The following is a 57220-nucleotide window of genomic DNA, read 5'->3' as shown; positions in this document are numbered from 1 at the left end:
GCTGACCAGCACGTAGCGATCGAGATGCGCGCCGCGCAAGGGCGCGTCCGGCATCGCGCCGCTGGACTGCAGCAATGCAGCCAGCGACACGCCTTCGCAGCGCAGCGTCTGGCCGTGGGCAGTGGCCTCGACCGTGTGCCGGGTCAGTGTGGCGCGTGCAGCAGCATCCAGCGGCACGACGACCGGCGACGGATCGGCCGGCGGCGCCGCGCGCTGGTGCGCGGCGTGGTCGTGCGCCTCGGGCGCCTGCGCATGGACCGCGGTGGCGCACAGCAGCAGCGCAGACAGATGCAGGCCACGGACCATGGCGGCTTTCCTCGTTATGAACGACCGAGCATAACGACCCGCTGCACCGGCGACAACGCGCCTCAGACCGTATCGATCGGCAGCTTCATGTAGCGCACGCCATTGGCCTCGGCCTCGGGCAGGGCGCCGGCGCGGATGTTGGTCTGCACCGAGGGCAGCAGCAGCGCCGGCATCGGGAGGGTGGCGTCACGGGCCTCGCGCAAGGCGACGAAGGTGGCCTCATCGATGTGGTGGCCGACGTGGATGTTGTCGCGCTTCTGCGCACCGATCGTGGTCTCGCAGGCCACCGCGCGGCCGCCAGGGCCGTAGTCGTGGCAGACGAACACGCGGGTGGCGTCGGGCAGTTCGAACATGCGCTGGATCGAGCGGTACAGCGTGGCCGCATCACCGCCGGGGAAATCGCAGCGGGCGGTGCCGCCGTCGGGCATGAACAGCGAGTCGCCGGTGAACAGCGCATCGCCGATCAGGTACGCGCTGCTGTCGCTGGTATGACCGGGCACCGGAATCGTGCGGCCTGCGAGCGCGCCGATTGCGAACGTGGCATCGGCCGCGAACAGCCGGTCGAACTGCGAGCCGTCGACGGGGAAGTGCTCGCCCAGATTGAAGATCGGCCGGAAGGTCTTCTGCACCGTGCGGATGCCGTCGCCGATCGCCAGCCGCGCGCCGGGCAACTGCTGGCGCAGCCAGTCGCCGGCCGACAGATGATCGGCGTGGGCGTGCGTCTCGAGGATCCACTGCACGTCGAGGCCGTGCGCCTGCACGTGGTCCAGCAGCACCATTGCCGAGGCCGTCGAGGTACGCGCCGAGGCCATGTCGAAGTCCAGCACCGGATCGACGATCGCCGCCGCGTTCGACGACTGGTCACGCACGATGTAGCTCCACGTGCCGCTGCCGGCGTGGTGGAACGGGGTGACCTGCGGTTGCGGCATCGCGATCCTCCTGGGAGCCGGGCGGCAGACGCCATCCGGACGGCGTGTAGACCGCGTCCGATGCTAGTCCACGCGGCCCGCGCGGACGTTGCGATTGCGTAACGTCAGCGTTGCGCGGGCGGCGCGAGCGCGGTGTTCAGCAGCGCGCCGAGACGGGCGCCCGCATCGCGCAGTTCCTGCTCGGCCTGCGGCAGATGCGTGGTCACGTAGGCCTCGCTGACGCGCGCGCGGCGCGGATAGACACCCGGCGCCAGGGCGATGCGGCAGGCGGCCTCGGCCCACTCGGCGGCCGGCGGCGGCAGGCGTACCGCGCCGCTTGCATTGGCCGACGGCGCACGCGCGCCGATCCGCGCCAGCCAGGCATCGCCGGACAGGTTCTGGCTGTTGAGCATGCCGCTGTCCCAGAACGCGTGCAGATTGGTGCCGCGACCGCGGAAGTTGATCTGCTGGTCGTTGCCGCCGCGGTCGTGCCCGTAGCCGGCATGCATCGGCTGATGCGCATCTCCGGTGAAATGCACGACGAACTTCAGCGCCTGCGCCCGCTCGGCACGCGGCCGGCTGCGGTCGGCCAGGATCGCGGTCTGGGCCTTGAGCGCCTCGACCACGCAGTTGCCATCCGGACAGTCGCGTCGCGCCTCGTAGCGGCAGTTCGACTCGCCGATGTTGACGTAGTGCCAGGACGCGGACCGCTTGCCCAGATCCGGATCGTGCTCACGCAGCTCGTCGGCCCAGCTGGCGACGCCGGGCAGGGTGGGATCGGGCTCGCCGGCCAGCAGCCGGGACACCTCGGCCCGCGCGGCCGGCGTCAGATCACGCTCGGCGATCTGCGCCACCAGACGGTGGCCGAGCTTGCCCCAGGCGAGGGCGGAGGAAGGAAGGGCGAAGGCGGCCAGCAGGCCACCGCACAGAAGAATTCGACGCAGCATGGGCGCAGTTTAACCGGCCGGAATGCCTACCACCCAATAGGGAAAAATCTGATGGTGATGGAGCGACAGTCGACGACCGTTGCTAACCAAAGCGAGGTCGGATGCCTTTGACGTGTTCTGCGACCCGAGTGAACAAGATAGGCAAGTTGTCCGACCTTCTACGGCACGTCTCATGTGCATGTCATGCGGCGGAATCACTCGCCATGCGAGCCGAGTCGGATTTCCCAATCGATGCCTGTGGGCAGGACGAAACGCACTCCCTCACCGAGGCGCACTGCTTCGTTTGCAAGGGCATGCGCAGCGCAGATTGCGCCTAATTGCCCTTCGAAAGCTTCGTGATGAAGCCCTAGCGCCTCCACTTCGAACCGCCCGTCGCCAAGCTCCCTTACTTCGATGTCGATCATGATCTTCTCCGTTCGATCGCGCGAACCATCCTTACGCGCTCGACGGGTGTAGTCCGTAAGAGATCATCGCATCAATTTGTCTCGAGCCCACTCATCTACTTAGAGGTGGGACGCTTTGCACTGGTGCCGCTTGAGATCGTCTTCTCAAAGCGTCTTACAAAGCTAACTAGATCTTGATCGCAAGCTTGGCAGTACTCACGCAGTTGAAGCAGGTCCAATCGTCGCCCACCGCGCTCCACGTCGCTGACATATGACTGTGATCGCTCAAGCAAGCCAGCTAACTCAGCCTGTTTCAATCCTGCTTTGTTTCGGATCTCGACGAGCATTTCGAGCAGGATTTGATGCTCGGGCTTGTGGATCGACTTAGGGGACATTGCGGCATCAACAATGGAAGGCCGCACTTACCCTATATCTGGTTTTTCGGTATCTGAAAAACAGATTTATTTCAGCAAAACGTTGTTGTTTCGCGCCTTTCCTATGGGGGCGAAAGGCTTGGTGCATCAGCAATTGCTCGCTCTAGCCGTTCTATAAAAGTGGTTGGATCTTGGCCACATGCCCTGCAGTACTCACGCAACTGCAGCGTGTCCAATCTCCGGAACCCGCGCTCGGTTTCGCTGATAGAAGACTGAGATCGTTCTAGAAGCGCGGCGAGTTGAGTCTGGGTCAGGCCGGCCTTCTTCCTAATCTCAACAAGCAGGTCGAGAAGCTCCTGGTACTCCGGCTTGTGGATCGACTTAGCGGCCATAGCGGCATCACGTGTGGAAGGCCGCAGCTACGCTATATCCCCTTTTCAAATATCTGAAAAGCAGATATTGTCTGGTCGTGGGCGATCGAGATCTGCGGGAGAGGACCGCCCGGGTGCCCACGACTGGCCTCAGGTCGAGAGCTGCCGGAACAACCACCCCTGCCATAGGGGCGTGTAGGGATGCCGACTATTCACCGGAGACATTGCATGTTGAACGACAAAGGATTTGTTGTAGCCGTCTCGGTTGGAACGGAGCACTCGCCGTTGTTTCTTGCCTCTAAGGCAGGCGGTGAGAAGGCCATGCCGCGTAAGCCTTCCACTTGGATACAAGCTCGGAAGCACAGAGCGGTAACCGCGCGTCCAGCCTGCCTCAGGCTGACGTTGTCGCGCAGCGCTCTTGCGTTAGCACTAGCGGCGCTGCTTCCGCTCCATGACGCTTCAGCCCAGGAGCTGCCGAAATTCGCGACGCGTGAAAACGCTCCGTCTGAGGAGGCGCTTATCGATTCAAACCCAGTGGAGCTAGAATCGATCACCGTCACCGGCACCCGCATTCGGGGCGGCACCACACCTTCGCCGGTGATCACCCTCGACAGCGAGCGCATCCGCGAAGAGGGCTTCTCGGATCTCGGCGAAGTGATCCGCAGCGTGCCGCAGAACTTCACGGGTGGTCAGAACCCAGGCGCTACAAGCGGCAATCTGGCAGGAGCAGGGCTCGGCAATCAGAACGTCACCGGCGGCTCAAGCCTCAATCTGCGCGGGCTCGGCGCGGACGCTACGCTGACCCTGCTCAATGGGCGGCGACTCTCATACGGTGGCTTCCTGCAAGGCGTGGATATCAGCGCGATTCCGGTGGAAGCGGTGTCCCGAGTCGAGATCGTTGCCGACGGCGCATCCGCCATCTACGGCTCCGACGCCGTGGCAGGGGTGGGCAATGTTGTGCTCAAGCGCGAGCACGAAGGGCTTACGGTCGGCGCGCGTTACGGCGCTGCGACCGGCGGCGGTCTGGCGACCCGGGAGTACACGGCGACCGGCGGCGCGGTTTGGGCGAGCGGTGGCCTGATTGCCACGTACAAGGACGCCACCGTGGACCCGATCTATGCAGCGGATCGGAACTATGCCTCGCGCCTCACACATCCGACGACGTTGTACCCGGGCAGCGAGCTCAGCAGTGCGCTGGTGAGCCTGCATCAATCGCTGGGGCCGAAGGCGGAGTTCAGGCTGGATGCGTTGAGAACACAGCGCAAGCAGGCTTACGACTTCTTCTATCTCGGCTCGAACACGCACGTCACGCCGGAAACGACCACGTCCTTCGTGTCGCCGGGCGTGGACCTGTTTCTGGGCAACGACTGGACGCTGTCTGCCACGGCCGCGTTAGGGCGGGACCGTCACCGGCAGTACCAGACCCGACAGAACCTGCAGACAATGGAGACGCTGTTGCAGCTAGACGAATGCTACTGCAACGAAAGCCGCATCTATGAGCTGGGTGCGGAAGGGCCGTTATTCGAACTGCCAGGCGGAAGCGTCCGGATGGCGGCAGGAGCCGGCAATCGCACCAATGCATTCAGCCAGATCAACCACGTCACGAACCAGCAGGTCACCCATGGCCGCGAGAGCAGTCGATTCGTCTATGCAGAAGTGGACATTCCACTGGTGGGAGACGGGAACCAGATGGCCGGCATCGACGGGCTCGTCTTCACTGCAGCGGTACGCGGCGAGGACTACGACACCTTCGGGAGTGTCGCCACGCCCAAGTTCGGATTGCTCTATCGCCCGTCCGCGGACTTCACGATGAAGGCATCGCTGGGCAGGTCGTTCAAGGCGCCGACACTTTTTGACCGGAACTACGCAACCTACGTGTTTCTGGATCCGCCCGGGTACTACGGTGGTACCGGATTCCCTACAGATGCCACTGTCATGTATTACGGCGGCGGCAATCCGGATCTGGAAGCAGAGCGTGCCCGCACATGGAGCACGTCAGTCGCATTCCATCCACGTGCGCTGCTTGGGCTGGAAGCTGAGCTGACCTGGTTCGACATCTATTTCGAGAATCGGGTGAAGCAGCCCATCGCAAACGTGGCCGAGGGGTTGAGCAATCCGGTCTACGGCCAGTTTGTTACCTTCGCGCCATCGGCCGCCGCGCAGCAGCAGGCCATCGCGGCTGCTGACACGTTCACCAACTACACCGGCAGGCCGTATGACCCAGGCAACGTGGTTGCACTGGTCTCTGCGCGCCGGATCAATGTCAGCACGCAACGGGTGCACGGGCTGGATTTGTCCAGCACGTACCGATTAGACATTGGCGCGAGCCGGCTGGACCTGCGTGGCGCCGTCAGCTGGATGGAGAGTTCGGAGCAGACCGTCGCGGGGCAGGGGAGTAACGAACTGGCGGGCACCTTGTTCAATCCGCCGAAGTTCAGCGGGCGGGTGGGTGCAGTTTGGGACCGGGCCGGTTTGATGGCCTCCGCCTTCGCCAACTACAGCGGCGGCGTGACCGATACCGTCAATGCGGAAAAGGGTGGGTCCTTTACGACGCTGGATGCGACCTTGCGCTACACACCTCGCCAGCCTGGCGCTGAATGGGCCGGGCTCGAGTTCACGCTGTCGGCGCAGAACCTGCTCGACCGAGCGCCGCCCTCGTATGTTCCGGCGCTGGCCGAGTACGCGCCGCCGTATGACGCCACCAACCACTCGCCAATCGGACGCTTCGTAAGCGTCTCGGTGTCCAAGCGTTTCTGATTGGAGTGATGTCATGTCGCTCCGATCGATTTTGAACGACCTTGCGTGGCTCGCTCGGGGTGACATGTGGTCAACCTATGTAGCGCCGCGTATCCGCGGGGCGTGGGGCCCATGGCTGGTGATCGCACTCGCGGGATTGGCGGCTCCTTGTCGAGCTGAGGTCATCGCTGCCGACCGCCTGTTGGAAGTAGTTGACCTCGCGAGCCCCGCGCTGTCACCGGATGGTTACCGCGTGGCCTTTCGCGCCGAACAGGCATCGATCGAGCGCAACACCTACGACAGCGCGTGGTACGTCGCGGACATCCGTGCAGGTTCCACGCCTCGCATGGTGGGCAACGGAGGTGTCCCGGCACGGGGATCTGCCGGGACATCTTTGCCTCCCAAGGTTGTTTGGTCGCCCGACGGGACATGGATCTACTACCGTGCCCAGTTCAACGGAACGATGGCGGTCTGGCGCGCGGCGGTAGGCCTTGGGGCCGAAGTCGTGACGCGGGAGGACGCAGATGTTCGTGATTTCCATCTCAGCGAAGACGGGGCACTGCTTGTCTACAGCGTGGGTGCAACGCGTGACCGCATTGCTGCGGCGGAACGCTTCGAATATGAGCGTGGTGTTCGACTGGACGAGCGGGTGCCCCTCGGAAGGCCCTTGTTCGGACGCGGCGAAACAGCCGGGCTGCCTGGCACGCAGCGATTCGGAGGGGCGTGGTTCGATCTGGCTGCCTTGCTGGCCGAGGAACCCGACCGCTGGCGTGTCGTCGAAACTGTGGGCGGCGTCAGTCGCGATGCAGAGGCCGGCGAAATCGCCACCTTCTCATCCCAGAGCCCAGTCCACTACGAGGCATCGGTAGCGTCGAAGTGGGTAAGGGAATCTGAGGGCGACCGGGTCGCTTTGCTGATTCCGAACAGCAACGCGCCCGGCATGATGGAAGTGACAGAATCGCGGCTCGCATTGATTCCTGCCTTGGATTCGCCAGATGCGAACTGGTGCGAGGCAGCAGCATGTCGTGGTCGAGCAATCACCGGCATGCAATGGCGCAGAGGAACCGACGAAGTTGTGTTCACTGCAACCGAACCGGGACACGCTTACGGCCAGTCCATATTTCGATGGAACGTCGTCTCCGGCACCGTTCTTCCCGTGACGCATTCTCGCGGTCTTCTAAGTGGTGGTCGTGACGCGTCGAGTGATTGCGGGCTGTCCTCAGCGGTCCTTGTGTGCGTGGCTGCCGCAGCTGACCGGCCCCCGAGGCTTGAGGTGATCGATCTGGATGCCGGCACTCGTCGAGTTCTGTACGACCCCAATGCGGTACTGGCTGCAGACATTGCAGCCAATGCATCAGCACAGCTTTTGGCCTGGACGGATGCGCAAGGGCGACAGTTCACAGGCTGGCTCTTCGCAGCTCGCATCGAGCCTGCGCCGCTGTTCGTAACCTACTACCGATGCACTGGATTCCTGCGCGGTGGGGTAGGGGACGAGTGGCCGTTGGCCACATTGGCGGGGCACGGAATATCCGCGCTGTGTATCAACGCGCCTCCCCACAGTCGTGAGGCCCTCGAGAGATACGGCGGCGGTTTGTCGGCTGTGGCGGGAGCCATCGAAATGCTTGCGTCCAACGCACAGGTTCGCCCCGATCGGGTCGGAATTGGCGGTCTGAGTTTCGGCAGTGAGGTTGCACTGTGGGTTGCAACGGAATCGTCCCTGGTTTCAGCGGTCTCCATTAGTACGCCGGTGGTGTCCCCGACCTATTTCTTGATGAGCAGCATGAAGGGCGATCAGTTCCTTGATGGGCTAGGCACTTATTGGGGCTTGGGCACACCGCAGGACACCCCGGACCGTTGGGAGGCATTGTCTCCGGCCTACAAGATTGATCGGCCGCTCGCGCCGATCCTGTTCCAGATGTCGGAGCAGGAGCATCTGTACGCCGCTGACTACGTCATTCCGCTCATTCGTGATCGGCGAGGCGACGCGTACGTGTTCGCGGATGAGCCGCATCAGAAGATCCAGCCCCTTCACAAGCTGGCGGTGTATGAACGCAATCTCGACTGGTTTCGCTTCTGGCTGCAGGGTGTGGAAGACAGTGACCCCGACAAGGCAGCGCATTACGCCTATTGGAGGTCAATGCGGGCCACAGGGTTGGAGAGCCGATAGGCTGCGCGTCAGGATTTCTGGCGCACCCAATTCTCGATCATGCAAAGAGTGAAGATGCGCATGAAGGACTGATCGCGGATCGCGAGCTCGCGATCCATGAACTGACGTAGGGCTTGGTATCGAGCAGACCGCGGGCCTCCAGTTCGCCATTGAGCAAGAAATCTCTCATTCCTTTCTGGTTCCTGCGGTAACAAGCGCCGGTATATCCCATGAAGTTGCCTTTGCTGCGGCGCTGGATAGCGGCTGCAGGCAGATCAGCCGCGAATGCGTCTCTGGCAATTGCTCTGTTGCGACCGCCCGCCACCCACATCCAGGACGGCACTCTCAAGCATGCCTCCACCACGGGCTGCGAGAGAAGTGGCATGCGTACCGCTGCCTTGCCCCCGCGCGGCAACCCGTCTCTGAACACTTGGGTGCCGATGAGATCGGCGACGCGGTCGCAGTCACCGGGCAGTGCGCCTCGCGGAGCTTGCGACCAGGGATGAAGTTCCACAGGCACGTCTGCTCGCTCAGCCAGAAAAGAAACATCAGGAGCCCTGACCCGGGTCGAAGCGTAGAGAAGCTTTCGCAGCGTTAGGCGCGCGGCCTTCCAGAACGTGCATTGATGGAGTTGCGACAAATCACGGATTGCCGAGAGCCCGGCGCCAACACCGCAGCTCTTAAAGGCGTCCGCTGCGGGAGAGGCATTCATGAGGTAGCCGAACACCGTATCGCCGCCGCCCCCGGAGAAATAGCTCGTAGCGCCCCTGCGTTCGCCAGCTCGCAGCATGATCTCGTCCGCGACGTGCTGAAGGACGCCGATACGTGGCCCGGTCGAAGATCGTGGGACCGGAAACTCGTAGTGGACCTGATCGAATCGAAGATCTTCCTCGACGAGCTCAAGACCCAAGTGTTGCGCAACAATGCTTGCGTACTGACGCTCATCCGCTCCAGGAACCGGGGTGACCAGCGTGCACGCGATGACTCTGGATGCTTCGGGTTGTAGACACGCAGCGATGACTGAGGAGTCGAGGCCCCCCGACAGCTCCATGAGTATCGGACCGCTGTCCGATCGTGCCCAGGCTGCGACCGCGGCGAACACGGCTTGCCTGACGTCTGCGGCTGCCTCCTTCGGATCTCTGTAGCGCTGGTGCGAGTCGATCTGAGTCCAAGGAGACCAAGCCGTGGATGGGACGCTAGTGCTGCATAAAGCATCGATCGAGCATCCGGGAAGCAGCTCATGGGCATGTGCGAGCGCGGTGCGCGACGCTTTGACGTAGGGATACGCAAGGCAATGCGCTATGGATGCCCAGTCGATGGCGCTAACGTAGAGGCCGAGTCGCGTCGCCAGCGAAATGTCGGACGTGATGAATCCGCTCCCATCACTCAATGAGTAGACACAAGCCACGCCACCTGACGGGTCGCGCGTGACCGTCAACATGATGCGATTTCTGTTTGTAGAGGACTTGACCAGGACGTACTCGCCCCACAAGTCGCTCACGATTCGATGCTCTGCATCCGCTGCGGTCGGAGGCGCGGACACCGCGGTGCCGTCTTCTCGGAAAAGGTCTCCGATAACGACGCCGTCATCGAGGGTTCCCATTACCGGCGTATTTGGGGATACAAAGATGAGCGTGGTCTCCGAACGGAAGCGGACCTGCAGATCCAGAGCTTCAAATGTGCGGGGATCGGCGGAGCAGAAGCGAGGATCCCGTGCGCTGGCGCCGACGAGGATGAGATACGAGTGCATCACACCACCCTGATCGGACTGTGTGCGCTCGCGTTGCCCGTAGTGTCGTTGAGCACCAGGTCTCCTGTTTGGACCCAGCAATGTGCAGAGAACGGATCGGCAGACACCCCAAAGACAAGATCTGCTTTCAGTCGCCGTCTCGCGAGGTAGCGCGCCAATGCGAGAGAATCCAGAAGGCATGATCTGTCGACGGGTACATAGGGTCTGATACGAGAAAACGCTTGTGCGGCGTCGCCGATCTCCGGTTCCGCATCGCTCTTCCTGCTGATGACGCCCTGCGTCATGCGCTGTTGCAGCGCATTGAGCTCATCGAGCACGCGCTTCAACGTTTGAAACCGCAAACGCGCTTTCATGGTCCAAACGCTCTCGAAGACCCCCCAAGCATCCAGCCAAGTGATCGATCTCAGGGCGCCGTCGCTCTCCAGAACGCTTCGTCGCGGAGACGTGGTCGCCGAGATCATCGGTGTAGCGGCATCAGACTGCCCGGGGACCAGGATGCCTCTGTCCAGCAAGGTGGTCAGCGCAGCCAAGTCTCTCGACTCTTCCTTGATCACATTTCGAAACGCGTGCTCTAACGCTGCAGACAGTCGAAAGTACGCATCGTTGTCGATATCCATGAAGATCAGACGACCGTCTACTTCACAGAACGACAGTCGATCAGGGATTTGGTAGGCCATCTACGACCCCACAGAAAAAGAGGGCGCACCTTTCGGTGCGCCCTAGTTCGTCACTCTTCGGAAATACCGGGCAGCATTAGCCGACCAATCGGCTCGCCGACACCTTCCGCCCCGTGGGTCTCGACACTGACTTTGCCGAGCTCGATCACTTCACCCCGCGCTTCGGCGGGGATGTTGTCGTTGGTCTTCATTGCAGTCTCCTACGGATGTGTCATGGGGAGATCCCATGACGAAGCGAGCGTAGGCACCGCAGAAAATAATTCTCAAATGACTTTTGTTTGACTACGAAATAATTAGATCTGAAATGTGATCGGATGCTCTGCGCTGCAGCTCCGGGTTGGCCGGCGCTACGCAGTCAGCTGCGCCCGTCAAATCAGTGCAAGCGCTCGCTCTGCTCGATGAGCCGCGCGACGATCTTCGGTACAAGCTGTTTGCGCCGATCGTGGTAGGAAATGACGCCCGATTTCAGTGCGGCAACGTCCCGGTCCAGCCAAGCTGAGTGCAGGTCGACTAGCTCGACATATGCGTTGTCGATCAAATTTTCCTTGGCGCGACGCACCGGAGCAAGCTGATCATTGATGCGCCGAACGGCGTCGTGAAGCGAACGGCTTCCGGTTTCCTCGGCGATAGCATCGAACAGCTTCCATGTGGCTTTTGGCAGATCGCTGTCGTCAGCCAACGTCAGCAACTTGCGGCGATGATGGGGTGTCTCACTCCAGCCGATCTCACAGGCCACCAGTAAGAGACGCTCCATCCACTCGTAGCGGTCGCGCAGCATTAGATCGCTAAGCAGCGGCACGAAAAGACCGCCGCGCGCGTGGTCCGAGATCATGCCTTCGCCGATAAGCCGATATAGCGCGAGGCGAATGGGCGTCTGGCTGGTCTTGAATTCCCGGGCCATTGCAGCCGGCTCAATTCGTTGGCCTGGCACGTACCGACCGGCCTGCAGAGCGCGGCGGATGCGCTCATAAAGAAACGTGCTCTTGGTGTGGATCGCGTTCATCGCGGAACTCCGTGTCGGCGTAAAGCGTCGTCCTGTGACGAAATTACTACAGCTTTGCCTTGCGTGCGATCCATGCGAGCTATCAATAAAGTCCCGCTAAAAGCGTCTCCAAGCACTTCCGCTTTCGGCCACTAGCGAACATGGTTGATGACTTTGTGGTCGGCGAAGTCGAACCCTTGAGGGAGCGGCTCCATGCAGGGCCATTGGATACTGAGGCTGACGGTGCCGTTTGTCGGCGAGGCGCTCGGCGCGTTCTGGAAGTAGAAGAAATTGCGATGGAGAGCGAATGTGTTGGGGCCGAGCTTGAAGGGCAGGGGCTGTGCACTGGCCTGGCGCGCCTGATGCTCTGGGTCGATTGAAAGATCTTGGTCAGCGATGAGCAGATCTACAGTCCGCTCGACCGCAGCGTCCTGACTGACGAGCGCCTGGGCTCTGGCAGGTGAGATCGATATCGCCGCACAGCGGTAGCGCAGCGGGACGTGCTGTTGATCAGGCTCAATTACGAGCGCCAGATCCTCCTTCAGTTCGCTGGGTTCCGCAGCACAGGCGCTGAGGAGCGCACAGAAGCATGAGCGGAGCAGCACCGAACCAGGTTCGTGTCTGGCGGCTCTGGGGCGTCAAGCGATGAGAAATCACGAGATTGATCGTGCGCGCAGTCAGACATCTTCTCAAAGGTGCATAGCCTGGGCTTGAGGCATTTCGCGTGCTCCGTCGCTCTGTGCGCGTAGAGACTGCTCCTGCGCGCGCAGGGCGCTTTCATCAACAGAGGGCGGCGGCGTGCTGATATTGACGTCAACTCGCGGCCACCCGCTGGAAGTTGCAAAGGCTGCGCGCTCTCCCGCGATCTCAATCGATGCCAGAGAGCGGGCTCCGATGCCGCCGCGTTGGCACTCAGAAGTGAACTGCGCAAGTCGACGCTCGGACGTCCCCTCAGGAAGATTGTCTTTCAGCAGCGCATAGAGCGCATGCTGAGGATGACTACTAGCCGCGAACGGCGACGCAGACGTCTCCTTTGCCGAAGTCTCGCTCAGTGGAATGCCGAGTGGCCCAGGGGTTGGACCAGACGCGGGTTGATCGGTCGGTGGAGCCTTCGCTCGCGGCTCAGTAGAAGGCTCACGATGCGTCGTCTGATCGTCCCGTGCGCGCTGAATATCCTCCGCCGTTGTGGTGGCGGCGACGCGCACAACGCCCTCGTGCCTGACAAGGTGATCAATCGGCGAGTGAATCGAGTAGCGCCCATCGCTGTCGAGTTGAGGAGAGAGTGATGTGGTAGAGCGATCCAGGCCGTGCGTGGCGCGAGTTCGCGCCACCGCGAGCAAAGTCGCATCCAAGCTCTCACGGCTCGGAGCAACCCCGTAATCGGCGTAAGTTGACGTCAGGTTGGATCGATCCTGCGCCTCGGGAGATGGTTCGGCTCGAACGGAGACGTGGCGCATCGCTTCTGCATGCTGCGCCAGCGCGGGCATGAGCGCTTCACGCGTGAGTTCGAGCTCACTCGCCAGGTTGCCTGACGCGACTGCGTCTTCGTGCCGCCAAGCGGCATCTGGACCGCGAATGTAAGCGCGGCCGTTGGACGCCGTCAGGGTGTCGGCACCTGATAGCGCTTTCACCACTTGGGTAGGCATCGGCCCATGACGATCCCAGCCTTCCGAGCGATACACAGCCTCGTAGCGTGCGGCAGTTGCCGAAGGGCTATTCGCGATGTTCGACGCAATGGTCCGTGTTGACTCAGCGTCGAGCGCTTCCGCGCGCGCAGGCGAGGCGATCTCTCGCTCGAACACCGGTATGTCCGGTGCCTCTACGCGGCTCACAATGTCTCGATACCATCCATCCCCCCGCGGATCCCGCTGCCAGTCGGCGCGCTGCAAGCTGGCGCGGTCTTCGGCACCAGCCGCAAGTTTGAACGGGTTGGAAGGCGAGGGCTGATCGCGCGAGGTGAGATCAACCGCAGCGTTTGTGGCCCGATAGTTCAGTTCACTTGTCTTCTCAGGTAGCGCAGAAAAGCTGCGGCGCTGCGGCTGTGTTGCGGCGTCCTGCGTTAGATCGGCAAGTTCGTCACGCTCCCACTGCCGGCCAGCGAGGCGCCATTGAACGCCGTCTTTGTCGATCTGACTGTAGATCTTTTTGGCGTCCTCCCGGTCGGCGATCCGCTCACCCGCGACCGAGCCGATCACTCCGCCTACGACGCCGCCGATGATGGCTGTCTGCGGCGTTCTGCCAAATGTGGTCAGACCAAGTTCGGCGCCGGCTGCAGCGCCAGCCCAGCCCCCGATATTCCGTCCCGCAAAGTGATTGAGCTCAGATTGAGCGGCAAGCACGCTCCCCTGATCGCGAAGCGCGTCTGACCGGGAGCTGCTCGCGAGGGCGTCATAAGCAGTCAGAGCCAATCCAGCTGTCCCAACGGACTTCGCAAGCCCAGCCCCCCCATTGGTTCGCGCGCCGCTTTCTCCTGGCGCGGTGATTGAAGCGCTTATGCTTCTGCCAGCGCTTAATCCTTCGTGTAATGAGAGATCGTTTCCAAGACTTGAAACCCGCACAGCCTCGCTAAAAAGGTTGCGGTTGGGCACCAGGTACTGGGTTGCTCCGCCAGTTCGAGCGACAGCCCCTCCTAGTTCAGACGTGGGAGCAACCGTGCTCATGAACACTTCGGTCGGCGCCTTAGGCACAATTCTGTAGAGGTCGTAGACAGGCGCTTCGCTTGCGATTGGAAGACCGAAGCGCTCGTTGATGCTGCCGCCTGCCGCGATCTCACGCAGGAAATCGGATTCTTTGCCGAAGAAAGGAGTGTAGGGCGTCGGTTGCGTGCCACTTGGCACCGCCTTGACCAAGGGTTCGCTGATGGACACCAAGCGCGGCAGCTCTTGCCCCGACATGGTTTGAAGAATTGCGCGCTCTCGGATGACCTGAGCGGACGCGGTGGGATCAGCCTCTATCAGTCGCTGCTGATAGAGCAGACCTTCATCAGTGCGCAGGAACTCCTTCGCGGCCTGTTCGCTGACGCCATGCGTTTTGAACGAGCGACCAAGTGCGATGGCGTCCGCATGCTGAGATCTGATCTCCTCGCTCAGAAGGCCGTGATCGCTCATCGCCTTGCCTGCGCACGCAATTGCTCAAGCTTTTCTAGATCACGGCGGTCTTCGTCCGAGAGACCACCCTTGAGTTCGATGGAGAAGGCGACATATGCCTCGTCAACGCTCGGGTCGGTGAGTTCGGTAAAGACCCCCTCGGCGAACGCGCGTTCACAAGGCACCCCGTCCAGTGGCTTTGAAATCTGACGGGCCTTTGCGGCGAGGATCAGATCGCCAAGCTCGATCAGTAGGGCCCGCGCTGCTGGATCATCCTTGTGATGATGCAGCACCCGCTCCAAGTGTTCTGCCGTTGCCCCGAGCCTGATTGGATCAATGGTCTTCGTCATAGAATTCCTTCTCTGCTAGAACTTCGATTGCGCAATCAATTCGCCTGCAATCGTTTGAAAAGATACTGCTGACCAATCTTGTCGAGCATCAGCCAGCGTGGTCAGGCCGCACGGCACTACAAGCCGAGTGCGTTCAACGTTGTCGAATCCTGCGACACGCTAACCTTGATGCCCGCGGTACTCTTGGCTCTTGACTCCAAGTTGAGCGGCCTGACCTCAACCGCGGGCATTAGGCGCTTCGTAAAATAGCTGTCCTTGTAATAACGGATCTTCTTGCAGAGCACGGGGTGCGCGAGGCCCTCGTAGATCACGATTTCCTTCTCAGGCCCCATGGCTTTGAGCTCTTGGGGAAGCATGAGCGCGCGCTTCTCCAAGACCTCGTTATCCGACACGGAGCGACCCTGACCATGTGAGCGCGTGCGGGCGCGGCGGCGCACCGTGGTGTAGCCCAGCATCTCGGAATAGTCGTTCGCATCCTGCTGCTCACGCGGGGCATAGATGATCTGCAGCGCGTGGTTCGTGATGATCGTGCGCGAGAGTTCTTTGCCATATACAGCGTCGAGCTGCGCCATGGACTGGATGATCGGGAGGAGCCTGAGGTTGTAGCCCGCCATGTAGGCAACGGCTTTGGAGATGATGTCGACTCTGCCGATCGCCGTGAACTCATCCATCAAGAGAAGGCACTGGTGCTTCAACGACTTGTCGTTTTGCGGCAGCGTCTTGGTGTTGACATTGATGAGCTGGCTGAAAAAGAGGTTCACGATCAGACGGCTCTCGGCCAGCTTATTGGGCTGGATGCCGACATAGATCGTCATGCGCTTGCGGCGCACATCGTCCAGTCGGAAGTCGTCGCCACTGGTGGCGGCGTCCAAAACGGGGTTCAGGAACGCGTTGAGGGGCTCTCGGAAGGTGCCGATGATCGAGGCGAAGGTGACGTCTGCCTGGGACAGAAGGCCGGCGAAGGCGGTCTTGGCCTGCCCACTCAGGAAATGGGCCTCCGAGAGCTTTTGGATGTAGGGCTTGAGCTCGGTGCCGTCGCCCGAGGCAAGGCGCAGCACCTCGCCCAGCGTCGGCGTTGGGGCGACCGGAATCGCCTCTGCTTGTTCGAACAGGTAGAGCGTGAAGCCGAGGAAGGTATTACGCGCTTGGCTCGTCCAGAACTTGTCCTTGTCGTCGCCGTCCGGATAAAGCATCGCGGCGATCGCCTGGAGATCCGATACTCGGAACGATGGATCGCTCGACACATAGGTCAGCGGGTTCCACCGATGCGAGCGACGATCTTCCGCAAACGGGTTGAACAGGTAGATCTCGTGGCCAATCGAGCGGCGCCAACCCGAGGTCAGGTCGAAGTTCTCCTGCTTGATATCGAGCACGACCGCGGATTCGCGGTAGTCAAGGAGATTTGGGATCACAACCCCGACGCCCTTGCCTGAACGGGTAGGCGCGGCGAGTATCACGAACTGCTGACCCGAGAGGCGCAGCAGCTTGCCGTTCTGCTGGCCGACGACGATGCCGTCATCCTTCTGCTTCAAAAATCCCTTGTTGGCGAGATCGAGCATGCCGGCAAAGCGCGCACGGCCATGGATATTCCCATCGCTTCGAAGCTTGTAGAGCATGACGAGGAGCGATGCCCACACCAACAGCATCAGACCACCACCAATACCGCCGGCGGTCCATATGCGCCAGGCGTAGGGCTGCACCTGCGGATGATCGATGTTCTTGAAGTATTGGTAGTAGGTGCCAAACCCGAGTTGCCCCGTGTCGAGTCCGAGGAACATCAGGGTCAGGTAGCCAGAGAGGTAGACAGCAGCGACGCCGAAAAGAACGGTGAGGACAAGCGCCGCGATCAATCGAAAGTTGTTCAAAGCGATTCCTTTTACTCAGAACTGGCAATAGGTTTGAAGCACCTGAGCGAACGGCGACATCAGGGCGGGAGGTCAGGGCACCGGTGCGCCTTCGGCTGCGCTGGTGTCTACAAGAATGTAGTCGTCGTTTTTCGTCCACCGCGCCTGACCGTCCGAGAGCTTGACGCAAGGCTGGCCATCGCAAGAGGTGATCGAAACGCTCTGTAGCGCTTCCATGATCTGCGCGTCGACGCTTGCGCGCTCTGCGCGCTGGAGATTGCTCCATGCTACGTAGCCGGTTATGCCAATCGTCAGTGCCGACGCAACAAGCAGCGCGCCAAGCGCTTTCCATCCGAGCATTCTCATGTGGGCGCCCGCAGCCGCTTGATCGCGCGCGAGTTGCTCGGTGATGCGAGTCAATCTATCTCCGGCCTCGGAAATGGCTTCGACTGCTGCGGGAATTTCTTGGGACAACACTTCGCGGACCGCGAGTTTTGCGCTTTGAGCGATTTCTGTTTTACCGGCGACGACCTCCCGCCCAACACTGGCAGCGGCAGCGCGCAGGTCGATCGCTGCGGCGGACTGGCTCGCAGTCGCCTTTTCGCACTCGTGGGTCAACCTACCGGCAAGGAGCGCCGCGTTCGCAACGAAGTCTTCCATGCTTGATCGATCCACAGCTCACCTGCTTGGCAGATGCCCCCCTGGGCGTAAGCCGCATGTTGCCAGAGTCGGCAGTAGGGCAGTCAATCGCGCTTGCGCATGAAGGGCTTCATCACACGTCACCAAAGATCATCCGCGACTTGCAGAGCGAAGAAGGTTCGAGCAGCGTTCAGTCGGTGCTGCGAAGGTGCGATAAGCCATAGATGTGTTGCGCGTCACATTTTTTTTCTAAGTGTTAGCCGATCAGCTGCAATCGCGGTGACACATTGCGGGCAGTTGCCACGCGCTTCGAACTGAACACAGCTCGCGCCGTGCTGATTTGCTTGACGCTCGAAGCGTGGCGCAGATATGTTCGGCGAAAGTTCAGGTTGGCGGGAGCGGCTACTGCGCCCTCGTCAAGGGGTAAGGAAGTGTTGAGACAAGGAGTTTGCACAGGGGGCGATTCGTAGGCACTGCCTGCGCGCTGTATCGACAAGAAGAGAAGATTTTTTGGTGCGGGGCGTCGGTGCTGCGTGTCTGAATCGTGTGAGTCTTTTTTGAATGCAGTGACGCAGGTCTGCGCAGCGCTCTGATTGAGGGCTGTCGCGGCCAGGCCGTGGCTGCTTCTTGCCGATGGTGATTGCGTGATTCGTAATGTGCCGATTCGAAGGGCCCTAGGCCTCGCGTGCGTTCTTGCAGTGATCTCTCTTGTTGGGTGTGCAACGCCCTCTGCGCCTGATCCGCGCGGCAAGTGGATGCCGGTGAACCGCCTTGCGGATGCGCCGCAGGCAATCCCGCTCAACCAGGTCTATGTCTTCCAAGCGTCTCCGGCTGACGGGACGCTCAAGACGATGCTCACCCGATGGGCCCGCGATTCGCGGATGACCCTGTCGTATCTGCATCCAAACGACTACACCCTCTACGGACCGGTAGGCAGCATTCGCACGCCAAGCCTCGTGGAAGCGTCTTCAGCGCTGACCGCCGCCTACGCCAGAGAGAACGTGGTTGTTGCCGTTGATCACTCGACGATCGTCGTAAGCGTTGCTGGCAGTCAGGGCGACCCTGCGGACATGCAGGGCAACATCGATGCTGCGGCCGCCACCGGCGCAGGGGCGAACTGATGTTTGGTAAGAAAAAAACGGATACGCCCGCAATCGAGCGCACCGTCGCCCAAGGCGTGAGCTTTGAGCTCACGCTTACCGAGCGCGCGCTCCGAAGCGAAAAGCGCGCGTGGCTCGTGGCGTGGAGTGCTATCGTCATGGCGCTGATCCTTGCGGGCGGCTATCTGCTGTTCCTCCCGCTGAAGGAGAAGGTGCCTTACCTCGTGATGGCCGATCCCTATACCGGGACCGCGTCGGTTGCCCGCCTCGTCGGCAACTTCGAGAACCGGGACGTCACGACCGAAGAAGCCATCAACAAGAGCAACGTGGCGCAGTTCATTCTCGCCCGTGAGTCCTATGACTCGGGCCTCATCGGACAGCGCAACTGGCGGACAACGCTGTCGATGGCAGGGCCTGCGGTGGCGCCTGCCTACACGGCGCTGCACGCCGAAGCCAATCCAGAGCGACCCTTTCGGGTCTACGGCGCAGCCAAGGCACTCCACATTCGCATTCTCAGCATCGTGCTGATTGGCGGAGGCGAGGGTCGTCGTCCAACAGGCGCGACAGTGCGCTTTCAGCGCAACGTCTACGACAAGGGTCGCGGTCGGTCGGATCCACTCGACAACAAGATCGCCACCATGGAGTTCACCTACAACCAGGACCTGCGATTGAACGACGAAGACCGTCTTCTCAATCCGCTTGGGTTTCGCGTTGTGAACTACCGCGTCGACAACGACTTCGCGCCATCGCCCGCGTCGCCTGGCGTGGCTGAGCTGAGTCAGGCGCCGGTGCAAGCCCAGGCACCCGCCTTGGGCGCTGATCCGGCAATGCTGGGCGCGCCGGCGGATGCGGCAACAGTGAACGGGGCAGTCGCCTTGCCAGCCATGCCGGCTGAGCAGATGGAAGCTGAGGGCGCACAAAGGGGAACGGAATGATGGGTCGTTTGATGCAAGTGTGTCTGCATCTCGGGCTGGCCGCGCTTTTTGCTGGCGTCTGCGCGCCTGCATCCGCGCAAGTCGTCGAGGAGTACGAGTATGGCGCTGACAAGATCTACCAGGTCCGCACGGGCCTTGGCATCACCACGCAGATCGAGCTCAGCCCGCACGAGGAAATCCTCGATTACAGCACCGGTTTCAGCGGTGGGTGGGATATCAGCCGGCGTGAGAACGTCTTTTACTTGAAGCCAAAGAACGTCGACGTCGATACGAACCTGCTTGTTCGGACCGCCGCGCACTCTTACATCTTCGAACTCAAAGTTGTGGCCACGAACTGGCGCGCGCTGGACCAGGCAAAGGCCTCCGGCGTTCAATACAAGGTTCGCTTTCTCTATCCGACCGACACAAAGTTCGCGGGTCAGGCGACGACTACGGAAGAGCCGTCGTCCGAGCTCAGCACCGCGATCGAGCCGGCGCGCGATTACTACTTCGCCTACGAGTATTCCTTCCATAAGCGCCAGCCGACGTGGCTCGTGCCTGCGACGGTCTATGACGACCGGCGGTTCACTTACATCCGCATGGGAGATCGCTCGCGCTTTCCCAGCGGCAATTTCCCGGCAATTTTTGCCCGCGACAGCGAAGACGGTGATGAGTTCATCGTCAACTCGACCGTGGAGGGGGACACCATCGTCGTGCACGGCACCTACGCCTTCCTCGTTGTGCGCCACGGTGAGAATGCAGTTGGCCTGCGCAGGAGACCGGAACTGTGAATCAAATTCCGCCCAATGAGCATGATGCTCGCGACGCCGAGCGTCACCAGGCGCCTAATCCCTACGCACGCCGCGACTATGCGGATGCACCCTCGCTTGACGGTGAAGCGCCCTATCTGAGAGCTGATGACGTCCAGCGCCTCAATCGCAAAGCGCTCGTGTTCCTCGCCGCCATCGTGATCGCGCTGATGGCGATTGCAGCGTGGCTACTTTTCGGGAGCTCCTCAGATGAGGAGGCTGGGCCGCGCCGTCCTGCGAGCGAGCAGGTCGTAATCCCGGCCGCGCCGCGTGATCTGCCTGAGTTGCCGCCAGAGCGCGCCGTCGCGCAGGCGCCTCCGGTAGAGGATCTTCCGCCGCTTCCGGTGATTGACGATACGCGCCCGCCGCAATCGTCGAGCATGCCGAACATGGACTCGCTGCGCGGCGGCATGCCGTCCTTGCTTGACCGGCGTATGGAAGACGCAAACGCCGGCGCATCGATGGGCAGCACTGAACCGCAGGGCGGCCAGCAGGGCATGAATCCTCAGGACTACGCCGCAATGCTGACCGGGCAGCCGCAGCAGCAGGCTGGGAGAGGGGGCCCGCCGGATGGCCTGACGAGTGCACGCCCGCTGTATCAACCTGACACCCTGTTGCTCCGCGGCACCTACATTCGCTGCGTGCTGCAGTCGCGCGTGATCTCAGACTACCCGGGCTACACCTCGTGCATCGTGACCGAGCCGGTGTATTCGGTGAATGGTCGGCGCCTTCTGTTGCCGCGCGGCTCGAAAGTGCAGGGCAGCTACGGCTCGGATGAACTCATCGGCGATCGCGTCGGCATCATCTGGGACCGCGTGACCACGCCCAATGGTCTCGACATCAACATGAAGAGCCCAGGCGTCGACATGCTGGGGTCTGCGGGCAACGCAGGCCATTACAGCGCGCATTGGGGTCAGCGCATCTCGTCTGCGCTGCTGATCAGCATCCTGAGCGACGCCTTCAAGTATGCAGCTGCAGAGAATGGCCCGCCCACGACTTCGGTCGTGAACGGCGGTCTTGTCCAGAACCCCTACGAGAGCACAACAGCTCGCACGATGGAGCGCCTTGCCAATCTGGCGCTCGAACGGAACATGACCCGTCCGCCGACGGTGACGATCAATCAGGGCACGATCGTCGCTGTTTACGTTTCGCGCGACGTTGATTTCTCGTCAGTGATCCGCTGATCGACGCAGCCCAGATGAACGCCGAAACCGCAATCCTCGCCCAGGTGTCGAATGAATTTCTCGACTACCAGTACGAGATCCTGGGCATCCGGGAGCACATGCAGTCGGCGGACGTTACGGAAATCTGTATCAACAAGCCGGGCGAGCTCTATCTTGAAACCAGGTCGGGCTGGAACCGCGTCGAGGTGCCATCTCTCACCTTCGAGCGCGCGAGGCAGTTCTGCACATCGGTCGTCAATGAAAGCAACACCGGTCAGCGCATTACGGATGCGGACCCGATGGTGTCGTTGACCTTTCCAACCGGTCAACGCGCGCAGTTCGTGATTCCGCCGGCCTGCGACTCCGGAAAGGTGTCGATCACCATCCGTCTCCCTGCGCGGTTTGGAAAGACGCTGGAGGAGTACGAACGGGACGGATTTTTTGCCGAAATCGTGGAGCAGCAGCACACGATCAGCGAGTACGACCAAGAGCTTTTGGAACTCAAGCAGCAGCGCGACTACTCGGCGTTCTTCCAGAAGGCCGTCCAGTACCACAAGAACATCGTCGTATCGGGCGCAACCGGCAGTGGCAAGACCACTTTCATGAAGTCGCTCGTGCACCACATTTCACATCAAGAGCGTCTGGTCACGATCGAAGACGCGCGCGAACTGTTTCTCTCTCAACCCAATGTCGTGCACTTGCTCTACTCGAAAGGTGGACAAAGCGCGAGCAACATTTCCGCGAAGACCTGCATGGAGGCCTGTCTGCGTATGAAGCCTGATCGCATCATTCTGGCCGAGCTTCGCGGCGATGAGTCGTTTTACTTCATCCGCAACTGTGCCTCGGGCCACCCGGGCTCGATCACCAGTTGCCACGCTGGCAGCACGTCCCAGACTTGGGATCAGCTTGCGCTCATGGTGAAGGCGTCCGCGGAAGGTGCAGGTCTTGAGTTCGAGGTCATCAAGCGACTCCTGAAACTCACCATCGACGTGGTGGTGCATATCAAAGCCCACGCAGGGCGCCGTTTTATTACCGGGATCGACTTCGATCCGGCGCGGGGACTTGCGGCATGAAGCGCATTTCCTCGAAGCGTCGCCTAGCAAGGCCGTTGATCAACGCTCATACGATCGCAAGCTGGAGGCCGCGCTGATGTTGCCCGGTATCGAAATGATGGCGTGCACAGACCTGGCTGTCCCAGCAGAGGTCATGCACCACGTGGTGAAGGTCGAGTCGTCCTTCAACCCGTTTGCAATCGGTGTTGTTGGTGGGCGCCTCGCCAGGCAGCCGCGTAGCCTCGGCGAGGCCCTCTCCACGACACGCATGCTCGAGCAAGAGGGCTACAACTTCTCGCTCGGTATTGCCCAGGTCAACCGCTACAACCTCACAAGCCAAGGTCTTGATAGTTACGAGAAGGCGTTTGACATTTGTCCTAACCTCCAGGCGGGTTCGAGGATCCTGGCCGAGTGCTACGGGCGCTCGGGTCGGGACTGGGGCAAGGCGTTTAGCTGCTACTACTCTGGCAACTTCACCACCGGTTTCCGGCATGGCTACGTCCAAAAGGTCGTTGCGTCCTGGCAGGGCGCGGCAGCGGGCGGGGTGCAGGCAGCCGCAATCCCGGTGATTCGATCGCAAGGCGCCGCGCCGCGCGCAGCGCGCGTGAGCAGCCCGCCGCCGGCAACCGCCAGCCTGATCGCGCGACGCATTGAGGAGGCGGCGATGTCGAGCCGCGTTCAAGAGACGCTTTCGAGCGCCGCTAGCCTGCCGCCCACGCCTGTCGCTGCGAGCCCCGTCGCCCCCGCGGCTGTGCGGCCCGTCGGCGTGGGCGCAGGCACCCCGCAGATGCTGGACGACGCCCCGGTAATTGTGCAGCTGATGGGAGCGCCTGCCACGCCGGCTGGCGCAGCGATGCTGCCGCCGACTCCGCAGACCTCTCTAGCACCGCCACCGCCACCGGCACCGGCACCGCCAGCTCGCGATGCGGCGTTTGTGTTCTGAATTCAAGTTTTATCCGGCCAATGGACGGGCCACGCATCACCCTTCAATTCCTTCACTTGCTAACGAAAAGGGGCTCCCCATGAAAAATGCACTCTCGATCAAGTCCGCCCTGCGCAGTGGCCGCGCCCACGCCGTCGCCGCTGGTGCGTCGCTCGCACTTTTGCCTGTCATGGCCATGGCGCAGGACGGCAGCGGCGCGACCAACCGCGTGACCCAGTTCTTTACGAACCTCACTGGCATTTTGAACGTCGCATCTATCGCTGTCGTTACGATCGCGGTGATCTTCGCGGGCTACCAGATTGCGTTCAACCACAAGCGTATCGGCGACGTCGCACCGGTTCTCATTGGCGGCTTTCTGATCGGCGCCGCGGCGCAGATTGCCCGCATGTTGCTGCCCGACGACGTTATGGCGACTGGCATGGTCGTTGTCGACAGCCTGATGCGGTATGCATAAAAACGCGCTGTTTCGAGGCTGCACGCGCCCGCCCATGTTTCTGGGCGTGCCCTACATCCCGTTTGCGATTGGGGCGGGTGCGTGCTTGCTTCTGACGTTTTACATCAACATGTTTTTCCTGCTCCTGCTGCCCATCGTGATCATGGCGATGCGGCAGATGGCGCGGCGCGATGAGATGGTCTTTCGTCTGCTCGGTCTGCGATGGCAGTTCCGCACGAAGGTCAAAAATATCAAGCATCACAACGGCATGTGGGTGTTCACTCCGAACAGCTACCGCAAGACGTTCGAACAGCCCACGAAGGACTAGCAACATGCTTGCGCCCGACACTTCCATCTCCGAGTTCATCCCCTTGTCTGCCCATGTGTCCCCGCATGTGGTCAAGACGACGGGCGGAGACTTCCTGATCACTTGGCGGCTTGACGGGCTGCCCTTCGTCGGTCGGGAGGAGTGGGAGCTAGAGCACCGGCACAACACCTTCAATCGGATGCTGCAGACGCTCCGCGCGCCTGACTTCGTCAATGTTGCGTTTTGGGTTCACGACATCCGCAGACGCGGCAGGATTGACGTCGCCAATTACTTCCAGCAGGCCTTCAACCAGCAGCTTTCCGATGAGTATTTCGAGCGTTTAACGTCTCAGAAGATCATGCAGAATGAGCTTTACCTGACAATGATCTTCCGGCCCATTGTGGTCGGTAAGAGATTTGTCGAGAAGTCTGCAGATGTCGTGCGGCTACAGAGCGAGCAGGATCAGGCGGTCAACAAGACGATGGAACTTGCGGGCAACGTGGAGGCCGTCCTCAAGGATTACGCGCCGGTGCGCTTGTCGATGTATGAGGCTGATAACGGCGTCGTTTTCTCCGAGACGTTGACCTTCTTTGGCTATCTACTCAATCGCATTGACGAGCCGGTGCCGGTGCTTCGCGCGCCCGTCTACGACTACTTGCCTGTGGCGCGCCACATGTTCTCGGCGAAGTCGGGAGACTTCGTGATCAATGCGCCGGGCGGAGAGAACCACTACGGCGCAATCCTCAACATCAAGGAGTTCACGGACGCCACCTACCCGGGCATCTTGAACAACCTGAAGTATCTCGACTTCGAATATGTCATCACGCACTCCTTTAGCCCCATGGGGCGCCAGGATGCTCTCAAGGTGCTCGACCGCACCAAGGGCATGATGATCTCCTCCGGGGACAAGGCCGTCAGCCAAGTGATCGAGATGGATCACGCGATGGACCAGGTGGCGTCGGGCAATTTCGTGCTTGGCGAGTATCACTTCCTGATCGCGCTGTATGCGGAGGACCAAAAGTCGTTGTCGCAGAACATCGCCACCGCGCGCGCCGAGCTGTCGAATGCAGGATTCGTGTCGGTCAAGGAAGACTTGGCGGTGTGCTCGTCGTTCTATTCGCAGTTTCCAGCCAATTGGAAGTTCCGCACGCGCCTTGCCAATGTCAGTTCGTTGAACTTCCTTGGCCTCTCGCCACTGCACAATTTCGCGACGGGCAAGAAGGAAAACAATCCGTGGGGGCAGTGCCTGACGGTGCTCCAGACCACGAACGGCCAGCCCTACTACTTCAACTTCCACGCCACGCATCCGGCCGAAAACTCGCTCGGGGAAAAGGCGATTGGCAACACCATGGTGATCGGCAAGTCCGGCACCGGTAAGACCGCGCTGATAAACTTCCTGCTCAGCCAGGTCCAGAAATATGATCCGGCGCCCACCATCTTCTTCTTTGACAAGGACCGCGGCGCAGAGATCTTTGTGCGCGCCTGCGGGGGCAACTACCTCGCGCTCGATAACGGTCAGCCGACGGGCTTCAATCCGTTTCAATGTGAGCGCACGGACTCCAATGTGCAGTTCCTTGGCAACCTCGTGAAGGTGCTGGCCGGTAAGAGCAGCTATACGGCCCGGGAAGACGAGGAGATCTTCCGCGCGGTGGAAAGCATGCTCGACATGCCCAAACACCTCCGCTCGATGACTAATTTCCAGAAGAGCCTGCCCAATATGGGCGACGACGGACTCTATGCACGCCTTCGCAAGTGGACAGCAGGCAACACGCTCGGATGGGTGTTCGACAATCCGGTGGACATCATCGATCTCGACCGCGCGAACATCATCGGATTTGACTACACCGACGTGATCGACAACGCGGAGGTTCGCGTCCCGGTCATCAACTACCTCCTTCACCGTCTTGAAGAGCTGATCGACGGCCGCCCCCTCATCTACGTCATGGATGAGTTCTGGAAGATCCTCGACGGCGGCGGCGCGCTCAAAGACTTCGCCAAGAACAAGCAAAAGACAATCCGTAAGCAGAACGGTCTTGGCATCTTTGCAACCCAGAGTCCTGAGGATGCACTGGCCAGCGACATCTCGGCGGCGCTGATCGAGCAGACAGCGACTTTGATCCTCTTGCCAAACCCGAACGCCTCGCGCGCGGACTACATGGAAGGCTTGAAGTTGACGGAGGCGGAGTTCGAGGTCGTGGCCAACCTGGACGAGCGCTCGCGCTCGTTCCTTGTAAAGCAAGGCCATGGCTCGACGGTGTGTCAACTCAACATGCGGGGCATGGACGATGCGCTCGCGGTCATCTCGGCGAGCACGGACAACATCGAAGTGATGGATCAAATTGTGCGGGAGGAAGCGGGGCGGCTAGGTATCGATCGCTCGGAGCTTTCGCCTGAGCAGTGGCTCGAAGCGTTTTACGAGAAGCGGAAGGGCTCGCGTGCCTCAACGCCCCAGGTGGAGGCCCGCGGTGGCCGCCGGGCTACAGCAAATTAGTTGAGACCGTTTCACTCTTTCATCGATTTGAACAAATAGGTTGGAGGTGGACCATGGCATCGAAAACACATCGCTCGAGCGCGAAGACGAATTTTCGCGACGCATGGATTCGGACGTTTGGATCTTCCGTTTCAGCGCCGAAAGTGAGCCCTCAGGTCAAGATCGCAATTGCTCTTGTCGCGCTGCTTGGCACGGGCGTTGCGGCGGCCGCTTGGCAGGTCACTGACACGAGGACACAGGACCGTATCCGCGAGGTGGAGCGTCGACTGGGTAATGACGGAACCGTTACCGGGCGGGCTGCCGAGCTCAATCGAAAGCTCCAGATCGCGCCGCGCGGCGGCACGACTCCGGCGATGATCGTTGAGCCGACGGGCGAGGAGGCGCTGAACGCAACGCAGCCGAGCACGACGGCGGTTGCGATCGATCAGCTTTGCACCACGGGCGCCCAGACCACGCTGGGTGAGCAGCAGCAGCGCCTGTGCCAGGACTTGGCGCGGACTGAGCTCGCGCAATACCGGTTCTCGCTGCGGATGTTCGAGCGGGCCAAGCAAAACTACGACCGGTTGAAGCAGATTGAGGATCATCGCCGGAGCCTTGGTGCGGATGACTACGCCAACATCCAGCAGAACACCAACGAGATCCTGGCCCTGACCGCGCTCATGGATAACGACCGTGACCGCTACCAGACCTACATGGCCGCTTATAGCGCGCGCATCTCGCACATCAGGAACTCGCAGACTGCCTTGACGCGGAATGCGCTCAAAGGCAGCGGCAGCCTGAGCTTGACCTCTCTGTAATCGGACGAAAGCATCATGTCATTTGATCCGAGCGGCTTTGTTTCGTGGGCATTTTTTGCCTTCATCTTCGATGTGGTGAATACCAGCATCGAAGCATTTCAGGACGCGCTCCTCGGACGCACAATGCGGTGGGTCAGCAGTGTTGTGTTTATGCTGTTGTCGCTCTGGGTGTTCTTCCAGGGCTTCATGATCGTCACGGGTAGAAGCCGCGAATCGCTCATGGGGCTCGTGGTCGGCTCCCTCAGGGCGTTCTTGATCGTCATTGCGGCGACTTCCATGTCCTTCGCGGGCACAAACATCACGCAGACGCTGACGACTGACTTGCCACGCGGCATCCATCAGATGATTTCGGGGGACGACGACGACGTCCAAGACGCCATCGATGCAAACCTCACTCGCATGGGGCTCATCTTTGCGCTTGTCGACGCGCTCCCGTCGCAGGAAAGCGAGCCCAATGCAGCTGCGCAGCGAAGCATCACCTCGCTGACAGGCATTGGCATCGCAGGCCCGTCGGTTGTGGGCGGGGCAATGCTACTGCTCTACAAGATTGCGCTTGTCTTGTTCGTTGGGTTTGGTCCGCTTTTCATTCTCGCGCTCTTGTTTGATCAGACGAAAGATCTATTCAAGCGATGGCTGCTTTACGGGATAGGCACTATGTTTGCGATGGGCGTGCTCGCTGTCATGGTGTCGATCGCAACCCAGATTGTTGCGATCTCCGCAGCTACGATGATTGCCGCATATACGCTGTCAAGTATGGGCATGACGCCTGGATTTGGAGGCGGGCTGAATTCCGCTGCTGTTCAGCAGGGCGGTGTTGGTCTGATCATGTCGGTTCTCATGGTGATGGCGCCGCCGATGGCTGCGATGTTCTTCAACGGCACGCTGGGGCAATTCGCGGCGAACTCGAGCTTTGGCAATGTGGGTCGCAACAGTTCGGGCCAGACGTCTGACTTCAAGCAAGACTATGTGGGCCGTGGAGATCCGCCGCCTCCTCCGAGCGAAGGGAAGGTGGGCAAGCCGCGATGAGAGCTTTTCGCTGTCAGATAACGCGAGTAGGTGGACCTATGAATTTTATGCTTCGGTTGAGTATTGCTTTGCTTCTCGCCTCCCTATGGGCACTGCCGGCAGTCGCGCAGCAGCCGGGGACGCCCGCCTATAACCAAGTGTTCCTCCCGGCACATGGAGTCGGCGACACGCGTCAGAAGCCCATGTCTTGGGGCAGCTTCGCGATGAGCGAAGAGAACAACTGGTCGGGCTGGGTCGTGGATGCAACCTCGGAAGGCGCAGCGCGCCAAGCTGCTCTGGAGAACTGCGCGTCGCGCGGCGGCACGAATTGCGCGGTGGTGTTCACATTTGCCAACGCATGCGCGGCAGTTGCGGCGAGCGATCACGACAGCTTTTGGGTGCAGGGCTATGACCTCCCTGACGCTAGAAGGCGCGCTTTGGAAGGGTGCGGAAAGAACTGCGAAATCTTCCGCGAAGGGTGCTCTCCTTCCAGCAAGACTCGCTAGTGATCACCTTTAGGTAGATGCAAGCTTCGTTGCTTGCAGCGCGAGAACTTGATGGGTTTTGACGCGCTGAGCGATGCGCATTTGGAGGCGAGTTGAGAAATTTCAGGACAGTCGTAAAGCCGAGGGCCCGGCTGGCTCTAGCCTTTCTTCTATCGATTGCTGCCGCTGGCTGCACTGGCACTAACACGGACTCAGGCTCAATGAACGCAGATACCGATACGCGCGACGACGCAGCCCCGCTGCGTAATCTCAACCCGGCTCCTCAGAAGGGGTACGACATCAAGGTCGTCCTGAAAGATCCGCCTGGCCCATTCGCGGAGATCGATGCGGCTGCGCAGTACGACGTCTCGAACGCTGCCGAGTGCGGTGAGCCGCAGCCCCTCTCGGGAGCGATCCCGCGGATATCGACCAATGAAAAGGTCAAGCTGACGCGCGTCTCCGACACCGAGTTTGCGGGCACAGTGTTTGTTGATCAGGTGCTCGATGAGGATTACTACGGACGCGGTGTGTGCCATTGGGAGTTCGTAGAGGCCCGGGTAAGCCTGCGCGAGTCGAGCGATCCGATGGCAACCGCGTTCGTGGCCGCGCTGGAGGCCGACGCGATCGAGCAGGGTGGCTCGAAGCCCACATTTTTTTGGGAAGGTCACTACCCCAAAGCTGAAATCGATAACTACGCTGAGTTCGGGGATCCGTCGCTCGACAATGTGCCGGACGCGCAGAGGTCGGAGTTTTTTGTAGTTGAAATCTCCGCGCAGCAGGCGCAGCCGTGACCGTGCCGTCCCAGCAGTATGCCGGGCTCGCCAACGACAGCTACGAGGATCGCCGCGTCGGCGTGCGTAGTCCGCCCTACAACGAGCACGTGACGATCGAGGGCGTTGATTACCGCATCCGGGAGCATGTGAACAATGCGCGGACCGGCTACCAAGGCACGGTCTATCAACGTGCAGATACGGGAGAGATCGTTGTTGCGCATCGCGGCACCGAGCAGATCTGGAAAGACGGCGTTGTCGCAGATGGCTCCATGGTGGCTAATCGCACCAATCCCCAAGCGAACGACGCGATCGAGCTGACGCGGCGCGCGATGGGTTATGCCGAACAGTCGAACAAGACACCCGGACGCGCGGCGCCAGAAGTGACGGTCACTGGGCATTCGCTGGGCGGCACGCTTGCGCAGGTCTCGGCGCACCACTTTGATCTGCGCGGTGAGACCTTTAATGCCTACGGCGCGGCAAGTCTTGATCGCCGTATCCCCGAGGGTGGGAGCCGCGTGGTCAACCACGTGATGGCTGCTGACGCGGTGAGCTCCGCGAGTCCGCACTACGGACAGGTTCGCATCTATGCGACCGAGCGCGAGATGACGGTTCTGAATCAGTCGGGCTACAAAGATGGTCGCATTGCAGATGCGCTGACGCCGGACCTTCCGCTCGTTGCCGCAGGCAGATCATTCGGTTCTCACAGCATGCACAACTTTCTCCCCGTTGATGGGGATGGAAAGCCGGACCGCTCGGTCTTGGGCGACCGCGCGGCAATCGACCGCGCTGCCGAGCATCAGCGCCCGATCAACAATTACCGGGAGGACATGGAGACGCTGCGGCGCGGCACAACCGTCATCTCCCGTGGGCCGGGCGGAATCATTCGCGACGGCATCGATCACCTCAGGGGACCCTTGCCTGCGGGCGAGCCGGCACGGCGCGAGGAAGAAGCGCGCGGGCGTGATGGGCGCCGGGCGTCTGTCGACAACGCTGGCGAACGCGGCGATGTCCAGCTCGCGCAAGTGGAGCGCGGCCCTCAGCAGGATTATCTCTCGCGTCTGTTTGATGCTGCCAAGAGCGACAGTCCTGACGCGATACGGACGGCGAGCCAAGACCTTCAGAATTCAGCAACGGGCCAGGCGTGGCAGCAGCGCGCCGACACCGAGGCGCAGCAGCTTGCCCAGCGAGACGCATCGCAACAGCAATCCCCGCAGCACCAGGACGTGGCCCGAGGCTAAGGCGCCTTCGGATGCCCTGCGACTAGGAGAGGTGATGAAACGCATAGCGTCATTCGCGACCGCTGCACTCGCGCTCAGCTTGGCGAGCTGTTCGCCAAGTGGCGGGGAGGAGGTCGCGCCGCAGTCCGCCCCTACTGATATGCAGTCTGCCCAAGCTCAGGACAAGGACACCCGCATGGTTGCGCTCAAACCGCCGTCGCCTGACAGCATCCTCTATTTCATTTACGAGCGTGATGGCGACGGAGCGCACAGCTTCGAGGTTGATGGCGGCGACATCATCAGCTATTGGTTCGGGCACGCGTTTGACGTTGGCGGCAAGCATTATTTCACCGGCTTTACTTCGCGCTCGGCCGGCGCCGACTCTGATTCCACGACGATGGAACCCGGCCATGTCGCTATCGGTCAGGCGACTCTGGTGCAGGTCGACAAAGCGGGTCAGCCAGCGTGGTCCCAGCTTGCGACCGATGGCTACGTTGGAGAGTTTGGACGTAATGATCAACCGGACGCGATCGACGAGTCGCGGCGGCCGGAGAGCCATGACCTCGGAGACGGACGTTTGCTGCTCGCGGTGCCTACCCGGCAGTTTGACGACGGCGTCGCGGCAACCGGGTTTGCAATGTTTTTGTTCGATCCGGACAACGTCGATTCGCTAGCGTTCCGGACCTGGGGGTATGTAGGGACGGTCCAAGCCGGAAGCGACAATTCAGCCGCGTGCGAGGGCGGCGTTTTGACCTGCGCTGTGAGCGCCGGTGCCATCTCGTTGGAAACCGATCCACAGTCTCAGCTCCCGGCGATCCGCGTCACGCTTTCCGGTGAGGCCGTTTCGGGGCCGGGCCAGGTGCGTTCACTTGGGCCAACGGATGAGGTAGTCTTCAAATTCGACGCGAATGCAGGGCAATACCAACCCTGACCCACTTTCGAGTTGACCGCTCTGCATATGACTCAAGGATTGAGTCCGGTTGACGTCCTGCGGCCCGCCGCGGCCGCACTTCATCTGAGGAGCCAATGATGGCCGGTCCTAACGACAGAGCAGCTGTTCTCGACATTATCGAACGCGAAGCCGAGCAAAGCGGCATTCCGCGCGACGACTTCCTTCGATTTGCCTACATCGAGACAGGCGGTCAGTTCAACGCTGACGCACACAACCGATCGAGCGGCGCGAAGGGACTGTTTCAGTTCATGCCCAGCACTGCAGCCGAATTCGGACTGACGGGGCGCGAGTTCGACGCAACCGCAAATACGGATGCGGCGGCGACGCTTTACGCGCGTAATCGCACGCAGATCACCAACCGCTCCGCCGACACCGGTCATGCATTTCTCTCTGGTGCTGAGGCGCCAAATGGCCTCGACATGTATCTGGCGCATCAGCAGGGCGGCGGCGGATATGCGTCAATTCAGCGGGCGATTGCGACTGGCGAGTTCTCGCGGTCGGATACGCGGACGAACATTCTGGGCAACGTTGCTGCCGCCGATTTCCAGCGCGTGACTGGGCAGCCACACTCAGCGCTCTCCGGTATGAGCGATCGCGACTTGGCGACGTCGTTCACTCAGTACTGGACGGCAAAGTATGCCGCGATCGAGATCCCGGACCGCGGCATTGTGGCGACCGCGACTCTGCCAGGTGCGCGCGAGCGTTCCAACCCTATGGCGGATGGCGTTCTCGAGCGCGGAGAGCGTGGCGACGAAGTTCGCGCTATGCAGGATGCGTTGAACCAGCTCGGCTTTCGGGATGGGCAGGGCGGGAGCCTCGAGACAAACAGCGGTATCTACGGACAGCGCACACTCGAAGCGGTTCAAAGCTTCCAGCTCGCCAACTCACTGGAACAGACGGGTCGAGCAGATCAGGCGACGCGTGATGCGATCACCGCGCAGCTGGCTAGGCCGGAAGCCGAGCGAAGCGCTGCGCCGCAGCCCGTAGAACGCGCGCCGGGCAGGGCGGTGTGGCCGTCGCCAGGCAATGCGCAGATCAACGAGGCCGACAAGCCGCGCGAAGGTCGGGGCGAGTTCGGAACGCCGCGCAGTAGCGGTCAGCCGCATGGCGGCATTGATATCCAGGGCAATGTCGGTGATCCGATCGTCGCGTTCGCAGGTGGGCGCGTCAGTGTCGCGCCAAACAATGGCGCCGCCGGCAACACCGTGCGCATCCAGCACGACGACGGATCGTTGACCAAGTATTTCCATCTCGAACAATTCTCTGTGCGAAACGGCGAGCGAGTGGAGGCGGGTCAGCAAATTGGCACGATGGGGCGCAGCGGCAACACGCCGGCACAGGGCGATACCCATCTGCACTTTGAGCTACTGCGAGATGGCCGCCGCGTCGACCCGCTGCCCGTGCTTCGGGGTAGTGAGCAGGTGTCCGTCGACAGCGCGGCGCGATCGGGCGGGGCATCTGATGGCCCTGCGCGTCTTGGCGCGTCGGGCGCGACTGTCATTGCGCTGCAAGAGCAGCTTAATCGGCTCGGGTATCAGGGCGAAGACGGCAACGCACTTGAGGTTCGTAGCGGCGTATTCGGCGCGCAGACCGATCATGCCCTGCGCGCGTTCCAGGCAGATCGAGGCCTCGAGGTTGATGGGATCTTTGGCAAGGAATCTCAGAAGGCTATGGCCGGCGCTGCGAGAGAGCAAGGCGGCGCTGGCGATATACTTCGCCAAGGCGATAAGGGTCAGGGCGTCAACGGGTTGCAGGAGCGCCTGAACGCACTCGGCGCGACGGACGCCGCGGGACGCGGACTGGCGGTCGACGGCACTTTCGGCAACTCGACGCGCGAGGCGGTCCTCAATTTGCAGCGCGCTCAGGGTATCAAGGTAGACGGCATCGTGGGGCCAGAAACGCTGGGCAAGATGAGCGAGCTCGCGCGTGGGCGGCAGGCGCCCGGCCAGGAGCAGCCTTCGGCCGCGGATACGTCCCGCGAATCTCAGTCTTCGTTCGTCGAGCGCATGCTCGCAGCCGCGAAAGACGCAGACGGGCTTGAAATTCGGCGCATCGTCGACGGACTTGCGTCTAGCGACCAAGGGCAGCAGTGGCAGAAGCAGGCTGCGGAGCAGGGCAACAATGAGCCTGCGAAGTCAAACCCTGATTTGTCGCGGTAAGGAACAAGTGCGTCGTAGTTGAGGTTATCGCGCCGTCTGCCGCCAGTGCACCAGCCCCCTACGGTTGGTGCGCTGGCCAAGCAGCCAATCCGTCTCGCGTGCTCTGTAAAGGATTTCCATGAAACCCCGCATTTTCATGACTGCTTTGGGGCTGCTGCTCGCAAGCTTTGAGCTCTGCGCGCAAGGCATGTATCAGCGGCTCAACTACCGAGACAATGATCCGTTCTTGTTCTGCGAGCAGGGTCAAGACATCAAGAGAGCGCCGATGCGGTGCTGGATGCCTTTGCCGCCCTTTACAGGGAATTTTATGGTTATGCCGTATTGCCATCCTAATCCCTACGGCAAATCCTGGTCGAGCGACGATACGCTCTCGCTGAGGGAGTACTTGACCGTATGTCCTGCCGGCGTCACGCCTGGCAGGTGGGAAGGGCCAGGACAGAAGGATATGACGCCTCATCAGCACTGAGCCGATAGAACCTTCGATCTTGGGTTGTCCCCGAGGGATGCGCGAGCCTATGACGAAGCGATAAGGCACCTCTGGACAGCGCTCGCGGCTTATGAGCTGCGGGGCTAACACTTCACGCGACTGACCGCGCGTGAGGTACTGCAAGTCAGGCGAGACGGTTTAGTACTGCACGGTTTAGAACTGCTCTCTCAAGAGATGATTCGTTGCCGCATAGAGTTCGCGGTGCGGGATGGCATGTTGACCGAATCTGCTGCGAAGCAGCTGCTGATGCGCAATCTCGTTGAACGACCCAGCCGTTTGGGTCAGATCTGTTTCTGCTTCTATCCGCTGTCTGAGGCCTTCGAGTCCGGCTTGCGTCCTCTACTTGCCCACTGGGGCGGCGAAGCGATCTACCAACTGCACGCAGGTAACCCACAGATGGGCACCGCTCTGGGGGAGATCTGGCAACCATCTGGAGTTCCGGCTCACGTGCCGATTGCAAACCTTTCGCCCCGCGCGGCTGGCACGGGGCCCGCGATCGGCGCGGCTGATAGACTGTGCAGCGCTGTCCGGGCTGGCGCCCACGCGCCGCGCGGCCACGTCTTTCCCACTTTTGCCGCGTGCGCGCGGCTGCAGGAGTCCGGATTCATGGCGATCAAGGTAGGCATCAACGGCTTCGGCCGCATCGGCCGCAACGTGCTGCGTTCGGCAGTGGAGAACTTCGACGGCGACATCGAGATCGTCGCGATCAACGATCTGCTGGAGCCGGACTACCTGGCCTACATGCTGTCCTACGACTCGGTGCACGGCCGCTTCAAGGGCACGGTGTCGGTCGAGGGCAACACGTTGACCGTGAACGGCAAGCAGATCCGCCTGACCCAGGAACGCGATCCGGCCAACCTGAAGTGGGACGAGGTGGGCGCCGACGTCGTCATCGAGTCGACCGGCCTGTTCCTGACCAAGGGCACCGCACAGAAGCACATCGACGCGGGCGCGAAGAAGGTGATCCTGTCGGCGCCGTCGAAGGACGACACGCCGATGTTCGTGTTCGGGGTCAACGACAAGTCCTACGCCGGCGAGGCGATCATCTCCAACGCCTCGTGCACCACCAACTGCCTGGCGCCGATCGCCAAGGTCATGCACGACAAGTGGGGCATCAAGCGCGGCCTGATGACCACCGTGCACGCGGCGACCGCGACGCAGAAGACCGTCGACGGCCCGAGCAACAAGGACTGGCGCGGCGGCCGCGGCATCCTGGAGAACATCATTCCGTCCTCGACCGGTGCGGCCAAGGCCGTCGGCGTGGTGATCCCGGAGCTCAACAAGAAGCTCACCGGCATGAGCTTCCGCGTGCCGACGTCCGACGTGTCGGTGGTCGACCTGGTGGTCGAACTCGACACGCCGGCAAGCTACGAGGAAATCTGCGCCGAAATGAAGGCGCAGAGCGAAGGCGCGCTCAAGGGCATCCTGGGCTACACCGAAGACAAGGTCGTCGCCACCGACTTCCGCGGCGAGACCTGCACCTCGGTGTTCGACGCCGAGGCGGGCATCGCGCTCGACCCGACCTTCGTCAAGCTGGTCAGCTGGTACGACAACGAGTGGGGCTACTCCAACAAGTGCCTGGAGATGGTCCGCGTGGTCGCGGCCAAGTAACCGCGCAGTCTCGCGACGCGATACCCGAAGCCCCGCACATGCGGGGCTTCTTGTTTTCGGACGTTCGCCGCGTAAGGTGGCTGGGCGCGCCCCTCCGGCGCCGCGGGGGTGCCATGGAAGAACTCGTCGTACTGATCGGGCTCGCGCTGCTGACGGTGCCCGTTCTGCTGGTCGTCGGACTGGTCATGCTGTTCGGCCTTCGCCGCCGCGTGGCCGATCTCGAAGACCTCAGCGAGCGGCTGCGCGCGGAGATCGCCGGTCGGGCGATGCCGGCAGCGCCTGCGCCTGCCGTTGCATCGCGCGCTGCGCCTCCCGCTTCGGTAGCCACGCCCGTCGAGAGCCCATCGGCTGCGCCGCCGCCGATCGCCGAACCGCTGCGCCCCGCAGCGCCTGCACCCGTCGCAGGCCCGCCGCCGTTGCCGCTCGCGCTGCCGCGCGCGAGCTGGCGTGATGCGGATCCCGTGCGTTCCGCGCCGTCCGATGCGCCGCGGGCCGCACCCGCCGCTCCGGCAGGGCCGGACGTGTTCGAACGCGGCCTGCGTCTGGTCCGGCAGTGGTTCACCTCCGGCAATGTGCCGGTGAAGATCGGCATGCTGGTGCTGTTCGCCGGCGTGGCCGCATTGCTCAAGTACGCCAGTGACGCGGGCCTGCTGCAGGTGCCGGTGTCGCTGCGCCTGGCCGGGGTGTCGGTGGCCGCGGTGGCCGGGCTGGTGTTCGGCTGGATGCGACGCGCCAGCCATCGGACATTCGCGCTCAGCCTGCAGGGCGGCATGATCGGCATCCTGTTGCTGGTGGTCTTCGCCGCGTCGCGGATGTTCGGCCTGGTGCCGATGGAATTCGCGTTTGCCGCGAGCGTGGCGCTGGTGTTCGGCGCCGGTGCGCTGGCGGTGCTGCAGGGCGCGATGGCACTCGCGGTGTTCGCGGTGCTGGCCGGCTTCCTCGCGCCGATCTGGCTGTCGACCGGCGGCGGCAATCACGTCGCGCTGTTCGGTTACTACGCGGTGCTCAACGCGGCGATCGTCGCCATCGCGTGGTTCCGCGCCTGGCGCCTGCTCAATCTGCTGGGCTTCGTCTTCACATTCGGCATCGGCACGCTGTGGGGCGTGCTCGATTACGAGGCTGCCGACTACGCGTCCGCGCAGGCGTTCCTCGCGGTGTTCTTCGCGATCTATCTGGCGGTGCCCCTGCTGCACGCGCGTCGCAGGCCGGTAGGGCGTCGCGATCTGATCGATGGCTGCCTCGTGTTCGGCACGCCGCTGATCGCGTTCTCGCTGCAGTCGGGGCTGATGCGTGACGACACGACCACGCTGGCCCTGTGCGCGCTCGGTCTCGCGGCGGTCTACGCCGGCCTGTCGTGGTGGCTGCGTCGCGGCGGTCGCTTTGAAGTGCTGCAGCAGTCGTATGCGCTGTTGGCCGCGGGCTTCGCGACGCTGGCCGTGCCGCTGGCGCTGTCGGCACAGGCCACCGCCAGCGTGTTCGCGCTCGAAGGTGCGGCGCTGGTGTGGCTGGGGCTGCGTCAGCAGCGGCGCTTGCCGCGCTGGTCGGGCATCGCGCTGCAGATCGCGGCGCTGGTCGCGTATGTGTTCGCGGCCGGCAATACGACGATCGACGAGACGCCGTTCGTGCACGGCCTGTTCGTCGGCGCGATGTTGTTCGTGATCGCCGGGCTCGCGATTGCCTGGGCGTATTCCTGTGCAGGTGCCGTCGCGCCCGCGCGCATCGCCTACGTCTGGGCGATGTTCTGGTGGCTCGGTGCGTGGGTATTCGAACTGCAGCGCGTGCTGCCGGGACGCGACGTCCCCGATGCGTGGCTGGTGCTCGCCGCGGTCACCGGCTGGCTGGCGGCGGAGCGCAACCGGCGCGTGTTCGATCCCTTGCTGGCCGGCACCGCGTGCCTGGCATTGGCGGCCGCATTGCCGCTGGCGGTCCTGCAGGCCGAAGCGCATCAGCAGCCGTTCGCCGGCAACGGCGTCTGGGCGTGGCTGGTGTTCGCCGCGCTCGGCGTGCGCAGCCTGTTGTGTCTGCGCGTCGGCGACAGCGGGTTCGCCCGCGCCGCGCAGTTCGTCTGGTGGCTGCTGTGGCCGTTCGCGGTGTCGCTGTTGCTGGTGCAGCTGTCCGACCGGATCGGCGGCGGCGATGGCTGGTGGCTCGTGGCCGCGGTTGCGCCCTGGCTGGCGATCAGCGCGGTGGCGCTGCTGCGTTGGCCGTGGCTCACGCACCCGCTCGGCGCGGCGTTCGATCCCATGCGCGGGGCATTCCGCACGACCTGTTGCGGGCTGCTGGCGCTCTGGTGGTGCGTGGCGCTCGGCAACGCCGGCGACCCCGCACCGCTGCCGTGGATCGCGCTGCTCAATCCGCTCGACCTCGCCCAGATCGCGGCGCTGCTGCTGATCGCACGCTGGGTGTGGTCCGGCGACGCGCCGGTCGGCGCGCGCGCTCGCATGCCGCTGCTGTCGGTCGGCGCGTTCCTGCTGGTCACCGCGATCACGCTGCGTGGCGCGCATCACTGGGGCGGCGTGCCGTGGAGCATGGCGCTCGTCGACAGCAGCCTGGCGCAGACCAGCCTGACCATCGTGTGGAGCGTGCTCGGCGTACTCGGCTGGGTCATCGGCTCGCGCCGCGGCCAGCGCGTGCTGTGGCTGGCGGGCGCAGTGCTGATGGCGATCGTGCTGGCGAAGCTGGTGCTGGTGGATCGCAGCCATCTCGGCAATCTGTGGGGCATCGGCTCGTTCATCGCCTACGGCCTGCTGTGCACGGTCGTCGGCTTCTTCGCGCCGGCGCCGCCGCGCACCGCCACCTTCGAACCGGCACAGGAGGCCGGCGCATGAACCGGACTCTGAAATGCCTGGCTGTCCTCACCGGTGGCGTCCTCTGCAGTGTGGCGATCGCAGCCGCCGGCGACGCGGCCTTCGTCGCGCAGTGGCCGCTGGATCTGCCGTCGTCCGATGCCGGTGCCTACCAGGTCGAACTCGATGACGCCGTCTACGCGACCACGGTGTCGCCGGCGCTGCGCGATCTGGTGATCGTCAACGGTGCGGGCCGTCAGGTGCCGGCGCTGCTGCAGTCGGCGCCGGCGCCCGCGGCGCGCCGCACCACGCAGGCGCTGGCGTGGTTCCCGCTGCCGGCGACGGCCGCGCGCGTCGGCAGCGACATCGCCGCGATCAGCGAGCTCGATCCAGACGGCCGTCTGCGTCGGATCCAGTGGCGACCCGCGCCGGGCGACGCGCCGCCGGCCGCGGTGCTGGTGGATGCCAGCGCATCGGCGTTGCCACTGCAGGCGCTGGTGCTGGACTGGGGCGTCGCGGACGTGGCGTTCGAACGCACGATGCGGGTCGAAGGTTCGGAAGATCTGCGCGACTGGCAGCCGCTGTCCGCAGGCGGTCGTCTGCTCGATCTGCACCGCGGCGAAGCGCGGCTGGTCGAGCGGCGGATCGTGTTCGATACGCCGGTGCGCACGCGCTATCTGCGGCTCTCGCCGGGTGCCGGCGCCGGTGCGATGCCGGCAATCGTGTCGGTGACCGGTGAATCGCCGGCGATGACCGATGCGCCGGCCCTGCAATGGCGTGCCCTCGAGCCGGTAGGACCGGCCGATGCGCAGGGTGGGCTCGTGTTCCATCTCGACGCGCGCGTGCCGGTGACGCATGTCGATCTCGGTTTCGACGGCAACGCGACCGCGCGCTGGACGCTGTCGGTGCGCGAGAACGAGGCGGCGCCATGGCGCACGGTCGCCAGCGACTGGCTGGTCTATCGGATCGGCGCGGATGCGGGTTCCCGCACGCCACCGCTCGCGCTCGATGTGGCCGTGCGCGAGCGCCAGTGGCGTCTGGTGCCGGATGCACCCGCTGCCGGCACGGCGCCCGTGTTGCGACTCGGCTATCGGCCGGAGCGTCTGGTGTTCGTCGCCGAGGGCGCCGCGCCGTTTTCGCTGCGCGCGGGCAGTGGTCGCGCGAAACGCGTCGATGCCGCGGTGGCGCCATTGCTGGCGGATCTACGCGCGCGCAATGGCGGTCGCTGGGCACCGGCCGTCGCGACGCTCGGCGCGCGGACGGAACTCGCCGGCCCAGCCGCACTCGACGACACCCCGCCGCGCGACTGGGGCACCTGGCTGCTGTGGGGCGTACTGGTGCTGGGCGTGCTGCTGGTCGGCGGCTTCGCGCTGAGTCTGCTGCGGGCGCCGAAGCCGCGTTGAAGGGGCGGGTGAGAGCGCGCTCGCGCGCGATGAAGCCTTGCGGATACGCCCGATCGCGCGCAAGCGCGCTCCCACCGGCTTCGACGCGGGCGCCGGTTTGCCTGCCTGCATGGAGTCCGCGGACAATGGGCGGCTGACGCACACGCGTTCTCCTTCCGAATACAGCGAGCCCAGCGCCATGACCATTGTCCGCATGACCGACCTCGACCTTTCCGGCAAGCGCGTGTTGATCCGGCAGGATCTCAACGTCCCCGTCGACGGGGGCACGGTCACCTCCGACCAGCGCATCACCGCGTCGTTGCCGACGCTGAAGGCTGCACTGGCGCAGGGCGCGGCAGTCATGGTGACTTCGCATCTGGGGCGGCCGAAGGAAGGCAGCTGGAGCGAAGCCGACTCGCTGGCACCGGTTGCCGCGCGGCTGTCCGAGCTGCTCGGCATCGACGTGCCGTTGGTGCGTGACTGGGTGGACGGTGTCGACGTCGCGCCGGGTCAGCTGGTGCTGCTGGAAAACTGCCGCATGAACGTCGGCGAGAAGGATGACGATGAGGCGCTGTCGAAGAAGTACGCAGCGCTGTGCGACATATTCGTCATGGACGCGTTCGGCACCGCGCACCGTGCGCAGGCGTCGACGCACGGCGTGATCCGTCATGCGGTCACCGCCGCCGGCGGCCCGCTGCTGATGGCCGAACTCGATGCGCTGGCCAAGGCGCTCGACGCGCCGGCGCGCCCGCTACTGGCCATCGTCGCCGGCAGTAAGGTGTCGACCAAGCTCGAGCTGCTGTCGTCGCTGGTCGGCAAGGTCGACCAGCTGATCGTCGGCGGCGGCATCGCCAACACCTTCATCGCCGCGCTGGGTCACAGTGTCGGCAAGTCGCTGGTCGAGACCGATCTGCTCGACACCGCGAAACAGATCATGGCCGACGCCAAGGCACGCGGCGCCGACATTCCGGTGCCGACCGACGTCGTCGTCGCGCCTGCGTTCGCCGCCGATGCACCGGCGACGGTCAAGGCGGTGGATGCGGTCGACGCCAACGACATGATCCTCGACATCGGCCCGGACACCGCGAAGCGCTACGCCGCGATGATCAATGAGGCCGGCACCGTGGTCTGGAACGGCCCGGTCGGCGTGTTCGAGTTCGATGCGTTCGGCAAGGGCACCGAGGCGCTGGCGCGCGCGGTCGCGTCGTCGAAGGCGTTTTCGATCGCCGGCGGCGGTGACACGCTGGCGGCGGTCGACAAGTACGGCATCGCCGATGACGTGTCCTACATCTCCACCGGTGGCGGCGCGTTCCTCGAATTCCTCGAAGGCAAGACGCTGCCGGCGGTCGCGGCGCTCGACGCGCGCGGCGCATGACGCACGCGCTGTTCTTCGATCTCGACGGCACGCTGATCGACTCGGAGCCGGGCATCCTCGGCGGCATCGCACACACGCTCGATGCGCTGGGGCATCCGCCGCTGTCGCGCGAGGCGCTGCTGCCGTGGATCGGCCCGCCGCTGCGCGACAGTTACGAGGCGCTGTTCGACGGCGACCGGTCGCGCGCCGAGCGCGCGGTCGCGCTGTATCGCGAACGCTACGACGCGCAGGGCTGGCGCGAGCATTCGGTCTACGCCGACATTCCGGAGACGATCGCCGCGCTGCAGGCCGCCGGTCACCGGCTGGCGGTCGTCACCTCGAAGAACGAAGGCTTCGCGCGGCGCATCCTCGAGTCGCTGCCGTTCGGTGCGGCATTCGAGACCGTGGTCGGCGCCAGCGACGACGGCATGCGCCGTTACAAGCGCGAACTGATCGCCGAAGCGCTGTCGCGGCTCGCGCTGACCGCGGCGGACGCGATCATGATCGGCGACCGTCGCTACGACATGGAAGGCGCGTGTCAGCACGGCATGCGCGGCATCGGCGTGCTGTGGGGCTTCGGCGCTGCGGATGAGCTGCATGCCGCGGGCGCGGATGTCGTCGTCGATTCGCCGGCCGCGCTGCGGGCCGCAATCGCCTGAGCGACGTGACCGTGCACGGGTCGCGTTCAGTACGAGACCCGGCGCCGCAAATGCGCGCCGCGCCGCGTGCTTTAACGCTTCGCCAACCCCCCACCGCCGCTTCGCTGCGAGGGTGATGCGGCGGCGATTCGCCGCGACGTGGAGGGCAGCATCATGAAGACACGGACCCGTTGGGGCCTCGGCATCCTCGCCACCTGTCTGCTGGCCGGTGCCGGCATCGCCGGCGCGAACGGATTCCCCGGCGCCGAGATGTATTACGACGATGCCGGCGTGCTGGTCGGCGAGGCGACGTTCGGGTGTGTGCCGAACCAGGCCTGGGGTGAGGTGACCGACAACGTGGTGGTCCGCGCCGGCTGCGGGGTTTCGCAGTAAGCTTCGGGAACGGCGCGCCAGCTCTGGTGCGCCGTTTCCATGTTGCCGTGCAACGTGCGGCTGACCACCGGTGGACATTAGACTTGGCGCCATGACCACGACCGACCTGCCTTCCGTTCCGGCGCACCGTCGCCGCACCCGTATTCTCGCCACGCTGGGCCCCGCGACCGACGCGCCCGGCGTCCTCGATGCGCTCATCGCCGCCGGCGTCAACGCGGTGCGCCTCAACTTCTCGCACGGCGATCCGTCCTCGCAGCAGGTGCGCGCCGAAGCGGTGCGCGCCGCGGCCGATCGCGCCGGTGTCGAGATCGGCATCCTCGCCGACCTGCCGGGTCCGAAGATCCGCATCGAGAAGTTCGCCGAGGGCAAGGTGCAGCTGCGCGCCGGCGCGCGCTTCGATCTGGTCGCCGATCCCGCGGCGCCGCCGGGCACCGTCGATGAAGTCGGCGTCAGCTATCTCGGCCTGCCGGGCGACGTGGAAGCCGGCGACGTGCTGCTGCTCGACGACGGCCTGATGCAGCTGCAGGTCACTGCCGTCGAAGGCGCGCGCATCGTCACCACCGTGCTCAATGACGGCGTGCTGTCGAACCGCAAGGGACTCAACAAACAGGGCGGCGGCCTGTCGCTCGGCGCGCTGACCGACCACGACCGCCAGCTGATCAAGGTCGCGGCCGACATCGGCGTCGACTTCATCGCGGTGTCGTTCTGCCGCAACGCCGCCGACATGGAAGAGGCGCGTTCGATCGCGCGCTCGCACGGCAGCGATGCCGCCCTGGTGTCGAAGATCGAGCGCACCGAGGCGATCGACAATCTCGCCGAGATCATCGACGCCAGCGACGTGGTGATGGTCGCGCGTGGCGATCTGGGTGTGGAGATCGGCGATGCCGAGCTGCCGGGCCTGCAGAAGAAGATCATTCGCGAGTCGCTGGCCCGCAACAAGGTGGTGATCACCGCGACGCAGATGCTGCAGTCGATGGTCGAAAGCCCGATGCCGACGCGCGCCGAAGTGCTGGACGTCGCCAACTCGGTCATCGACGGCACCGATGCGGTGATGCTGTCGGCCGAGACCGCCGCCGGTGCGTATCCGGTGCGCGCGGTCGAAGCCATGGCGCGCATCTGCGTCGGCGCCGAACGGCAGTTCGCCCACGACACCGATTTCGAAAAGGCGCAGCGCAACCTCGAACGCGCCGACCATGCGATCGCGATGGCGGCGATGTTCCTGTCCGAGCACGTCGGTGTCGGCGCGATCGTCGCGATGACCGAATCCGGCGGCACCGCGCGTTATCTGTCGCGATTCCGCGGCGGCGCATCGATCTATGCGTTCGCCCGTCACGACGGCGCACGCCGGCGCATGTCGCTGATGCGCGACGTGTTCCCGTTCAACTACGACAGCCGCGGCCAGACCCCGCGCGAAGCCGCGCGCGGCAGCGTGCGCCTGCTGGTCGAAGCGGGCCTGCTCGGCCCCGGCCAGCGCGTCGTGTTCACCAGCGGCGAGCACATGGAAACCCACGGCGCCACCAACACGTTGCGCCTGCTGCAGGTCGGCGTCGACGGCCGCGCCGAGGGGCTGGGCGAGCTGTAACGCCAGCTGTGCGTTCGCTGGCTGCGCCAGCGACGCGCCGTCTCCGAAGGCCCGGCCGATGCGCCGGGCTATAATCGCGGCCCTTTCCCGTCGCGATCCCGGAACCCGTCATGAGCATCGAACAGCTTGCCGAAACCGCCCAGGCCATGGTGGCGAAGGGCAAGGGCATCATCGCGATCGACGAGTCGACGGGCACGATCGGCAAGCGCTTCGAGCAGGTCGGCATTCCGAACAACGAAGAAAACCGCCGCGCCTACCGCGAGCTGCTGCTCACCACGCCGAAGCTGTCGGAGCACATCAGCGGCGCGATCCTGTTCGACGAGACCCTGCGCCAGTCGACCAAGGCCGGTGTGCCGTTCGCCAAGTACCTCACCCAGAACGGCATCATCCCGGGCATCAAGGTCGACAAGGGCACGCATGCGCTGGCCGGCTTTCCGGGCGAGCTGGTGACCGAAGGCCTCGACGGCCTGCGCGCGCGCCTGGAGGAGTACTACAAGCTCGGCGCGCGGTTCGCCAAGTGGCGCGCGGTGATCACCATCGGCGAAGACATGCCGTCGGGCACCTGCATCGACGTCAACGCGCACGCACTCGCACGCTACGCCGCGCTGTGCCAGGAGCAGGGCCTGGTGCCGATGGTCGAGCCGGAAGTGCTGCTCGACGGCGACCACGACATCCAGACCGCGTACGAAGTCACCGAGGTCGTGCTGCGCGGCGTGTTCGATGCGCTCTACAGCCAGAACGTCATGCTCGAAGGCACGATCCTCAAGGCGTCGATGGTGGTGCCGGGCAAGGACTGCGAGGAAGACGCGGATGTCGAGGAAGTCGCCGAAGCGACCCTGATGTGCCTCAAGTCTTCGGTGCCGGCGATCCTGCCGGGCATCGTGTTCCTGTCGGGCGGCCAGTCGGACGAACTGGCGACCGCACATCTCGATGCGATGAACCGCCTCGGCCCGAATCCGTGGCCGCTGTCGTTCTCCTACGGCCGCGCGATGCAGCAGGCCGCGCTGAAGCTGTGGTCGCAGGATCTCACCGGCAATGTGCGCAAGGCGCAGGACACGGTCTATGCGCGCGCCCGCGACAACGGTCTGGCCGCGCAGGGCAAGTTCAACGGCTGATCGCGATACCCGCATCGCTTTCCGGGAACGCCGGCCTCGTGCCGGCGTTTGCGTGTGCGGCGATCAATCCGCGAGTGCGGCCTCGTAACGCGTCAGCATCGCGGCATCGAAGCAGCAGAACAGCACCTGCGTCGGCAAGTCGCCGGTCCAGGCGCGCACGGTGTCGACGGCGATCTGCACCGCCTGGTCGATCGGATAGCCGTAGACGCCGCAGCTGATCGCCGGAAACGCGATGCGTGCGAGCCCGTGTCCGGCCGCGAGCGCGAGGCTGCTGCGATAGCAGGCCGCAAGCATTCCGGCTTCGCCGGCATCGCCGCCGCGCCATACCGGTCCGACGGTGTGGATCACCGAATGGGCCGGCAGTCCGAACCCCGGCGTGATCCGCGCTTCGCCGGTCGGGCAGCGCACGCCCGGACGCACCTGCGGCAGAGCCCGGCAGGCCTGCAGCAGGGCGGGCCCGGCAGCGCGATGGATCGCGCCGTCGACACCGCCGCCACCGAGCAGGGTTTCGTTCGCGGCGTTGACGATCGCATCGGCGTCGACGCGGGTGATGTCGGCCTGACGGGCTTCGAGAATCGGCATGCAGGCAGGCTCGGCGCCGCTGCGTGGAGGCCGGGTGAGTCCCGTGCGCGCGGCCGGCGATTAGGCTGGTCCGGCATTTCCGAGCGCCGAGGTCATCGATGAGCGTCATTTCCCGATCCACACGCCTGCACGTGCCGCTCGCGGTCCACGATGCGCTGCGGCGCGGCAGCGCGATCGAGGCGATCAAGCAGTTGCGCGACGCGAATCCCGGGCTGAAGCTCGCGGACGCGCGCGATGCGGTGCAGCGTCTGGCGGAGAACCCGTCGGATGCGCTGGATCCCGACGACCGGTTCCGTCCCGCGGGCGGCGCCGCGCCCCCGTCGAGCGGCACGCTGCCCAGCGAAGTCGCCGCAAAGCTCGCGACCGGCAACACCGTCGATGCCGCGAAGCGCCTGCGCGACGTCAAGCCGGGACTGAGCGAGGAAGCGGCGCGCGACGCGATCGCGAACCACGGCTCGTCATTGATGCGCGAGGCCCGGCAGGAAACCGTGGTGCGTGGCGACAGCGGCCAGTTCGGCTGGGCTGGGTGCTCGCGCTGGTGATCGTCGGCGGTGGTCTGGCGATCTGGCTGGGCTGAGCGCCCAGCCCGCACCACGGGCACCCTGCAGGAGCACGCTCGCGTGCGATGGGCTTGACCGGCACCCGCCATCTCGCGCGAGCGCGGCCACACGAGATTTGTACCGGAACTCAGCCGGTCACGGCAGACCGGCCAGCCATTCGTCGTCGGAGCCTTCATTGATGTCCGCGAACAGGGGCGTGGAGAAGTAACGCTCGCCGGTATCGGGCAGCATCGTCAGGATCACCGCCCCGTCGGCAGCGGTCTTCGCGACCTGGAGCGCGGCGGCGAGCGTGCCGCCGGCCGAGATGCCAACGAAGATGCCTTCTTCGGCGGCGAGTCGACGCGCAGTGTCGATCGAGTCGGCATCGTCGATCGACAGCACCCGGTGCGCGACATCGCGATTGAGCACGCCAGGCACGAAGTCGGGTGTCCAACCCTGCACCTTGTGCGGCGCCCATTCCTTGCCCTGCAACAGCGCGGCACCCGCCGGTTCGCAGGTCACGATCTCCACTTCGGGTCGCGCGACTCGCAATACCTCGCCCACGCCGGTGAGCGTGCCGCCCGTGCCCCAGCCGGTGACGAAATGATCGAGCCGGCGGCCGGCGAAATCTCGCAGGATCTCGGCGGCCGTGGTCTGCCGGTGGTACGCCGGATTGGCGGGGTTCTCGAACTGGCTGGCCCAGAACCAGCCGTGCTCCTCGGCCAGCGCCTTCGCGCGCTTGACCATGCCGCTGCCGCGTTCGGCGGCGGGGGTGAGGATCACCTTGGCGCCATAGGCGCGCATCAGCTTGCGGCGTTCGATCGAGAAGGTTTCGACCATCGTCGCAACGAACTTGTAGCCGCGCGCCGCGCAGACCATCGCCAGCGCCACGCCGGTATTGCCCGAGGTCGCTTCGACGACGGTGTCGCCGGGCTTGAGCAGGCCACGCTGTTCGGCGTCGAGAATGATCGCCAGCGCGAGGCGGTCCTTGACCGAGCCGCCGGGGTTGAACGACTCGACCTTGGCGTAGAGTTCGACGTTCGGCGGGGCGATGCGGTGCAGACGCACGACCGGCGTATTGCCGATGGTCTGGAGAATGTTGTCGTACAGGGCCATGGGGGTGCCTCGACACGGGCGCTGGGCGCGGTCGGACCAGACTGGGCCATAACGCACGAGGCTGCCAGCGGTTGACGTGGAACGCTGTTTTTTCATGCCCATCCGATGGCACAGGGAACGTCACGGACCAGCGGGTAAGATCGGCCGGTTTTCCGTCCCGGTAGCATCCCTTGTCCCAGTCGCATGTCTCCGTCCGACCCGCGTTTCCGTTGCGGGCCCTTGGTCTGGCCGCCGCGCTCGTGCTGTCCGCCTGCGGCGGGGGCGAGGCCGGACCGTCCGGCCAGGCCGCAGCCGCGCCCGTACCGGTGACGACGACCGTCGCAGCGCCGCGGCAATGGAACGACAGCGTCACCGCGCTGGGTACCGTGAATGCGCGCGAGTCGATCACCGTGACCGCCAAGGTCAGCGAAATCGTGCAGCGCGTGCACTTCGACAGTGGCGACGAGGTCGCGGCCGGCGCGCCGCTGATCACGCTCAGCGGCAACCAGCAGCAGGCCACGCTGCAGGCGGCCGAGGCCGCGGCGATCGATGCCGACAGCCAGTTCCGTCGTGGCGCCGAGCTGGTCGACAGCCAGCTGATCGCGCGCGCGTCGGTCGACACCTTGCGCGCGAACCGCGACTCGGCGCGCGCCAACGTCGCCGAGATGCGGGCCAACATCAGCGACCGCACCATCCGCGCCCCGTTCGCCGGCGTGCTGGGGCTGCGCCAGGTGAGCCCGGGCGCACTGGTCACCCCCGGCACGCCGATCGCCACGCTCGACGACATCGGCGCGGTCTACGTCGATTTTCCGGTGCCCGAGACGCAGCTCTCGCGCGTGGTCAACGGCCAGCGCCTGTTCGGCCGCGTGGCTTCGTTCCCGGGTCGCGATTTCGAGGGCGTCGTGCAGACGGTCGATGCGCGCATCGATCCGCAGTCGCGCGCGGTGACCGTGCGCGGCGCGTTCGAGAATCCGGATCGCGAGCTGCGCCCCGGCATGCTGGTGCAGGTGCGCCTGCAGCAGGCGGCGCGCGAGGCGCTGATGATTCCCGAGATCGCGGTGATCCAGGTCGGCCGCGATACCTTCGTCTATCGCGTGCGCGAGGACGAGATCGTCGAGCAGGCACCGGTGACGGTCGGCGTGCGCGCGGAAGGCCTGGTCGAGATCCTCGAGGGGCTGGAGCCGAACACCCGCATCGTCGTCGACGGCACCGGCAAGCTGCGCCCCGGCATGCAGATCACCGAGGGCACGGTGCAGGAAGCGAAAGCGCAGCAGGCCGACGAGGCCGCACCGGCGGGTAACGCCCAGTGAAGCTGTCCGATCTCTCGATCAAGCGGCCGGTCTTCGCGGCCGTCATCAGCCTGCTGCTGGTCGTGCTGGGCATCATGGCGTTCATGCGCCTGACGGTGCGCGAACTGCCGAACGTCGATCCGCCGATCGTCTCGGTCGACGTCAGCTATGCCGGCGCGTCGGCGGCTGTCGTCGAAACCCGCATCACCCAGATCCTCGAGGACGCGCTGGCCGGCATCGAGGGCATCCGCACGATCGAGTCGCGCAGCCGCAACGGCCGCTCCGACGTCACCATCGAGTTCAATCTCAACCGCGACATCGAAGCGGCGGCCAACGACGTGCGCGACGCGATCAGCCGCGTCATGGACCGCATGCCGATCGAGGCCGACCCGCCGGAGATCTCCAAGGTCGAGGCCGACGCCGATCCGATCATGTGGCTCAACATGCGCTCCACGGTGATGGACACCATGGAGTTGAGCGACTACGCCGATCGCTACGTCGTCGACCGTCTGTCCTCGCTCGACGGCGTGGCCCGCGTGCAGCTCAGCGGCGCGCAGCGCTACTCGATGCGCATCTGGCTCGACCGCGATGCGATGGCCGCGCGCGGCATCACCGCCAACGACGTCGAGACCGCGCTGCGCAACGAGAACGTCGAACTGCCGGCCGGCCGAATCGAATCGGAAACCCGCGACTTCACCCTGCGCGTGGAGCGCGGCTATCGCGAACCCGAGCAGTTCGCGACGATCCCGCTGCGCCGCGGCGACGACGGCTACGTGATCCGCATGGGCGACGTGGCCCGGATCGAACTGGGCACGGCCGAGCGTCGCTCCTACATGCGCAGCAACTCGGTGCCCAACGTCGGTCTCGGCATCGTGCGCACCTCGATCGCCAACGCGCTGGACGTCGCCCACGCCGCGCGCGCCGAGGCCGAGCGCATCCAGCAGACGCTGCCCGAAGGCACCGAGATCTTCGTCGCCGCCGACAACACCGTCTTCATCGATGCGGCAATCAGCCGCGTGTACTGGACGCTGGCCGAAGCGATGGGCCTGGTGTTCGTCGTCATCTGGCTGTTCCTGGGCAGCCTGCGCGCGGCGCTGATTCCCGCGATCACGGTGCCGGTGTGCCTGGTCGCGGCCTTCATCGCGCTGTATGCGTTCGGCTTCTCGATCAACCTGCTGACCCTGCTCGCGCTGGTGCTGTGCATCGGCCTCGTCGTCGACGACGCGATCATCGTGCTGGAGAACGTGCAGCGCCGCGCCGATCTCGGCGAGCCGCCGCTGGTCGCGGCCAAACGCGGCACCGCGCAGGTCGCGTTCGCGGTCATCGCGACGACCGCGGTGCTGGTCGCGGTGTTCCTGCCGGTCGGTTTCATGGAAGGCAATTCCGGACGGCTGTTCCGCGAACTGTCGGTCGCCCTGGCCGGCGCGGTCGCGCTGTCGGCGTTCATCGCGCTGACGCTGACGCCGATGATGTGCTCCAAGCTCGTGCGCCCGCAGAGCCACAAGAAGACCGGCTTCAACGCCTGGACCAACCGCCACCTCACGCGCCTGTCCAACGGCTACGGCCGTCGCGTCGGTGGGCTGGTCGCATTGTCGGGTGGCCGTCTGTTGCTGCTCGTGGTCGGCGCGATGGCGGTCTGCGCCGTGGCCGCGGTGCTGCTGTACTGGCGCGTGCCCAGCGAACTGTCGCCGGCCGAGGACCGCGGCCGCTTCTTCATCGGCGTCGATGGCCCGGAAGGTGCGGGCTACGACTACACGGTCGCGCAGATGCAGCAGGTCGAGCGGATCTTCGCGCCGCTGGTCGGCGACGACCAGCCGATCGAACGCGCCAACTCGCGCGTGCCGCGCGGCTGGGGCGGCAGCGAGGACATGCACACCGGACAGATCGTGGTGTTCCTGCAGGACTGGCGCACGCGCGACGTCAGCACGGCGTCGGTCGTCGAACAGCTGCGCGGCCAGCTGGCCGAACTGCCGGGCGTGCAGGCGCGCGCCAACGTGCCCGGTGGCCTGGTCGGCGGTCGCGGCCAGCGTTACCAGCTGGTGCTGGGCGGTCCTGACTACGCCGAGATCGCGCAGTGGCGCGATCGCATGCTGGCGCGCATGCGCGAGAACCCGGGCATCCAGGATCCGGATTCCGACTACAAGGAAACGCGTCCGCAGATGCGCGTCGACATCGACCGCGCGCGCGCGTCCGATCTCGGCGTCTCGGTGCAGGAGATCGGCCGCACGCTGGAAACCATGATGGGCCAGCGCCAGGTCACGACCTTCGTCGACAACGGCGAGGAATACGACGTGCTGCTGCAGGCGGATCGCGACCGTCGCATGTCGCCGTCCGATCTCACCGGCACCTTCGTGCGCGGCCGCGACGACACACTGGTGCCGCTGTCGAATCTGGTGACGCTCAGCGAGATCGCCGAGCCCGGCAGCTTCAACCGCTTCAACCGTCTGCGTGCGATCACCATCGCCGCAGGCCTCGCGCCGGGCTACACGATGAGCGAGGCGATCGCGTGGACCAACGAGGTCGCCGCCGAGGAACTGCCGGACTACGCGCAGGTCGACTGGAAGGGCGAGAGCCGGGAATTCCAGGAAGCCGGCGGCGCGGTGCTGCTGACCTTCGCGATGGCGTTGCTGATCGTCTATCTGGTGCTGGCGGCGCAGTTCGAGAGCTTCATCCATCCGCTGTCGATCATGCTGACGGTGCCGCTGGCGGTGCTCGGCGCGCTGCTCGGACTGTGGGCGACCGGCAGCACGCTGAATCTCTTCAGCCAGATCGGCATCGTGATGCTGATCGGCCTGGCGGCGAAGAACGGCATCCTGATCGTCGAGTTCGCCAACCAGCTGCGCGATGACGGCCGCACCGTGCGCGAAGCGATCGCCGAAGCCTCGGCGGTGCGCCTGCGCCCGATCCTGATGACCTCGGCAGCGACGATCATGGGCGCGATCCCGCTGGTCGTGGCCGGCGGTCCGGGTTCGGCGAGCCGGGCGACGATCGGCATCGTGGTGATCTTCGGTGTCGCGTTCTCGACGCTGCTGTCGCTGTTCGTCGTGCCGGCGTTCTATGCGCTGCTCGCGCCGTTCACGCGTTCGCCCGAAGCACTGGCGCACGAACTCGAGCGGCTCGAAGGCGAGACGCCCGAAGTCAGCGGCCATGCCTGACGCCGCGCGCTGGGACGCGGTGCGCCTGGGCGGCGCGGGCTTCGTGCTCCGCCGCTGGCGCGCCAGTGATCTCGACGCGCTGTTGCAGCACGCGGACGATCCACTGATCAATCGCGGCCTGAGTGACCGGTTTCCCAATCCCTATACGCGCGCCGATGGCGAGGCCTTTCTCGCCGGACACGTGGTCGATCTATCGCTGCCGGTGCTGGCGATCGAAATCGACGGCGCGGCCTGCGGCAGCATCGGCGTGCGCCGTGCCGCGAGCGGCGAGCGCGCGCATGCGGCGGAGCTCGGCTACTGGCTCGGCCGCGCGCACTGGAACCGCGGCGTGATGCGTCAGGTCGTCGCGCGGTACGTGCCCTGGGTGATGGATGCGCTGTTGCTGACGCGCCTGCAGGCCAACGTGCTCGACATCAATCCGGCTTCGGCGCGGGTGCTGCAGGCGAACGGTTTCGTCGAGGAAGGCCTGCTGCGCGGCGCGATCCGCAAACCCGACGGGCTGCACGATCTGCGCGTATTCGGACTGCTGCGCGACGCCGCGGTCGGCTGATCCACGCGCGAAAAGCCCGCCGGGCGGGGCACGCCGCGCGGAAATGCAGGTATCGTGTCCGCCAGTTGCGACGGGGATCGCGACAGCCACCCGACGGGAGCATCGCGCAACGTGGATACCTTACTCAGTGCATTGAACGGGCTGATCTGGAGCAAGGCGCTGATCGCGCTGTGCCTGGGCGCGGGCCTCTGGTTTTCGTTCCGCACCCGTTTCATGCAGGTCCGCGGCTTCGTCGAGATGACCCGGCTGACCTTCAGCGGCAAGAGCTCGAACGCGGGCGTGTCCTCGTTCCAGGCGCTGGCGATGTCGATGGCTGGCCGGATCGGCATCGGCAACATCGCTGGCGTCGCGACCGCGATCGCCTTCGGCGGTCCCGGCGCGGTGTTCTGGATGTGGGTGATGGGGTTCCTCGGCGCCTCGACCTCGTTCGTCGAGTGCACGCTGGCGCAGATCTACAAGGAAAAAGACAGCGAAGGCCGCTACCGGGGCGGCCCGGCGTACTACATCGAAAAGGCCATGGGTCTGAAGTGGTACGCGCTGGCATTCGCGTTCGCGACGCTGATCGCCGCCGGTCTGTTGATGCCGGGCGTGCAGGCGAACGCGATCGCCGACAGCATCGCCAACGCCTGCGTGGGCACCTCGGTCTGCGGCGACCTGACCGGCCAGTGGATGGGCATGGACGCGCGCACCGTGCTGAAGGCGGGGATCGGCATCACGGTGGCGCTGATGCTGTCGGTAATCATCTTCGGCGGCGTCAAGCGCATCGCGGCGTTCGCCGAACTGGTCGTGCCGTTCATGGCGCTGGCCTACATCTTCATCGCGGTCGCGGTGATGATCTTCAACTACGACTTCGTGCCGACGATGTTCCGCATCATCTTCGAGAGCGCGTTCGGCGTGCACGCCGGCTTCGGCGCGATGCTGGGCCTGGCGATCGAGTGGGGCGTCAAGCGCGGCATCTACGCCAACGAGGCCGGCCAGGGCACCGGTCCGCATGCGGCGGCTGCGGCCGAGGTGTCGCACCCGGCCAAGCAGGGGTACGTGCAGGCGTGGGCAATCTACTTCGACACGATGCTGGTCTGCACCGCGACCGCGTTCCTGATCCTGGCGACCGGCATGTACAACGTGATCATGCCCGACGGCACCGTGCTGCATCAGGCGCTGCCCGGCGTGGAAGCGGGCTCGGGCTTCGCCCAGGCAGGCATCGAATCAATCCTGCCGGGCTGGGGCGCGGGACTGGTCGCCGTGGCGCTGTTCTTCTTCGCGTTCACCACGATCATGGCCTATTACTACATGGCCGAAACCAACCTCACCTACCTCAACAACCACGTCGCCCGGCCGACCCGCACCCTGCTGCTGCGTCTCGCGATCCTGGGCATGGTGATCTTCGGCGCGGTGCGCAGCGCGGAGATGGCGTGGATGCTCGGTGACATCGGTGTCGGCCTGATGGCGTGGCTCAACATTGTCGCCATCCTGATCCTGCAGAAGCCCGCGATGCTCGCATTGCGCGATTACGAGACGCAGAAGAAGCAGGGGCTCGATCCGATCTTCGATCCCGACAAGCTCGGGATCCGCAATGCCGATTTCTGGCGCAAGGCCCCCTGATATGACGAAGTCCCCCTGGTCCGGCGGTGGCCGCGACACGCCCCGCACGCCGGCGCCCGCGCCGGGCCGCGACAGTCCGTGGGGCGCGCGTTCGCGTCCTGATACGCCTGCACCGCCGCGCGCTGCTGCGCCGCGGCCCGACGTGCGCGCGGACGTCGTGGAGGGCAGCGAAACCGAAGACCGGCGCGAGATGCGCCTCTACGGCCGCAACGCGATCGACGCCGTGTTCGCGCGTCGACCCGACGCGATCCGCAAGCTCTATCTGCTCGAGGCGCGCATTCCGCAGCTGCAGCCCCTGTTGAAGTGGTGCGCGGCGAATCGCGTCGGCTATCGCGTCGTCGCCGAAGACGATCTGCGCAAGCTCGCGGCCAGCTCGCACCACGAAGGCGTCGTCGCCGACGTACTGCGAGAGGCGCCGCAGTCGCTGGGCACCTGGCTGCTGTCGCTGCCGGCCGGTCCGGCGTGCGCGCTGTGGCTCGACGGCGTGGGCAATCCGCACAACCTCGGCGCGATCCTGCGCTCGGCCGCGCACTTCGGCGTGGGCGCGATCCTGCTGCCAAAGACCTCGCCGCTGGCGCTGTCCGGCGCCGCTGCGCGCGTCGCCGAAGGTGGCGCCGAATCGGTGCCGTTCGTGCGCCTCGGCCGCGACGACAATTCGCTGGCCCAGCTGCGCAGCGCCGGTTTCTCGCTCGCGGCGACCGTCGTGCGCGGCGGCGACAGTGTGTTCGCCAAACCGCTGCCCGACCGCATCGTCTTCGTCATCGGTTCCGAAGGCGAGGGCATGGATCCCGAACTCGCCAAGGCCTGCGATCTGCGTGTCGGCATCCCCGGCAGCGGCAAGGTCGAGAGCCTCAATGTCGCCTCGGCGACGGCCGTGCTGCTGGCGCAGTGGGCGGCTCAGCGCGCTTGAAGCCCGTGGAGGCTTTGCGACATCAGCGGACGCTCCTGAGCGCCGCAATCGCCTTGGCTGCGCTCTACGGTCTGTCCGCGTTGTCCGCGATGTGGCTGCATGCGCCACGCGTGCCGTACGCAGATGGTTGGCGCTACATCGCCGTCCTGGCGGATGCGCCGTTCCTGGACGGTGTACTGATGGTCAGCAACGGCCACCGCGAGGTGTTCCCCAATATCGTGCGCTGGCTGGATCTCCGCCTGTTCGGCGCATCGCAGCTTCTGCAGATCGTAGTCGGTATCGCCTTGCTGCTCGGCACGCTCGCGGTTCTCTGGCGTCCATTGGGGCGCCTCGCCCCGCTCACGCGCGTCGCTGCGTATCTGTGGGCAATCGTCGGTCTGTGCTGGCTCGGCAATGCGCGGGCCTTGGCGCATGCGCAGGAAAGCGTGCATGCCTATCTGGTGACACTTGCACTGGTCTGCGGAGTGACGCTGCTGGCTCGCGCGCCGCACGATGGCCGCGATGCCTGGCACCGTGGCCTTCTTGCGAGTGCTTGCGGTCTTGTGGCGACGTTTTCGTTCGGGTCAGGCGTCGCATGTTTCGGCGCGTTCCTGATCGTGCTCTGGTTGCGGCGCGCTTCGTGGCGCGATGCGTTGCCCATACTGTTCAGCGCGGGACTGGCCGCAGTGTCCCTGGCGATCGCGGGCGTCGGTGACGAGCGGATCGGCTTCGCGCCGTTGGTACAGGGCGAACGCCTGCTGCGCTGGCTCGCCGCGCCTTCCCTGTATGCCGCTTGGCCGTTGCTCGACCCCGAGATCGCCGCACGCCTGCCACTCGCTCCGCTGCGTGCACTGGTGCTGCCGGTCGCTGAGGGCATCTCCAACGTGACCGGTCCGGCACACGTCGCGCGCTGGCCGCACCTGCTCACAGGCGTGCTCGGCGCCGCCTGGCTGCTGGTCGCAAGCATTCGCTGCAGGTGCGCACCGACCGCTCCTGTCGTGGTCGGTCTCGGCGTCGCCTGGTTCGCGGTAGGCGTAGGTGGGCTGATTGCTCTGGCCAGACTGGGCTACTTCGAGCTGTATCCAGAGCAGTTGCTGGCGTCGCGCTACGTCGTCTGGTCGAGTCTGTTCTGGGCCGGACTCGCCTATGCGACGATCGCACGTGCTCGCAGCGCGACTGTATCGGGTGTCGCGATCGTCCTCGCGCTGGTGCTCATGCCGAGCCAGCTGTGGATGTGGCGGTATGCCGAACGGCTACAGGAAGTGGCGCTGCCGGTTGCGACAGCGGTTGCAGTGGGTGTGCTCGATCCTGCGTTGCCGCTCGGCGAGAATGTCGTCGGCGAACTGCGCGATGCATCGAAGCCGCTGGAAGCGCGCGGCGCAGCGATGTACGCCTGGCCGGAAACATCTTGGTTGGGACGCAGGCCGGACGCTGACGCAGTGCATGCGGTTGCCACCGGTGCACTGACGGTTTCAGGTTTCGAAGATCAACTGTCGCCCGGCGAAGCCGCAAGACGGGTGGAGTTCGCGACGCCGTCGACGCGCACCGAGCGCTGGCTGCTGCAGGACGAGGACGGGGTGGTGCGCGGACTCGCGACCCGTGATCCCCTCGATGCAAGGCGTGCGATCGGCTGGATGCGCGGCCCAGCGGAAGCGCCGCCGCGTGTGCTGGCGCTGCGCAAGGTCGACGGCAGCTAAGCGCGGGCACGTCTCACGGCTGCATGCTGCTATCACCGCTCGCAGCAATTCATCGGGCCGGGGACGTTACGACACGGCGTGCCGTCATCAGCGAAACGCCGCGACGCACCAGCATCAATGCTCCGGCGTCGCCTCGGTCTTCGGCGCACTGCCGAATCCGCCTTCCGACTCCGCCGCCAGCCACGCGAACACGGCGTAGGCGGCGGTGTTCTGCGCAACGGCGTCCGGGTCGACCTTGTCGAGCGTGTCGTTTGCGTTGTGGTGCAGGTCGAAGTAATCGGTGCCGTCCTGGCCCAGCCAGCCCCAGGCACCGCCCTTCGCAGCCAGCGGGGAAATGTCCGGGCCCGGGCCGCCCTTGTCCTGCAGGTAGTCGAT

Annotated in this window: 51 protein-coding genes and 1 pseudogene (2 of these 52 running past the window's edge); 34 read left to right on the top strand and 18 right to left on the bottom strand. The window is 64.3% G+C overall.

Annotated elements, in window-relative coordinates:
- The 6 genes from AC3A5T_RS11835 to AC3A5T_RS11810 form a co-directional block, all read right to left on the bottom strand.
- Nucleotides 1-306, bottom strand: the 5' portion of a protein-coding gene (locus AC3A5T_RS11835; RefSeq protein ID WP_332078389.1) for a hypothetical protein. Its footprint begins 204 nt before the window's first position; the window shows 306 of its 510 coding nt (coding positions 1-306); the start codon lies at nucleotides 304-306; its stop codon lies off the left edge, out of view.
- 62 nt (nucleotides 307-368) lie between these two features.
- A complete protein-coding gene (locus AC3A5T_RS11830; protein WP_487628737.1) occupies nucleotides 369-1235 on the bottom strand; it encodes an MBL fold metallo-hydrolase in 867 nt (288 codons plus the stop codon).
- A 104-nt stretch (nucleotides 1236-1339) separates the two neighbouring features.
- Nucleotides 1340-2161, bottom strand: coding sequence for a S1/P1 nuclease (locus AC3A5T_RS11825; RefSeq protein WP_487628736.1), 822 nt, complete (start codon nucleotides 2159-2161; stop codon nucleotides 1340-1342).
- Between the two features lie 194 nt (nucleotides 2162-2355).
- Entirely contained in the window at nucleotides 2356-2565 is a 210-nt protein-coding gene (locus AC3A5T_RS11820; RefSeq protein WP_487628735.1) for a hypothetical protein, read from the bottom strand.
- 95 nt (nucleotides 2566-2660) lie between these two features.
- On the bottom strand, nucleotides 2661-2939 hold the full coding sequence (locus AC3A5T_RS11815) for a helix-turn-helix domain-containing protein (RefSeq protein ID WP_487628734.1): 279 nt from the start codon (nucleotides 2937-2939) through the stop codon (nucleotides 2661-2663).
- A gap of 101 nt (nucleotides 2940-3040) precedes the next feature.
- Nucleotides 3041-3310, bottom strand: a complete 270-nt coding sequence (locus AC3A5T_RS11810; RefSeq protein ID WP_487628733.1) for a helix-turn-helix domain-containing protein — start codon at nucleotides 3308-3310, stop codon at nucleotides 3041-3043.
- Nucleotides 3311-3517: 207 nt separating this feature from the next.
- Between AC3A5T_RS11810 and AC3A5T_RS11805 the strand changes: the two genes are divergently transcribed.
- Together AC3A5T_RS11805 and AC3A5T_RS11800 are read left to right on the top strand one after the other, a co-directional pair.
- Nucleotides 3518-6046, top strand: coding sequence for a TonB-dependent receptor plug domain-containing protein (locus AC3A5T_RS11805; RefSeq protein WP_487628732.1), 2529 nt, complete (start codon nucleotides 3518-3520; stop codon nucleotides 6044-6046).
- A 13-nt stretch (nucleotides 6047-6059) separates the two neighbouring features.
- Nucleotides 6060-8192 carry an Atxe2 family lasso peptide isopeptidase gene (locus tag AC3A5T_RS11800; RefSeq protein ID WP_487628731.1) on the top strand — a complete coding sequence of 711 codons (2133 nt, stop codon included), beginning with the start codon at nucleotides 6060-6062 and terminating at the stop codon, nucleotides 8190-8192.
- 37 nt (nucleotides 8193-8229) lie between these two features.
- On the opposite strand, the gene AC3A5T_RS11795 is transcribed toward AC3A5T_RS11800, so the two are convergent.
- From AC3A5T_RS11795 to AC3A5T_RS11755, 9 genes and pseudogenes are all read right to left on the bottom strand, one after another.
- Nucleotides 8230-9921: an asparagine synthase-related protein gene (locus AC3A5T_RS11795; RefSeq protein ID WP_487628730.1), complete on the bottom strand. Its 1692-nt coding sequence runs from the start codon at nucleotides 9919-9921 to the stop codon at nucleotides 8230-8232.
- Nucleotides 9921-10598, bottom strand: coding sequence for a lasso peptide biosynthesis B2 protein (locus AC3A5T_RS11790; RefSeq protein ID WP_487628729.1), 678 nt, complete (start codon nucleotides 10596-10598; stop codon nucleotides 9921-9923). Before AC3A5T_RS11790 ends, AC3A5T_RS11795 begins: the two co-directional genes overlap by 1 nt.
- Before the next feature lie 50 nt (nucleotides 10599-10648).
- Nucleotides 10649-10789, bottom strand: a complete 141-nt coding sequence (locus AC3A5T_RS11785) for a benenodin family lasso peptide (protein WP_487628728.1) — start codon at nucleotides 10787-10789, stop codon at nucleotides 10649-10651.
- A 182-nt stretch (nucleotides 10790-10971) separates the two neighbouring features.
- The gene (locus AC3A5T_RS11780; RefSeq protein ID WP_487628727.1) at nucleotides 10972-11601 is read right to left on the bottom strand and encodes a GntR family transcriptional regulator; all 630 of its coding nucleotides are present in this window, start codon (nucleotides 11599-11601) and stop codon (nucleotides 10972-10974) included.
- A 131-nt stretch (nucleotides 11602-11732) separates the two neighbouring features.
- Complete coding sequence (locus AC3A5T_RS11775) at nucleotides 11733-12185, bottom strand: hypothetical protein (protein ID WP_487628726.1); 453 nt, start codon at nucleotides 12183-12185, stop codon at nucleotides 11733-11735.
- Nucleotides 12186-12269: 84 nt separating this feature from the next.
- The gene (locus tag AC3A5T_RS11770; RefSeq protein ID WP_487628725.1) at nucleotides 12270-14687 is read right to left on the bottom strand and encodes a hypothetical protein; all 2418 of its coding nucleotides are present in this window, start codon (nucleotides 14685-14687) and stop codon (nucleotides 12270-12272) included.
- Nucleotides 14684-15016, bottom strand: coding sequence for a hypothetical protein (locus AC3A5T_RS11765; protein WP_487628724.1), 333 nt, complete (start codon nucleotides 15014-15016; stop codon nucleotides 14684-14686). The genes AC3A5T_RS11770 and AC3A5T_RS11765 overlap by 4 nt, the downstream gene beginning before the upstream one ends.
- Nucleotides 15017-15207: 191 nt before the next feature.
- Nucleotides 15208-16881, bottom strand: a pseudogene (locus tag AC3A5T_RS11760) (type IV secretory system conjugative DNA transfer family protein); the annotation flags it as partial.
- Nucleotides 16882-16953: 72 nt separating this feature from the next.
- Complete coding sequence (locus AC3A5T_RS11755; RefSeq protein ID WP_487628723.1) at nucleotides 16954-17520, bottom strand: hypothetical protein; 567 nt, start codon at nucleotides 17518-17520, stop codon at nucleotides 16954-16956.
- Nucleotides 17521-18254: 734 nt separating this feature from the next.
- Here AC3A5T_RS11755 and AC3A5T_RS11750 point away from each other — a divergent pair.
- The 25 genes from AC3A5T_RS11750 to AC3A5T_RS11630 all read left to right on the top strand — a co-directional run bounded on the left by AC3A5T_RS11750 (nucleotide 18255) and on the right by AC3A5T_RS11630 (nucleotide 45447).
- A complete protein-coding gene (locus AC3A5T_RS11750; RefSeq protein ID WP_487628722.1) occupies nucleotides 18255-18620 on the top strand; it encodes a hypothetical protein in 366 nt (121 codons plus the stop codon).
- Nucleotides 18620-19534, top strand: coding sequence for a VirB8 family type IV secretion system protein (locus tag AC3A5T_RS11745; RefSeq protein ID WP_487628721.1), 915 nt, complete (start codon nucleotides 18620-18622; stop codon nucleotides 19532-19534). The genes AC3A5T_RS11750 and AC3A5T_RS11745 overlap by 1 nt, the downstream gene beginning before the upstream one ends.
- Entirely contained in the window at nucleotides 19534-20304 is a 771-nt protein-coding gene (locus AC3A5T_RS11740; RefSeq protein ID WP_487628795.1) for a TrbG/VirB9 family P-type conjugative transfer protein, read from the top strand. The genes AC3A5T_RS11745 and AC3A5T_RS11740 overlap by 1 nt, the downstream gene beginning before the upstream one ends.
- A complete protein-coding gene (locus tag AC3A5T_RS11735; RefSeq protein WP_487628720.1) occupies nucleotides 20301-21506 on the top strand; it encodes a TrbI/VirB10 family protein in 1206 nt (401 codons plus the stop codon). Before AC3A5T_RS11740 ends, AC3A5T_RS11735 begins: the two co-directional genes overlap by 4 nt.
- Nucleotides 21507-21520: 14 nt before the next feature.
- Nucleotides 21521-22558, top strand: coding sequence for a P-type DNA transfer ATPase VirB11 (gene virB11 / locus AC3A5T_RS11730; protein ID WP_487628719.1), 1038 nt, complete (start codon nucleotides 21521-21523; stop codon nucleotides 22556-22558).
- A gap of 88 nt (nucleotides 22559-22646) precedes the next feature.
- The gene (locus AC3A5T_RS11725; protein WP_487628794.1) at nucleotides 22647-23480 is read left to right on the top strand and encodes a lytic transglycosylase domain-containing protein; all 834 of its coding nucleotides are present in this window, start codon (nucleotides 22647-22649) and stop codon (nucleotides 23478-23480) included.
- A gap of 79 nt (nucleotides 23481-23559) precedes the next feature.
- Nucleotides 23560-23934, top strand: coding sequence for a TrbC/VirB2 family protein (locus AC3A5T_RS11720; protein WP_487628718.1), 375 nt, complete (start codon nucleotides 23560-23562; stop codon nucleotides 23932-23934).
- Nucleotides 23927-24241: a VirB3 family type IV secretion system protein gene (locus AC3A5T_RS11715; protein WP_487628717.1), complete on the top strand. Its 315-nt coding sequence runs from the start codon at nucleotides 23927-23929 to the stop codon at nucleotides 24239-24241. Before AC3A5T_RS11720 ends, AC3A5T_RS11715 begins: the two co-directional genes overlap by 8 nt.
- A gap of 4 nt (nucleotides 24242-24245) precedes the next feature.
- Nucleotides 24246-26711 carry a VirB4 family type IV secretion/conjugal transfer ATPase gene (locus AC3A5T_RS11710; RefSeq protein ID WP_487628716.1) on the top strand — a complete coding sequence of 822 codons (2466 nt, stop codon included), beginning with the start codon at nucleotides 24246-24248 and terminating at the stop codon, nucleotides 26709-26711.
- A 53-nt stretch (nucleotides 26712-26764) separates the two neighbouring features.
- Nucleotides 26765-27508 (top strand): hypothetical protein, encoded by a 744-nt coding sequence (locus tag AC3A5T_RS11705; RefSeq protein ID WP_487628715.1) that lies wholly within the window; start codon nucleotides 26765-26767, stop codon nucleotides 27506-27508.
- Between the two features lie 15 nt (nucleotides 27509-27523).
- Nucleotides 27524-28534: a TrbL/VirB6 family protein gene (locus AC3A5T_RS11700; RefSeq protein ID WP_487628714.1), complete on the top strand. Its 1011-nt coding sequence runs from the start codon at nucleotides 27524-27526 to the stop codon at nucleotides 28532-28534.
- Nucleotides 28531-29019, top strand: a complete 489-nt coding sequence (locus AC3A5T_RS11695) for a DUF4189 domain-containing protein (protein WP_487628713.1) — start codon at nucleotides 28531-28533, stop codon at nucleotides 29017-29019. Before AC3A5T_RS11700 ends, AC3A5T_RS11695 begins: the two co-directional genes overlap by 4 nt.
- A 200-nt stretch (nucleotides 29020-29219) precedes the next feature.
- Complete coding sequence (locus AC3A5T_RS11690) at nucleotides 29220-29789, top strand: hypothetical protein (protein WP_487628712.1); 570 nt, start codon at nucleotides 29220-29222, stop codon at nucleotides 29787-29789.
- Nucleotides 29786-31009: a Tle-like phospholipase domain-containing protein gene (locus AC3A5T_RS11685; protein ID WP_487628711.1), complete on the top strand. Its 1224-nt coding sequence runs from the start codon at nucleotides 29786-29788 to the stop codon at nucleotides 31007-31009. Before AC3A5T_RS11690 ends, AC3A5T_RS11685 begins: the two co-directional genes overlap by 4 nt.
- A gap of 175 nt (nucleotides 31010-31184) precedes the next feature.
- The gene (locus AC3A5T_RS11680) at nucleotides 31185-31919 is read left to right on the top strand and encodes a hypothetical protein (protein WP_487628710.1); all 735 of its coding nucleotides are present in this window, start codon (nucleotides 31185-31187) and stop codon (nucleotides 31917-31919) included.
- Nucleotides 31920-32014: 95 nt separating this feature from the next.
- Nucleotides 32015-34099, top strand: coding sequence for a peptidoglycan-binding protein (locus tag AC3A5T_RS11675; protein ID WP_487628709.1), 2085 nt, complete (start codon nucleotides 32015-32017; stop codon nucleotides 34097-34099).
- Between the two features lie 118 nt (nucleotides 34100-34217).
- The gene (locus AC3A5T_RS11670) at nucleotides 34218-34565 is read left to right on the top strand and encodes a hypothetical protein (RefSeq protein WP_487628708.1); all 348 of its coding nucleotides are present in this window, start codon (nucleotides 34218-34220) and stop codon (nucleotides 34563-34565) included.
- A 627-nt stretch (nucleotides 34566-35192) separates the two neighbouring features.
- Nucleotides 35193-36197 carry a type I glyceraldehyde-3-phosphate dehydrogenase gene (gene gap, locus AC3A5T_RS11665; protein ID WP_487628707.1) on the top strand — a complete coding sequence of 335 codons (1005 nt, stop codon included), beginning with the start codon at nucleotides 35193-35195 and terminating at the stop codon, nucleotides 36195-36197.
- A 113-nt stretch (nucleotides 36198-36310) separates the two neighbouring features.
- The gene (locus AC3A5T_RS11660; RefSeq protein ID WP_487628706.1) at nucleotides 36311-39025 is read left to right on the top strand and encodes a DUF2339 domain-containing protein; all 2715 of its coding nucleotides are present in this window, start codon (nucleotides 36311-36313) and stop codon (nucleotides 39023-39025) included.
- The gene (locus tag AC3A5T_RS11655) at nucleotides 39022-40386 is read left to right on the top strand and encodes a DUF3999 family protein (protein ID WP_487628705.1); all 1365 of its coding nucleotides are present in this window, start codon (nucleotides 39022-39024) and stop codon (nucleotides 40384-40386) included. Before AC3A5T_RS11660 ends, AC3A5T_RS11655 begins: the two co-directional genes overlap by 4 nt.
- A 178-nt stretch (nucleotides 40387-40564) precedes the next feature.
- Nucleotides 40565-41740, top strand: coding sequence for a phosphoglycerate kinase (locus AC3A5T_RS11650; RefSeq protein ID WP_487628704.1), 1176 nt, complete (start codon nucleotides 40565-40567; stop codon nucleotides 41738-41740).
- A complete protein-coding gene (locus tag AC3A5T_RS11645; protein ID WP_487628703.1) occupies nucleotides 41737-42378 on the top strand; it encodes an HAD hydrolase-like protein in 642 nt (213 codons plus the stop codon). Before AC3A5T_RS11650 ends, AC3A5T_RS11645 begins: the two co-directional genes overlap by 4 nt.
- 153 nt (nucleotides 42379-42531) lie before the next feature.
- On the top strand, nucleotides 42532-42750 hold the full coding sequence (locus AC3A5T_RS11640) for a DUF6289 family protein (RefSeq protein WP_232137261.1): 219 nt from the start codon (nucleotides 42532-42534) through the stop codon (nucleotides 42748-42750).
- A 91-nt stretch (nucleotides 42751-42841) separates the two neighbouring features.
- Nucleotides 42842-44332, top strand: a complete 1491-nt coding sequence (gene pyk / locus AC3A5T_RS11635) for a pyruvate kinase (RefSeq protein WP_332078409.1) — start codon at nucleotides 42842-42844, stop codon at nucleotides 44330-44332.
- 110 nt (nucleotides 44333-44442) lie between these two features.
- Nucleotides 44443-45447, top strand: coding sequence for a class I fructose-bisphosphate aldolase (locus AC3A5T_RS11630; protein ID WP_332078411.1), 1005 nt, complete (start codon nucleotides 44443-44445; stop codon nucleotides 45445-45447).
- Nucleotides 45448-45510: 63 nt separating this feature from the next.
- Here the strand turns inward: AC3A5T_RS11630 and AC3A5T_RS11625 are convergent, their stop codons facing one another.
- Nucleotides 45511-46029 carry an O-acetyl-ADP-ribose deacetylase gene (locus tag AC3A5T_RS11625; RefSeq protein ID WP_487628702.1) on the bottom strand — a complete coding sequence of 173 codons (519 nt, stop codon included), beginning with the start codon at nucleotides 46027-46029 and terminating at the stop codon, nucleotides 45511-45513.
- 98 nt (nucleotides 46030-46127) lie between these two features.
- On the opposite strand from AC3A5T_RS11625, the gene AC3A5T_RS11620 reads away from it, so the two are divergent.
- Nucleotides 46128-46571: a hypothetical protein gene (locus AC3A5T_RS11620; protein WP_487628701.1), complete on the top strand. Its 444-nt coding sequence runs from the start codon at nucleotides 46128-46130 to the stop codon at nucleotides 46569-46571.
- Between the two features lie 153 nt (nucleotides 46572-46724).
- Here AC3A5T_RS11620 and cysK read toward each other — a convergent pair whose 3' ends face one another.
- The gene (gene cysK, locus AC3A5T_RS11615) at nucleotides 46725-47684 is read right to left on the bottom strand and encodes a cysteine synthase A (protein ID WP_332078415.1); all 960 of its coding nucleotides are present in this window, start codon (nucleotides 47682-47684) and stop codon (nucleotides 46725-46727) included.
- Nucleotides 47685-47893: 209 nt separating this feature from the next.
- On the opposite strand from cysK, the gene AC3A5T_RS11610 reads away from it, so the two are divergent.
- The 6 genes from AC3A5T_RS11610 (at nucleotide 47894) to AC3A5T_RS11585 (ending at nucleotide 56845) form a co-directional block, all read left to right on the top strand.
- Nucleotides 47894-48973, top strand: coding sequence for an efflux RND transporter periplasmic adaptor subunit (locus AC3A5T_RS11610; protein ID WP_487628700.1), 1080 nt, complete (start codon nucleotides 47894-47896; stop codon nucleotides 48971-48973).
- Entirely contained in the window at nucleotides 48970-52107 is a 3138-nt protein-coding gene (locus AC3A5T_RS11605; RefSeq protein WP_487628699.1) for an efflux RND transporter permease subunit, read from the top strand. Before AC3A5T_RS11610 ends, AC3A5T_RS11605 begins: the two co-directional genes overlap by 4 nt.
- Entirely contained in the window at nucleotides 52100-52657 is a 558-nt protein-coding gene (locus AC3A5T_RS11600) for a GNAT family N-acetyltransferase (RefSeq protein ID WP_487628698.1), read from the top strand. Before AC3A5T_RS11605 ends, AC3A5T_RS11600 begins: the two co-directional genes overlap by 8 nt.
- Nucleotides 52658-52768: 111 nt before the next feature.
- Nucleotides 52769-54259, top strand: coding sequence for an alanine/glycine:cation symporter family protein (locus AC3A5T_RS11595; RefSeq protein WP_487628697.1), 1491 nt, complete (start codon nucleotides 52769-52771; stop codon nucleotides 54257-54259).
- Nucleotide 54260: 1 nt separating this feature from the next.
- Nucleotides 54261-55169 (top strand): TrmH family RNA methyltransferase, encoded by a 909-nt coding sequence (locus AC3A5T_RS11590; RefSeq protein ID WP_487628696.1) that lies wholly within the window; start codon nucleotides 54261-54263, stop codon nucleotides 55167-55169.
- A 53-nt stretch (nucleotides 55170-55222) separates the two neighbouring features.
- Nucleotides 55223-56845, top strand: a complete 1623-nt coding sequence (locus AC3A5T_RS11585) for a hypothetical protein (protein ID WP_487628695.1) — start codon at nucleotides 55223-55225, stop codon at nucleotides 56843-56845.
- 114 nt (nucleotides 56846-56959) lie between these two features.
- Here AC3A5T_RS11585 and AC3A5T_RS11580 read toward each other — a convergent pair whose 3' ends face one another.
- Nucleotides 56960-57220 carry the end of a M20/M25/M40 family metallo-hydrolase gene (locus tag AC3A5T_RS11580; protein WP_487628793.1) on the bottom strand. Its footprint extends 1164 nt past the window's final position, so the window shows 261 of its 1425 coding nt (coding positions 1165-1425); its start codon lies beyond the right edge, outside the window; it ends in the stop codon at nucleotides 56960-56962.

Source organism: Luteimonas sp. Soil_C_16 (genome assembly GCF_057657295.1).
Note: the sequence above shows the minus strand (reverse complement) of the source record. Positions and strands in the feature narration are given on the sequence as shown.

What these genes read in the sequence shown, in the direction of transcription:
- AC3A5T_RS11830 (WP_487628737.1), bottom strand. Translation starts at nt 1,235, where the DNA reads ATGCCGCAACCGCAGGTCACCCCGTTCCACCACGCCGGCAGCGGCACG.
- AC3A5T_RS11825 (WP_487628736.1), bottom strand. Translation starts at nt 2,161, where the DNA reads ATGCTGCGTCGAATTCTTCTGTGCGGTGGCCTGCTGGCCGCCTTCGCC.
- AC3A5T_RS11820 (WP_487628735.1), bottom strand. Translation starts at nt 2,565, where the DNA reads ATGATCGACATCGAAGTAAGGGAGCTTGGCGACGGGCGGTTCGAAGTG.
- AC3A5T_RS11815 (WP_487628734.1), bottom strand. Translation starts at nt 2,939, where the DNA reads ATGTCCCCTAAGTCGATCCACAAGCCCGAGCATCAAATCCTGCTCGAA.
- AC3A5T_RS11810 (WP_487628733.1), bottom strand. Translation starts at nt 3,310, where the DNA reads ATGGCCGCTAAGTCGATCCACAAGCCGGAGTACCAGGAGCTTCTCGAC.
- AC3A5T_RS11805 (WP_487628732.1), top strand. Translation starts at nt 3,518, where the DNA reads ATGTTGAACGACAAAGGATTTGTTGTAGCCGTCTCGGTTGGAACGGAG.
- AC3A5T_RS11800 (WP_487628731.1), top strand. Translation starts at nt 6,060, where the DNA reads ATGTCGCTCCGATCGATTTTGAACGACCTTGCGTGGCTCGCTCGGGGT.
- AC3A5T_RS11795 (WP_487628730.1), bottom strand. Translation starts at nt 9,921, where the DNA reads ATGCACTCGTATCTCATCCTCGTCGGCGCCAGCGCACGGGATCCTCGC.
- AC3A5T_RS11790 (WP_487628729.1), bottom strand. Translation starts at nt 10,598, where the DNA reads ATGGCCTACCAAATCCCTGATCGACTGTCGTTCTGTGAAGTAGACGGT.
- AC3A5T_RS11785 (WP_487628728.1), bottom strand. Translation starts at nt 10,789, where the DNA reads ATGAAGACCAACGACAACATCCCCGCCGAAGCGCGGGGTGAAGTGATC.
- AC3A5T_RS11780 (WP_487628727.1), bottom strand. Translation starts at nt 11,601, where the DNA reads ATGAACGCGATCCACACCAAGAGCACGTTTCTTTATGAGCGCATCCGC.
- AC3A5T_RS11770 (WP_487628725.1), bottom strand. Translation starts at nt 14,687, where the DNA reads ATGAGCGATCACGGCCTTCTGAGCGAGGAGATCAGATCTCAGCATGCG.
- AC3A5T_RS11765 (WP_487628724.1), bottom strand. Translation starts at nt 15,016, where the DNA reads ATGACGAAGACCATTGATCCAATCAGGCTCGGGGCAACGGCAGAACAC.
- AC3A5T_RS11755 (WP_487628723.1), bottom strand. Translation starts at nt 17,520, where the DNA reads ATGGAAGACTTCGTTGCGAACGCGGCGCTCCTTGCCGGTAGGTTGACC.
- AC3A5T_RS11750 (WP_487628722.1), top strand. Translation starts at nt 18,255, where the DNA reads ATGCCGGTGAACCGCCTTGCGGATGCGCCGCAGGCAATCCCGCTCAAC.
- AC3A5T_RS11745 (WP_487628721.1), top strand. Translation starts at nt 18,620, where the DNA reads ATGTTTGGTAAGAAAAAAACGGATACGCCCGCAATCGAGCGCACCGTC.
- AC3A5T_RS11740 (WP_487628795.1), top strand. Translation starts at nt 19,534, where the DNA reads ATGGGTCGTTTGATGCAAGTGTGTCTGCATCTCGGGCTGGCCGCGCTT.
- virB11 (WP_487628719.1), top strand. Translation starts at nt 21,521, where the DNA reads ATGAACGCCGAAACCGCAATCCTCGCCCAGGTGTCGAATGAATTTCTC.
- AC3A5T_RS11720 (WP_487628718.1), top strand. Translation starts at nt 23,560, where the DNA reads ATGAAAAATGCACTCTCGATCAAGTCCGCCCTGCGCAGTGGCCGCGCC.
- AC3A5T_RS11715 (WP_487628717.1), top strand. Translation starts at nt 23,927, where the DNA reads ATGCATAAAAACGCGCTGTTTCGAGGCTGCACGCGCCCGCCCATGTTT.
- AC3A5T_RS11710 (WP_487628716.1), top strand. Translation starts at nt 24,246, where the DNA reads ATGCTTGCGCCCGACACTTCCATCTCCGAGTTCATCCCCTTGTCTGCC.
- AC3A5T_RS11705 (WP_487628715.1), top strand. Translation starts at nt 26,765, where the DNA reads ATGGCATCGAAAACACATCGCTCGAGCGCGAAGACGAATTTTCGCGAC.
- AC3A5T_RS11700 (WP_487628714.1), top strand. Translation starts at nt 27,524, where the DNA reads ATGTCATTTGATCCGAGCGGCTTTGTTTCGTGGGCATTTTTTGCCTTC.
- AC3A5T_RS11695 (WP_487628713.1), top strand. Translation starts at nt 28,531, where the DNA reads ATGAGAGCTTTTCGCTGTCAGATAACGCGAGTAGGTGGACCTATGAAT.
- AC3A5T_RS11690 (WP_487628712.1), top strand. Translation starts at nt 29,220, where the DNA reads ATGAACGCAGATACCGATACGCGCGACGACGCAGCCCCGCTGCGTAAT.
- AC3A5T_RS11680 (WP_487628710.1), top strand. Translation starts at nt 31,185, where the DNA reads ATGGTTGCGCTCAAACCGCCGTCGCCTGACAGCATCCTCTATTTCATT.
- AC3A5T_RS11675 (WP_487628709.1), top strand. Translation starts at nt 32,015, where the DNA reads ATGATGGCCGGTCCTAACGACAGAGCAGCTGTTCTCGACATTATCGAA.
- AC3A5T_RS11670 (WP_487628708.1), top strand. Translation starts at nt 34,218, where the DNA reads ATGAAACCCCGCATTTTCATGACTGCTTTGGGGCTGCTGCTCGCAAGC.
- gap (WP_487628707.1), top strand. Translation starts at nt 35,193, where the DNA reads ATGGCGATCAAGGTAGGCATCAACGGCTTCGGCCGCATCGGCCGCAAC.
- AC3A5T_RS11660 (WP_487628706.1), top strand. Translation starts at nt 36,311, where the DNA reads ATGGAAGAACTCGTCGTACTGATCGGGCTCGCGCTGCTGACGGTGCCC.
- AC3A5T_RS11655 (WP_487628705.1), top strand. Translation starts at nt 39,022, where the DNA reads ATGAACCGGACTCTGAAATGCCTGGCTGTCCTCACCGGTGGCGTCCTC.
- AC3A5T_RS11650 (WP_487628704.1), top strand. Translation starts at nt 40,565, where the DNA reads ATGACCATTGTCCGCATGACCGACCTCGACCTTTCCGGCAAGCGCGTG.
- AC3A5T_RS11645 (WP_487628703.1), top strand. Translation starts at nt 41,737, where the DNA reads ATGACGCACGCGCTGTTCTTCGATCTCGACGGCACGCTGATCGACTCG.
- AC3A5T_RS11640 (WP_232137261.1), top strand. Translation starts at nt 42,532, where the DNA reads ATGAAGACACGGACCCGTTGGGGCCTCGGCATCCTCGCCACCTGTCTG.
- pyk (WP_332078409.1), top strand. Translation starts at nt 42,842, where the DNA reads ATGACCACGACCGACCTGCCTTCCGTTCCGGCGCACCGTCGCCGCACC.
- AC3A5T_RS11630 (WP_332078411.1), top strand. Translation starts at nt 44,443, where the DNA reads ATGAGCATCGAACAGCTTGCCGAAACCGCCCAGGCCATGGTGGCGAAG.
- AC3A5T_RS11625 (WP_487628702.1), bottom strand. Translation starts at nt 46,029, where the DNA reads ATGCCGATTCTCGAAGCCCGTCAGGCCGACATCACCCGCGTCGACGCC.
- AC3A5T_RS11620 (WP_487628701.1), top strand. Translation starts at nt 46,128, where the DNA reads ATGAGCGTCATTTCCCGATCCACACGCCTGCACGTGCCGCTCGCGGTC.
- cysK (WP_332078415.1), bottom strand. Translation starts at nt 47,684, where the DNA reads ATGGCCCTGTACGACAACATTCTCCAGACCATCGGCAATACGCCGGTC.
- AC3A5T_RS11600 (WP_487628698.1), top strand. Translation starts at nt 52,100, where the DNA reads ATGCCTGACGCCGCGCGCTGGGACGCGGTGCGCCTGGGCGGCGCGGGC.
- AC3A5T_RS11590 (WP_487628696.1), top strand. Translation starts at nt 54,261, where the DNA reads ATGACGAAGTCCCCCTGGTCCGGCGGTGGCCGCGACACGCCCCGCACG.